The organism is Bradyrhizobium sp. Leo114 (genome assembly GCF_055229415.2).
Window position 1 is genome coordinate 132,501 of sequence record NZ_JBUYEN020000017.1, and the last position, 46,567, is coordinate 179,067.

44 protein-coding genes, 2 tRNA genes and 2 rRNA genes (1 of these 48 running past the window's edge) are annotated in these 46,567 nt (G+C 63.4%); 21 read left to right on the plus strand and 27 right to left on the minus strand.

Translation table 11 applies throughout. From position 1 onward, the window contains the following. From ACZIRK_RS21900 to ACZIRK_RS21915, 4 genes are all read right to left on the minus strand, one after another. Positions 1-182 (minus strand): 23S ribosomal RNA (locus ACZIRK_RS21900); it reaches 2,658 nt to the left of the window's first position. Between the two features lie 473 nt (positions 183-655). After that, positions 656-731, minus strand: a tRNA-Ala gene (locus tag ACZIRK_RS21905). Between the two features lie 33 nt (positions 732-764). Then, positions 765-841 (minus strand) — tRNA-Ile (locus tag ACZIRK_RS21910). A gap of 228 nt (positions 842-1,069) precedes the next feature. After that, positions 1,070-2,558, minus strand: a 16S ribosomal RNA gene (locus ACZIRK_RS21915). Together the 16S and 23S rRNA genes with 2 tRNA genes alongside form the textbook arrangement of a ribosomal RNA operon. A gap of 899 nt (positions 2,559-3,457) precedes the next feature. Between ACZIRK_RS21915 and ACZIRK_RS21920 the strand changes: the two genes are divergently transcribed. The 3 genes from ACZIRK_RS21920 (at position 3,458) to ACZIRK_RS21930 (ending at position 6,262) form a co-directional block, all read left to right on the plus strand. Continuing rightward, the gene (locus tag ACZIRK_RS21920; RefSeq protein ID WP_165435340.1) at positions 3,458-5,470 is read left to right on the plus strand and encodes a M23 family metallopeptidase; all 2,013 of its coding nucleotides are present in this window, start codon (positions 3,458-3,460) and stop codon (positions 5,468-5,470) included. A 100-nt stretch (positions 5,471-5,570) separates the two neighbouring features. Further along, the gene (locus tag ACZIRK_RS21925) at positions 5,571-5,930 is read left to right on the plus strand and encodes an SPW repeat protein (RefSeq protein ID WP_028169119.1); all 360 of its coding nucleotides are present in this window, start codon (positions 5,571-5,573) and stop codon (positions 5,928-5,930) included. A gap of 77 nt (positions 5,931-6,007) precedes the next feature. Continuing rightward, the gene (locus tag ACZIRK_RS21930) at positions 6,008-6,262 is read left to right on the plus strand and encodes a hypothetical protein (RefSeq protein WP_028169118.1); all 255 of its coding nucleotides are present in this window, start codon (positions 6,008-6,010) and stop codon (positions 6,260-6,262) included. A 62-nt stretch (positions 6,263-6,324) separates the two neighbouring features. Here ACZIRK_RS21930 and clpB read toward each other — a convergent pair whose 3' ends face one another. Further along, complete coding sequence (clpB, locus tag ACZIRK_RS21935) at positions 6,325-8,964, minus strand: ATP-dependent chaperone ClpB (protein WP_130227579.1); 2,640 nt, start codon at positions 8,962-8,964, stop codon at positions 6,325-6,327. 227 nt (positions 8,965-9,191) lie between these two features. Here clpB and ACZIRK_RS21940 point away from each other — a divergent pair, with 227 nt between their 5' ends. After that, positions 9,192-9,977, plus strand: coding sequence for an MOSC domain-containing protein (locus ACZIRK_RS21940; RefSeq protein ID WP_130227580.1), 786 nt, complete (start codon positions 9,192-9,194; stop codon positions 9,975-9,977). An 871-nt stretch (positions 9,978-10,848) separates the two neighbouring features. Here the strand turns inward: ACZIRK_RS21940 and ACZIRK_RS21945 are convergent. Next, complete coding sequence (locus tag ACZIRK_RS21945; RefSeq protein WP_130228558.1) at positions 10,849-11,244, minus strand: hypothetical protein; 396 nt, start codon at positions 11,242-11,244, stop codon at positions 10,849-10,851. A 197-nt stretch (positions 11,245-11,441) separates the two neighbouring features. On the opposite strand from ACZIRK_RS21945, the gene ACZIRK_RS21950 reads away from it, so the two are divergent. After that, complete coding sequence (locus ACZIRK_RS21950) at positions 11,442-11,765, plus strand: hypothetical protein (protein ID WP_474418521.1); 324 nt, start codon at positions 11,442-11,444, stop codon at positions 11,763-11,765. 81 nt (positions 11,766-11,846) lie between these two features. On the opposite strand, the gene ACZIRK_RS21955 is transcribed toward ACZIRK_RS21950, so the two are convergent. Then, complete coding sequence (locus tag ACZIRK_RS21955) at positions 11,847-12,011, minus strand: Flp family type IVb pilin (protein WP_130228560.1); 165 nt, start codon at positions 12,009-12,011, stop codon at positions 11,847-11,849. Positions 12,012-12,275: 264 nt separating this feature from the next. After that, positions 12,276-13,082, minus strand: a complete 807-nt coding sequence (locus ACZIRK_RS21960) for a response regulator (protein ID WP_130228561.1) — start codon at positions 13,080-13,082, stop codon at positions 12,276-12,278. Positions 13,083-13,357: 275 nt separating this feature from the next. On the opposite strand from ACZIRK_RS21960, the gene ACZIRK_RS21965 reads away from it, so the two are divergent. Next, positions 13,358-13,570 (plus strand): NepR family anti-sigma factor, encoded by a 213-nt coding sequence (locus ACZIRK_RS21965; protein WP_028165127.1) that lies wholly within the window; start codon positions 13,358-13,360, stop codon positions 13,568-13,570. Then, positions 13,570-14,118, plus strand: a complete 549-nt coding sequence (locus ACZIRK_RS21970; RefSeq protein WP_027579243.1) for a sigma-70 family RNA polymerase sigma factor — start codon at positions 13,570-13,572, stop codon at positions 14,116-14,118. The genes ACZIRK_RS21965 and ACZIRK_RS21970 overlap by 1 nt, the downstream gene beginning before the upstream one ends. A 316-nt stretch (positions 14,119-14,434) precedes the next feature. Here ACZIRK_RS21970 and ACZIRK_RS21975 read toward each other — a convergent pair whose 3' ends face one another. The 15 genes from ACZIRK_RS21975 to urtA form a co-directional block, all read right to left on the minus strand. Beyond that, a complete protein-coding gene (locus tag ACZIRK_RS21975; protein WP_130228562.1) occupies positions 14,435-16,093 on the minus strand; it encodes a CHASE domain-containing protein in 1,659 nt (552 codons plus the stop codon). A 409-nt stretch (positions 16,094-16,502) separates the two neighbouring features. Continuing rightward, positions 16,503-17,153 carry an urease accessory protein UreG gene (ureG, locus tag ACZIRK_RS21980; protein ID WP_130228563.1) on the minus strand — a complete coding sequence of 217 codons (651 nt, stop codon included), beginning with the start codon at positions 17,151-17,153 and terminating at the stop codon, positions 16,503-16,505. A gap of 222 nt (positions 17,154-17,375) precedes the next feature. Beyond that, entirely contained in the window at positions 17,376-18,107 is a 732-nt protein-coding gene (locus ACZIRK_RS21985; RefSeq protein WP_463328091.1) for an urease accessory protein UreF, read from the minus strand. Next, positions 18,094-18,720, minus strand: a complete 627-nt coding sequence (locus ACZIRK_RS21990; RefSeq protein WP_130228564.1) for an urease accessory protein UreE — start codon at positions 18,718-18,720, stop codon at positions 18,094-18,096. The genes ACZIRK_RS21985 and ACZIRK_RS21990 overlap by 14 nt, the downstream gene beginning before the upstream one ends. Positions 18,721-18,732: 12 nt before the next feature. Beyond that, positions 18,733-19,032 (minus strand): putative quinol monooxygenase, encoded by a 300-nt coding sequence (locus tag ACZIRK_RS21995; RefSeq protein ID WP_028165122.1) that lies wholly within the window; start codon positions 19,030-19,032, stop codon positions 18,733-18,735. A 48-nt stretch (positions 19,033-19,080) separates the two neighbouring features. Beyond that, entirely contained in the window at positions 19,081-20,793 is a 1,713-nt protein-coding gene (ureC, locus tag ACZIRK_RS22000) for an urease subunit alpha (protein WP_130228565.1), read from the minus strand. A gap of 25 nt (positions 20,794-20,818) precedes the next feature. Next, positions 20,819-21,358, minus strand: a complete 540-nt coding sequence (locus ACZIRK_RS22005; protein WP_130228566.1) for an HD domain-containing protein — start codon at positions 21,356-21,358, stop codon at positions 20,819-20,821. Between the two features lie 100 nt (positions 21,359-21,458). Next, a complete protein-coding gene (locus ACZIRK_RS22010; RefSeq protein ID WP_028165119.1) occupies positions 21,459-21,764 on the minus strand; it encodes an urease subunit beta in 306 nt (101 codons plus the stop codon). Positions 21,765-21,896: 132 nt separating this feature from the next. Further along, positions 21,897-22,199, minus strand: coding sequence for an urease subunit gamma (locus ACZIRK_RS22015; protein ID WP_028165118.1), 303 nt, complete (start codon positions 22,197-22,199; stop codon positions 21,897-21,899). Positions 22,200-22,226: 27 nt separating this feature from the next. Continuing rightward, positions 22,227-23,063, minus strand: coding sequence for an urease accessory protein UreD (locus ACZIRK_RS22020; RefSeq protein ID WP_130228567.1), 837 nt, complete (start codon positions 23,061-23,063; stop codon positions 22,227-22,229). A gap of 31 nt (positions 23,064-23,094) precedes the next feature. Then, positions 23,095-23,790 carry an urea ABC transporter ATP-binding subunit UrtE gene (urtE, locus tag ACZIRK_RS22025; protein WP_028165116.1) on the minus strand — a complete coding sequence of 232 codons (696 nt, stop codon included), beginning with the start codon at positions 23,788-23,790 and terminating at the stop codon, positions 23,095-23,097. A gap of 3 nt (positions 23,791-23,793) precedes the next feature. After that, positions 23,794-24,555 (minus strand): urea ABC transporter ATP-binding protein UrtD, encoded by a 762-nt coding sequence (gene urtD / locus ACZIRK_RS22030; protein ID WP_028165115.1) that lies wholly within the window; start codon positions 24,553-24,555, stop codon positions 23,794-23,796. After that, positions 24,552-25,727: an urea ABC transporter permease subunit UrtC gene (gene urtC / locus ACZIRK_RS22035; protein ID WP_130228568.1), complete on the minus strand. Its 1,176-nt coding sequence runs from the start codon at positions 25,725-25,727 to the stop codon at positions 24,552-24,554. The genes urtD and urtC overlap by 4 nt, the downstream gene beginning before the upstream one ends. After that, positions 25,724-27,337 (minus strand): urea ABC transporter permease subunit UrtB, encoded by a 1,614-nt coding sequence (gene urtB, locus ACZIRK_RS22040; RefSeq protein WP_130228569.1) that lies wholly within the window; start codon positions 27,335-27,337, stop codon positions 25,724-25,726. The genes urtC and urtB overlap by 4 nt, the downstream gene beginning before the upstream one ends. A gap of 91 nt (positions 27,338-27,428) precedes the next feature. Next, positions 27,429-28,754 (minus strand): urea ABC transporter substrate-binding protein, encoded by a 1,326-nt coding sequence (gene urtA / locus ACZIRK_RS22045; RefSeq protein ID WP_130228570.1) that lies wholly within the window; start codon positions 28,752-28,754, stop codon positions 27,429-27,431. Between the two features lie 569 nt (positions 28,755-29,323). Here urtA and ACZIRK_RS22050 point away from each other — a divergent pair. The 3 genes from ACZIRK_RS22050 (at position 29,324) to ACZIRK_RS22060 (ending at position 31,543) form a co-directional block, all read left to right on the plus strand. Then, complete coding sequence (locus ACZIRK_RS22050; protein WP_130228571.1) at positions 29,324-30,751, plus strand: DEAD/DEAH box helicase; 1,428 nt, start codon at positions 29,324-29,326, stop codon at positions 30,749-30,751. Positions 30,752-30,776: 25 nt separating this feature from the next. Then, a complete protein-coding gene (infA, locus tag ACZIRK_RS22055) occupies positions 30,777-31,067 on the plus strand; it encodes a translation initiation factor IF-1 (RefSeq protein WP_027579226.1) in 291 nt (96 codons plus the stop codon). Positions 31,068-31,330: 263 nt separating this feature from the next. Continuing rightward, positions 31,331-31,543 (plus strand): cold-shock protein, encoded by a 213-nt coding sequence (locus ACZIRK_RS22060; RefSeq protein ID WP_028165110.1) that lies wholly within the window; start codon positions 31,331-31,333, stop codon positions 31,541-31,543. Between the two features lie 86 nt (positions 31,544-31,629). Here the strand turns inward: ACZIRK_RS22060 and ACZIRK_RS22065 are convergent, their stop codons facing one another. From ACZIRK_RS22065 to ACZIRK_RS22075, 3 genes are all read right to left on the minus strand, one after another. Then, positions 31,630-32,268 carry a TadE/TadG family type IV pilus assembly protein gene (locus tag ACZIRK_RS22065; protein WP_349645108.1) on the minus strand — a complete coding sequence of 213 codons (639 nt, stop codon included), beginning with the start codon at positions 32,266-32,268 and terminating at the stop codon, positions 31,630-31,632. An 8-nt stretch (positions 32,269-32,276) separates the two neighbouring features. Continuing rightward, positions 32,277-32,858 carry a TadE/TadG family type IV pilus assembly protein gene (locus tag ACZIRK_RS22070; RefSeq protein ID WP_130228573.1) on the minus strand — a complete coding sequence of 194 codons (582 nt, stop codon included), beginning with the start codon at positions 32,856-32,858 and terminating at the stop codon, positions 32,277-32,279. A gap of 157 nt (positions 32,859-33,015) precedes the next feature. Further along, the gene (locus ACZIRK_RS22075; protein WP_130228574.1) at positions 33,016-33,531 is read right to left on the minus strand and encodes a pilus assembly protein N-terminal domain-containing protein; all 516 of its coding nucleotides are present in this window, start codon (positions 33,529-33,531) and stop codon (positions 33,016-33,018) included. 485 nt (positions 33,532-34,016) lie between these two features. Here ACZIRK_RS22075 and ACZIRK_RS22080 point away from each other — a divergent pair, with 485 nt between their 5' ends. The 9 genes from ACZIRK_RS22080 (at position 34,017) to ACZIRK_RS22120 (ending at position 42,911) form a co-directional block, all read left to right on the plus strand. Next, complete coding sequence (locus ACZIRK_RS22080; RefSeq protein WP_130228575.1) at positions 34,017-34,181, plus strand: Flp family type IVb pilin; 165 nt, start codon at positions 34,017-34,019, stop codon at positions 34,179-34,181. Between the two features lie 309 nt (positions 34,182-34,490). After that, the gene (locus tag ACZIRK_RS22085; protein ID WP_130228576.1) at positions 34,491-35,015 is read left to right on the plus strand and encodes an A24 family peptidase; all 525 of its coding nucleotides are present in this window, start codon (positions 34,491-34,493) and stop codon (positions 35,013-35,015) included. 128 nt (positions 35,016-35,143) lie between these two features. Then, positions 35,144-35,941, plus strand: a complete 798-nt coding sequence (gene cpaB / locus ACZIRK_RS22090) for a Flp pilus assembly protein CpaB (protein ID WP_028165105.1) — start codon at positions 35,144-35,146, stop codon at positions 35,939-35,941. A gap of 41 nt (positions 35,942-35,982) precedes the next feature. After that, positions 35,983-37,434 (plus strand): type II and III secretion system protein family protein, encoded by a 1,452-nt coding sequence (locus tag ACZIRK_RS22095; protein WP_433994518.1) that lies wholly within the window; start codon positions 35,983-35,985, stop codon positions 37,432-37,434. Positions 37,435-37,443: 9 nt separating this feature from the next. Further along, a complete protein-coding gene (locus ACZIRK_RS22100) occupies positions 37,444-38,193 on the plus strand; it encodes a CpaD family pilus assembly protein (protein ID WP_130228518.1) in 750 nt (249 codons plus the stop codon). Continuing rightward, positions 38,190-39,455, plus strand: coding sequence for a CpaE/TadZ family protein (locus tag ACZIRK_RS22105; protein ID WP_130228517.1), 1,266 nt, complete (start codon positions 38,190-38,192; stop codon positions 39,453-39,455). The genes ACZIRK_RS22100 and ACZIRK_RS22105 overlap by 4 nt, the downstream gene beginning before the upstream one ends. 18 nt (positions 39,456-39,473) lie before the next feature. Continuing rightward, positions 39,474-40,937, plus strand: coding sequence for a TadA family conjugal transfer-associated ATPase (locus ACZIRK_RS22110; RefSeq protein WP_028165101.1), 1,464 nt, complete (start codon positions 39,474-39,476; stop codon positions 40,935-40,937). Between the two features lie 11 nt (positions 40,938-40,948). After that, the gene (locus tag ACZIRK_RS22115; protein ID WP_130228516.1) at positions 40,949-41,926 is read left to right on the plus strand and encodes a type II secretion system F family protein; all 978 of its coding nucleotides are present in this window, start codon (positions 40,949-40,951) and stop codon (positions 41,924-41,926) included. 10 nt (positions 41,927-41,936) lie between these two features. Beyond that, a complete protein-coding gene (locus ACZIRK_RS22120; RefSeq protein WP_130228515.1) occupies positions 41,937-42,911 on the plus strand; it encodes a type II secretion system F family protein in 975 nt (324 codons plus the stop codon). A gap of 156 nt (positions 42,912-43,067) precedes the next feature. On the opposite strand, the gene ACZIRK_RS22125 is transcribed toward ACZIRK_RS22120, so the two are convergent. Beyond that, complete coding sequence (locus ACZIRK_RS22125; protein WP_130228513.1) at positions 43,068-43,877, minus strand: tetratricopeptide repeat protein; 810 nt, start codon at positions 43,875-43,877, stop codon at positions 43,068-43,070. 114 nt (positions 43,878-43,991) lie between these two features. On the opposite strand from ACZIRK_RS22125, the gene ACZIRK_RS22130 reads away from it, so the two are divergent. Together ACZIRK_RS22130 and ACZIRK_RS22135 are read left to right on the plus strand one after the other, a co-directional pair. Then, on the plus strand, positions 43,992-45,374 hold the full coding sequence (locus ACZIRK_RS22130) for a leucyl aminopeptidase family protein (protein WP_130228512.1): 1,383 nt from the start codon (positions 43,992-43,994) through the stop codon (positions 45,372-45,374). Then, positions 45,367-46,209: a C40 family peptidase gene (locus tag ACZIRK_RS22135; RefSeq protein ID WP_130228511.1), complete on the plus strand. Its 843-nt coding sequence runs from the start codon at positions 45,367-45,369 to the stop codon at positions 46,207-46,209. Before ACZIRK_RS22130 ends, ACZIRK_RS22135 begins: the two co-directional genes overlap by 8 nt. Positions 46,210-46,567 lie beyond the last annotated feature (358 nt).

A 46,567-nucleotide genomic window follows, 5' to 3' on the forward strand; every position in this document is an offset into this window, starting at 1 on the left:
TTTCTGGTCGAACCCCAAAACACAAGGTCTTGGAGTTCCGGCTATCGAAGGTGGGTTTCCCCATTCGGAAATCCGTGGATCAAAGCTTCTTCGCAGCTCCCCACGGCTTATCGCAGCGTAGCACGTCCTTCATCGCCTCTCAGCGCCAAGGCATCCACCGAACACCCTTAAGGCACTTGATTGCTCTCATTATCAATGTCCACACACTCGGCAGAATGTATGCCGCCCAATCGCAGTGAGACCGAAATCTCAAAGCGCGCACCCTCGATGAATGCTGCTTGCGCGGCCGGACATTGATTAGAAAGACCAGCTTGCTTCGTAAGATCGAACCAATAGCGAGGCGGTCAAGCTTCGCTAACAGGATCATTTTACAACCCGCTCATCTTGCGATGAACGAGCGCCGAAAATGATCTGGAGATAGTGAATGAGCACCCGCGAATTGCTCCGCAGATCCCAAACTTGGATCGATCTCCTCTTTACGATGTCAGATAACACGCACACCGCGTCCATCCGGACTGCGTGTGCGAATTGATGTTTCGCGGACGATGATGCTTCAGTCGAGGCGCCAGCCCGTCTTCGCTCTTCGAGCTTCGACGCGGCAGCCTTCGCTTTGGTTGGCTTGCCGAGCCGTAGCTGGCGATCCGCCAGCGAAGGCTGGTGGAGCCAGACGGGATCGAACCGACGACCTCATGCTTGCAAAGCACGCGCTCTCCCAGCTGAGCTATGGCCCCGTAACCAGAAGACGAATGCCCGCTCGATGAAGGTGGTGGGCCTGGGAAGACTTGAACTTCCGACCTCACGCTTATCAAGCGCGCGCTCTAACCAACTGAGCTACAAGCCCCTAACGCTCATCCTACAAAGGATTAGGAACCCGCTCGCGCGCAACCGGCTTTCGCCGATGCATCGCACAGCGCTCTAGCCCCTGGCGCGTGTTCGTCCGCGAAGAAAGAGAAACGAAGACGGCGAAATCCCGCCTATGGAGCTCAAGCGATCTGGCGATCGATTGGCCCCGAGATGTTTCTAAAACGATCCGATAGTGAGCGTGAGCTCTCTGAAGGACCATCCTTAGAAAGGAGGTGATCCAGCCGCAGGTTCCCCTACGGCTACCTTGTTACGACTTCACCCCAGTCGCTGACCCTACCGTGGCCGGCTGCCCCCTTTCGGTTAGCGCACCGTCTTCAGGTAAAACCAACTCCCATGGTGTGACGGGCGGTGTGTACAAGGCCCGGGAACGTATTCACCGTGGCGTGCTGATCCACGATTACTAGCGATTCCAACTTCATGGGCTCGAGTTGCAGAGCCCAATCCGAACTGAGACGGCTTTTTGAGATTTGCTAGGACTTGCGTCTTCGCTTCCCATTGTCACCGCCATTGTAGCACGTGTGTAGCCCAGCCCGTAAGGGCCATGAGGACTTGACGTCATCCCCACCTTCCTCGCGGCTTATCACCGGCAGTCTCCTTAGAGTGCTCAACTAAATGGTAGCAACTAAGGACGGGGGTTGCGCTCGTTGCGGGACTTAACCCAACATCTCACGACACGAGCTGACGACAGCCATGCAGCACCTGTCTCCGGTCCAGCCGAACTGAAGAACTCCGTCTCTGGAGTCCGCGACCGGGATGTCAAGGGCTGGTAAGGTTCTGCGCGTTGCGTCGAATTAAACCACATGCTCCACCGCTTGTGCGGGCCCCCGTCAATTCCTTTGAGTTTTAATCTTGCGACCGTACTCCCCAGGCGGAATGCTTAAAGCGTTAGCTGCGCCACTAGTGAGTAAACCCACTAACGGCTGGCATTCATCGTTTACGGCGTGGACTACCAGGGTATCTAATCCTGTTTGCTCCCCACGCTTTCGTGCCTCAGCGTCAGTATCGGGCCAGTGAGCCGCCTTCGCCACTGGTGTTCTTGCGAATATCTACGAATTTCACCTCTACACTCGCAGTTCCACTCACCTCTCCCGAACTCAAGATCTTCAGTATCAAAGGCAGTTCTGGAGTTGAGCTCCAGGATTTCACCCCTGACTTAAAGACCCGCCTACGCACCCTTTACGCCCAGTGATTCCGAGCAACGCTAGCCCCCTTCGTATTACCGCGGCTGCTGGCACGAAGTTAGCCGGGGCTTATTCTTGCGGTACCGTCATTATCTTCCCGCACAAAAGAGCTTTACAACCCTAGGGCCTTCATCACTCACGCGGCATGGCTGGATCAGGCTTGCGCCCATTGTCCAATATTCCCCACTGCTGCCTCCCGTAGGAGTTTGGGCCGTGTCTCAGTCCCAATGTGGCTGATCATCCTCTCAGACCAGCTACTGATCGTCGCCTTGGTGAGCCATTACCTCACCAACTAGCTAATCAGACGCGGGCCGATCTTTCGGCGATAAATCTTTCCCCGTAAGGGCTTATCCGGTATTAGCACAAGTTTCCCTGTGTTGTTCCGAACCAAAAGGTACGTTCCCACGCGTTACTCACCCGTCTGCCGCTGACGTATTGCTACGCCCGCTCGACTTGCATGTGTTAAGCCTGCCGCCAGCGTTCGCTCTGAGCCAGGATCAAACTCTCAAGTTGGACTTGAAACTTTGAACCGGCTGATCACAACGTTTGACGAGGTCCACACCGAAATCGCACAGCGATTCACATCGCTGGCGACCTGACCTCAATGAAGAGGCCATGGTGTAACCTTATTCAAAACGTGTACCGCCGAAGTCTTTCGTCCGGTCCCGATCGGGAAAACCGAGGTTTTCAAAATCGAGACCCGCAAGGACTCCGCCGTCCACGTTTCTCTTTCTTCATCTTCACTTGTCAAACAGCCCGAGATCCGAAGACCTCACACCCTTAGGAGGGTTCCGACCCTCTTCACCCGACGGCGAATCCCCAACCGATTTACGTCGGCTGTTGAGTCACTCATCCAAGTGAGGAGCATCAAGGGCGCGAAAGCTTGCCTTGGCCACCGGGCCAATGCAGCGCCGCGCTCAGTGGCCGCCTTATAGGCCGGCCCAATCCGGCTTGTCAACGGCCATTGTCAACAAATCGTCGCATCAGGTGCAGATTCTTCTGATGCGCAGAATTGCTCGATTTTTCGGGACTTTACGCCGTACTTGAGCCACAATCCTGCGACGTTCTGACGATTAGTTATGCAAAATGAATCGCCGGATGCCAGTGGGGGCTGCCGGTGGTTTCTCTACCAAGGGACTGACGATTTCGATGAATCCGTCGCCAGTTCCACGCGGCCGAGCAACATCGAGAGATTTACACATCGTTGGCATTCGAGATTGTGGTGGGCCATCGGCCTTCGATAATTCACGAATGTTGCTGTATGTGACGCGCCGTACTGCCGGATTGCCCCGCTAGGGCGAATGCGGGCGCAAGGGAGTGCGGAGGTCTCGTCGTATGCTGATGGAACTTGGGGGAACACGGGTTTGAGCCAACGGGCGTCACGCGGGAGCGGCTTTGGACGCGAGACCGGGATGATCGATCTCGGTCACGAGCCGCCGCTGTCGGTTGACGGCTCGGAGGCTGCGGTGATCGACCGCCGCCGTGTTTCCGTACAGTGGTTCAGCGGCACGATCCTCACCGGCCTGTGCGGCGCGGCCTTGATCGGCGGCGCCGTTTTTGCGTCCCTCGACGGCGAGATGACCTTTGCCAAGCTCCCCGAGCGGGTCGAGGGCGCGCTGCGCGGTGCCATCAGCGCCAATGACCGTGCCGCCACCCTGCACAAGAGCGACCGCCTGCCGCCGCCGTCGGAATCAAGCGCCTCGCGCAACGTGGTGCGGGTATCGACGGTGACCCGCGTCGGCAACCGCGACGTGATGCGGGTGCGGCCGTATGTTCGCATCTCCGGCAACCTGTCGATGACGACAAGCGATCTTTCGGCCAAGATCCCGCCGTTCAACGCCCAGCGCATGCTGACCGATGTCGGCACCAATCAGACCGCGGCGGCGGACGATCCGAACAACCCCGAGGCTGTGGAGCCCGACGCCGAGGTCTCATTCGTCACCAAGGATCTGGGGCAGGTGCTACCGAAGGCGAAGATCGCCGCGGGGGTGGCGCTCGACGAGATCCTGATGCGGGTGCGTGACGCGGCCAACTGGCGCGGCAATAACGGCGGCGTCCGCTATACGCTGGCCAATGCCACCGCCGATGTCGGCGGCGCGCAGCCCGACCTCAAGCTCGCCTATGCCACAGAGGGCAACGTTTCCGATCCCTATGCCGGCTTTGAAACCCGCGTGGTGCCGGAAAACGTCACGCTGCTGCCGAAGACCAAGGAGCAGGTCACCGGCGGCAACCCGACCGGGGAGCGGGTGCATATCGTCAAGAAGGGCGACACCGTCACCTCGGTGCTGCGCGACATGGGCGCGACAGCCGACGAGGCCAAGGCGATCGCGGCCATGCTCGGCGCCCGCGGCCGCGATGGCGGCCTGAAGGAAGGCCAGAAGCTGCGCATCCTGATGGCGCCGGCAAATCCGGCGCCGGGAGCGCGGCTGCAGCCCTATCGCGTGATCGTCGCCAACGACACCCAGGTCGAAGCGGTCGCAGCACTCTCGGACATCGGCAAATATGTCGCCGTCGACGTGCAGAGCTTGAACACCGTGTCCGACACCGCCGACAACAGCGACGATGACGAGGATGATGGCAGCGGCGTACGGCTCTATCAGAGCATCTACGAGACCGCGCTGCGCAACAAGGTGCCGCAGAACGTCATCGAGGACATGGTCCGCATCTATTCCTATGACGTCGACTTCCAGCGCAAGGTGCAGCCCGGCGATAGCTTCGACGTCTTCTACGCCGGCGAGGACGAAGGCGTAACGAGCAGCGAAAAGACCGAGGTGCTGTACGCCGCGCTCACGGTCGGCGGCGAGACCAAGAAATACTACCGGTTCCAGACGCCGGACGATTCGGTGGTCGACTACTACGATGAGACCGGCAAGAGCGCGAAGAAGTTCCTGGTGCGCAAGCCCGTCAACAACGCGATCATGCGCTCCGGCTTCGGCGGCCGTCGCCATCCGATCCTCGGCTACGTCAAGATGCACACCGGCGTCGACTGGGCGGCCCCCTACGGCACCCCGATCTTCGCGTCGGGCAACGGCGTGGTCGAAAAGGTCGGCTGGGAGGGCGGCTACGGCAAGTATGTCCGCGTCAAGCACAACAATGGCTATGAGACCGCCTACGGCCACATGTCCGCCTTCGCCAAGGGCATGGAAGCCGGCAAGCGCGTCCGCCAGGGCCAGGTCATCGGCTTTATCGGGTCGACCGGCATGTCGACCGGCGCCCACGTCCATTACGAGATCCTGGTCAACGGCCGTTTCGTCGACCCGATGCGCGTGAAGCTGCCGCGCGGGCGCTCGCTCGAGGGCTCGATGCTGGCAGGTTTCGAGAAGGAGCGCGACCGGATCGATGCCCAGATGAGCAGCCGCGGCAGCTCCCGCATCGTCTCCGACGCCACCGGCTCGACCGGTTCGCGCCCTGTCAGCAACCGCTGATCTCCCCCGTCAAATCAAGCAAATTTGCCGCGGCGACCGTGGAACCGGGAGGGCATCAGCTCGGTTTCAGGGATGCACGAAACCTCCAACGGAGGGTGTCATGGAGAATTGGACGAACGCGAAATTGTGCGACGTCGCAAACCTGATCCTCGGCGCGATCCTGTTGCTGTCGCCCTGGCTGTTCGGCTTCACCGCCGGAACCGTCTCCACCAACGCCTACATCACCGGCATCGTCATCGCGGTCCTTGCAATCGCGGCGCTGGCGGCGTTCGCGGTGTGGGAGGAGTGGCTGAACCTGATCGTCGGATTGTGGGCCCTGGTGTCGCCCTGGGTATTGGGCTTCCACGGCACCACCGCGATGACGGTCCATGTGGTGATCGGCGCGGCGGTGGCGATCCTGGCTGCAATCGAGCTCTGGATGATGTCGCAGCACCCGCCACGGCTGACCACAGGCCGCTGATCGAGGGCTGTCTTACTCTGGTCCCTGCCCGCCACGACGGCGCGTGGAGGCCTTGTTTCGCGTAGAGGGTACCGGACATGAGGCACATCACACGCGATGACGTCGTCAAGGCGGTCGGCCAGATCGACGATGTCACCATCGCCAAGATCATCGCGACGGGCGCCACCGTCGACGAGTTGGCGGAGGCGCAGGCTTGGCTCGCCAATGACGAGCCGCTGATGAACGCCGGCAAACCGCTTGCGACCGGCCGCGCCCGCGAGCTCGTGGACATCCTTTCCGAACTCGAGCCGAGCGACGAGGACGATGTCGGCCCGGCAGTGACGCAGGAATAGCCTCCCCCAAACTCGAAGCCCTCTCCGCCGGGCCGCGGAGAGGGCTTCGATCGTTTCATGATTTAGTTCAGCTTGCGCTTCGCTACCGGCGCGTCGAACTGAGCGACCTCTGCGGTCTGCTGCGCCTTGCCGTTGAAGGTCAGCACGTTGCCCTCCGCCGAGATCTTGACTTGGTCGCCGTCCTTGACATCGCCAGCCAGGATCATCTCGGCCAGCGGATCCTGCAGATTGCGCTGGATCACCCGCTTCAGCGGGCGGGCGCCGTAAGCCGGATCCCAGCCCTTGGCGGCCAGCCAGTCGCGCGCCGCCGCGTCCAGCGTCAGCGTGATCTTGCGATCCTCCAGGAGCTTCTGCAGCCGCGCGAACTGGATCTCGACGATCCGACCCATCTCGCTCTTCTGCAGCCGATGGAACAGGATGATCTCGTCGACACGGTTGAGGAATTCGGGGCGGAAATGCGCCCGCACCGTCGCCATCACCTGCTCGCGCACCGCGCCCGTATCCTCGCCTTCCGGCTGGTTCACCAGGAACTCCGAACCGAGGTTCGAGGTCATGATGATCAGCGTGTTGCGGAAATCGACCGTGCGGCCCTGACCATCGGTCAGACGCCCGTCGTCGAGCACCTGCAGCAGCACGTTGAAGACATCAGGATGCGCTTTCTCGATTTCGTCGAACAGCACCACCTGGTAGGGCCGCCGTCGCACCGCCTCGGTCAGCGCGCCGCCCTCGTCATAGCCGACATAGCCCGGAGGCGCACCGATCAGGCGCGAGACCGAGTGCTTCTCCATGTATTCGGACATGTCGAGGCGGACCATCGCGGTCTCGTCGTTGAATAGGTACTCAGCCAGCGCCTTGGTCAGCTCGGTCTTGCCGACGCCGGTGGGCCCTAGGAACATGAACGAGCCCATCGGCCGGTTCGGGTCCTGCAGGCCGGCGCGCGAGCGGCGCACGGCGGTCGCGACCGCACGCACCGCCTCGGCCTGGCCGACGACGCGCTTGCCGAGCGCATCCTCCATCTTCAGGAGCTTCTCTTTCTCGCCTTCCAGCATCCGGTCGACGGGAACACCGGTCCAGCGGGAGACCACCTGCGCGATGTGGTTGGCGGTGACCGCCTCCTCCATCGTCGCGCCCTGGTTCTCGCTGGCCTCGATATCGGCGAGCTGCTTCTCCAGTGCCGGGATCTTGCCATAGGCAAGCTCGCCTGCACGCTGGAATTCACCGCGGCGCTGGGCGTTGGCCAATTCCACGCGCAGCGCGTCGAGTTCGGCCTTCAGCTTCTGGGCGTTGGAAAGCTTGTTCTTCTCCGCGCTCCAGCGCGCCGTCAGCGCTGCCGATTTCTCCTCGAGATCGACGAGTTCCTTCTCCAGCGCCTGCAGCCGGCTCTTCGAGCCCAGATCGCTTTCCTTCTTCAGCGCCTCCTGCTCGATCTTGAGGCGGATGATCTCGCGGTCCAGCGTATCAAGCTCTTCCGGCTTGGAATCGACCTGCATCTTCAGCCGCGCCGCCGCCTCGTCCATCAGGTCGATCGCCTTATCGGGCAGGAAGCGGTCGGTGATGTAGCGGTTGGACAGGGTCGCGGCTGCCACCAGCGCGGAATCGGCGATCCGCACGCCGTGGTGCTGCTCGTACTTGTCCTTCAACCCGCGCAGGATCGAGATGGTGTCCTCGACCGTCGGCTCGCTGACAAAGATCGGCTGGAAACGCCGAGCCAGCGCGGCATCCTTCTCGACATGCTTCTGGTACTCATCGAGCGTGGTCGCGCCGATGCAGTGCAGCTCGCCGCGGGCCAGCGCCGGCTTCAACAAGTTGGACGCGTCCATCGCGCCATCGGCCTTGCCGGCGCCGATCAGCGTGTGCATCTCATCGATGAACAGGATGAAGGTTCCCTCGGCCGAGGTGACCTCCTGCAGCACGGCCTTCAGCCGCTCCTCGAACTCGCCGCGGTACTTTGCACCCGCGATCAGCGCACCGAGGTCGAGCGACAAGAGCCGCTTGTCCTTCAGGCTCTCCGGTACGTCGCCGTTGACGATGCGCAGCGCCAGGCCCTCGACGATGGCGGTCTTGCCGACGCCGGGCTCGCCGATCAGGACGGGGTTGTTCTTGGTGCGGCGGGACAGCACCTGGATGGTGCGACGGATCTCCTCGTCGCGGCCGATCACCGGATCGAGCTTGCCGTCGCGCGCGGCCTGGGTCAGGTCGCGGGCATATTTCTTCAGCGCGTCATAAGCGTTCTCGGCGGTGGCGCTATCGGCCGTACGGCCCTTGCGCAGCGACTCGATCGCCGCATTCAGGTTCTGCGGTGTGACGCCGCCCTTGCTCAGGATCGAGCCGGCCTCGCTGTTCTTCTCGAGCGCGAGCCCGAGCAGCAGACGCTCGACGGTGACGAAGCTGTCGCCGGCCTTCTCCGCCGCCTTTTCGGCCGCATCGAATGCCCGCGCCAATTCGGGTGAAAGGTAGACCTGCCCCGCGCCGCTGCCCGACACTTTCGGCAGCTTGTTAAGCGCATCCTCGGATGCCTTGAGGATGGCGCGGGAATTGCCGCCGGCGCGATCGATCAGACCGCCGGCAAGGCCTTCGCTGTCGTCCAGCAGCACTTTCAACAGATGCAGCGGCGAGAACTGCTGGTGCCCCTCGCGCACCGCAAGCGACTGCGCCGACTGGATGAAGCCGCGCGCGCGCTCGGTGTATTTCTCAATATTCATAACTTTGCTTTCCCTCGGCCTGCCTCCCCAGCCCCGCAGGCACTGTGAAGGCATCTTCATTGGGTTTCCGCCCGGCGGTGTTGACGTCGGTCAACCCGCCGGTGGTCGTCGCCCTCATTTCAGGCTTGACGCGAATGTGGGCATTTGGCTTCCGAAACGGAAGGGCTTTCTGCAATGATTTCGTAAGGTTGTATGGCCCGATCGATGAAAATCTCCTAAAAGGCCTGATGTCCTCCGCTTCATCCCCAGAGATCGCCGGCATCTACCGCTATCCCGTCAAAGGCCTGACGCCCGAGGCGCTGCCGCGGGCCGAGCTCAAGGCTGGCCAGACGCTGCTGTCCGATCGCCGCTACGCCATCGAGAACGGACCGAGCGGCTTCGATCCCGAGCAGCCCAAATGGCTGCCGAAGCCGCATTTCCTGATGCTGCAGCGGGACGATTGGCTGGTGCCGCTCCGTGCCGAATTCGACGACGGCAGCCACGTCCTGACCCTGCGCCGGAACGGCGAGATGGTGGCTCAGGGCGACCTCGAAACGGCCGCCGGGCGCGCCGCGATCGAGCAGTATTTCGCACTCCACCATGCCGGCCAGATCAAGGGACCGCCAAAGGTCCTGACCAGCCCCGGTCACAGCTTCTCCGACGTCGCCCGCAAGGTGGTCTCGATCATCAACCTCAATAGCCTGCGCGCGATCGAGGAGATGGTCGGGCAATCCGTGCATCCGCTGCGCTTCCGCGCCAACCTCTATGTCGAGGGCTGGCCGGCCTGGCACGAATTCGAGCTGCTCGACCAGACGATCGCGATCGGCAGCGCACGGGCCAAGGTGGTCAAGCGCATCACCCGCTGCGCCGCGGTCAATGTCGATCCCGACACCGGCGTGCGCGACCTCACCATCCCGCACACCCTGATGGAGCGCCTCGGCCACAACGAATGCGGCGTCTATGCCGAGGTGGTCGCGGATGGCGCGGTGGCTATCGGGGATGCGATCGCGGCGGAGCAGCCGGAGCTGTTGTAGCAAAAGCGAACCGCCTCGCGACGGAGCAAGCCGCGCGAATGATGGGTTTCGCTCCGCTCTACCCATCCTACAATTCCGATTCAGTTTCAAACAGCCTCTCCGCTGTCATCGTCCGGCTTGACCCGACGATCCAGTATTCCAGAGACGGCGGTGCTTGAGCCGAGAGGCCGCCGGATACTGGATGCCCGCCTTTGCGGGCATGACCGTGGAGCGTGAGGAGACGATGTGCGCTCGCGTTCTCGCGGCGCGTTGCGTCCGAGCTTGGCGTCTCGTTCCACCCTCCCCGAGATCAGAGGGCGCAGGGAAAGCCGGGTGCCGGTTGCACCCGTGGGTCCCGTGCAACAAAAAGCACGGGGGTAGGACCACAGGTCAACCGAAGCATTCCGGCTTTCCCTGCGCGATGGTGTTACGGTTTCCTTCGTGCTCTCCTCGGTGACCGGGCTTTCTTGCCACCGTCACCCGCGGCAGTTTTTGCTGCTCGCGAGCTTAGCGCCAGCGTCGGGGCGCCAGGACCACACGACTTCGCCGTCCGTGATGCGCGTGCTCGTCAGTCACACGCTTCACGTCCACCGCATCTCACCGCGACGTTCGTGACGATCGCGAGCCGCCCCTCATCTGGGTGAGACGCGCGGAGTTAAATCACTGATTTGCCCGACGACGAAAGCGGAATGTTTTTCGCGCGAGGGGTGGACGGCGCAAATCAGGTTGGAATTGCTCACGAATTTTTCCTCCGCTGTCATTCCGGGGCGCGCCTCTTGGCGCGAGCCCGGAATCCATTGCGCCACATGCGCGAGCGGACAGATGGATTCCGGGCTCGATGCTTCGCATCGCCCCGGAATGACGGATGGAGAGAGAACGAAGAACGATCAGCTTAGGTGACGCAGCGGCCGGGCTGCAGGCGCTTTGCTACTTCGGTCAGCACGCTCACCACGGGCTCGCAGGCGACCGTCATCCTGCGCTCGCCAGATTTGATCAGCGCGGGCGGCTTGGGGTGGCTGCGCGCCTCGTCCCTGACGACGGGAACGCGGATCACGACCGAGGTCTCGGCCAGGCTGTCGAGCTTCAGCGAAATGGTTTCGGTTTTGCCGGTGGCTGCCGGAACTGTCGCCCGGTCGGCCTTCGCCGTACGGTTGACGTCATGTTCCGCCTTGGTGGAGGTGATGAGGCTCTGACCCCCGATGAGATCATGCCCGGAGGCAAATTGCACGGCGCCGAAGGTCAAAGAAACGGCGAGCGCACCTAAAATTCCCTTCAATATCTGTGACATGGCGATTCATCCCTCGCCCCATGGCGATCACGAACACAACTCGAACGAAACGCCCCCGTTCGTATGTCTGCGGATCACTTAACCGTGTTCAAAATTATTTTCGGAATCTCGGAACGTTTTTTCGCGGTCCGCGTCGTTCTGGCAGCCGGTTATTCCCCCTGCCCCATTGACCGGCGATGTAGGGCGCGACCGTGGTGATGCCGGTCGCGCTCTACTTTTTTGTCGGAGTTTTCGTCGGAGTTTTCGAGGGGCAGGCCGGCTTCCCTACCTTCGGCGGTCAGTGCCCCATGGCCCGCTTCTGGAAGCTCCGGGGCCTATTCGATTGCCAACGCGAAGTGGTGACCGTCTCACCCAAGCTGTTGCGGCCGGTGGTGATGGTGTACGTGCCATGCTTCGAAGTCGAAGTGGTCGTGGTGTATCCCAAGCTGTCCCTGCGAGTGCGGGTAACGATTTCTGTATCAGCGTGGGCGGCTCCGGCGCTAAAGACGACAAGCGCCAGCAAGACCATAATACGCATTTGATGACTCCCTAATAGAAAGCCGACCAAAGCTGCCTTTGGCCGGACCTTCCACGTGCACACCCTCTGAGAAAGAGCCGGCGACTTACTTCAGGCCGTCGTCCACCGCTACCAACTTGGTATTGAGATCGGTGCCGATGACTCGAAGGGTGCCGATGATCACGACGGCAATAAGAGCGGCAATCAGACCGTACTCGATGGCGGTCGCGCCAGACTCGTCCTTAATGAAACGGGAAACAAGGTTACGCACGGCTGGTCTCCTGGGATGGTTGTGTGGCTGAACGCATGCAACCATATGCGCGCCGGCCTAAAGGTCGGTGAATCGAAAGCCGCGAACTCTCTTAAGCAGGGTTAACCTGAAGAGATTGCATTCGAAACAAATACTCGTCACGCGCAACCGGCAAGGCGAACAGCCTCGCCCAGCACAAAGGTCACATGAAAGGCGGATGTCTCGGTGCAAAAAATCCGGCGCGCCGTGCGGCACGCCGGATCAGCCGACCTAACCAGGGTCAGTTCACGCCGAGGCGGCGCGCGGCGCACGGTTGCGCGAATTGCGCTGGAAGAACAGCGCCTGGCTCGCAACGGCCGAGACCATTGCGGGCTGGAACGGCTTTGAGATCAGGAACGCCGGCTCCGGGCGTTCGCCGGTCAGGAAGCGTTCGGGATAGGCGGTGATGAACACCACCGGCACCTCGAACACGCGCAATAGCTCATTCACCGCGTCCAGGCCCGACGAACCGTCGGCGAGCTGGATGTCGGCGAGGATCAGGCCGGGCTTCTTGTTCTTGGCGAGCGCCACCGCATCCGAATGGGTGCGGGCGACGCCGATGACATTGTGGCCGAGATTTCGCACGAGGCTTTCCAGATCCATCGCGATGAAGGTCTCGTCCTCGATGATCAGGACGTCGGTCGCGATCTCGGCGGCCATCTCACGGCCGGCGGCATCCGTGAGCTTGCGCGTCTCGCCGATATCGATGTTGAGGATGTAGGCCACCTCCTCTTCCGAGAAGCCCTCCAGCGACAGCAGGAGGAAGGCCTGCCGCGGCAGCGGCGTGATGTTGGAAAGCCGGCGCTCCGGCGGCAGCGCCAACGTCGCTACGTCGGCGTTGTCGTTGATCGAGACCGAATTCCAGATCTGGGTGAACAGCCGGAACAGGCCGGCACGCGGACCGTGCGTTTCATCCAGAAGCGCGGGGTCCTGAAGCAGGGCCTCCAGCATGGCCGCGACATAGGCGTCGCCCGACGCCTGGTTTCCGGTCAGCGCGCGGGCGTAGCGCCGCAACAATGGCAAGTGTTCGGCAACGAGCTGCGATCGGGACATTCCCACTCCATCCTTGTGTTCGAGGCAATTGCCTGAAACGCCTTTATATCCCTCGGGCCGGCACATCCGGTGGGGCGACCCGCCTTCCCCTTGAGCGTTACGCCCGGACTACGCTTGAGCGCCGATAAAGTTCCACAAAAAGTTCCGGACATTCGGAACTTTCGGGCGAACTTCGAATTAGCGTACGACCGGCAGCAAACGCGGCCAAGTCCGAATTTCGAGGAAACTGCTTGGAACACAGGGACTTAACCTCTCGGGGAAACGTGGATCAGATCATGAAGGAAACCAAGAAGCAGGGCGGTCTCAACGCTGAGATCCAATCGAGAATCGGCCACCAGCTTCGCGCCATGTACGATGATGTGGTGCGACAGGGCGTGCCGGACCGCTTTGCGGAGCTTATCCGCAAGCTCGATGATCCCGCGGAGGCCGCCAAGCATTTGGCAGAGACTGACGAGCAGCAAGCAGCAAAAAATGACGGGAGGGACTGATGCCTCTCACCGACCAACTTCGCGACGATATTTTGGCGTCGGTGCCAAGCCTACGCGCGTTCGCGATTTCGCTCTCCGGCAATGGTGACCGCGCCGACGATCTGGTGCAGGAGACCTTGTTGCGCGCAATCGCCAACATCGACTCGTTCCAACCCGGCTCGAACCTGCCGGCCTGGCTGTTCACCATCCTGCGCAACCTGTTCCGCTCCGACTATCGCAAGCGGCGGCGCGAGGTGGAGGACGCCGAGGGCAACTATGCCAAGACTCTGAAGACCCAGCCTGCGCAGAATGCGCATCTGGAGTTCGAGGAGTTTCGCGCCGCACTCGACAAGCTGCCGCAAGACCAGCGTGAAGCTTTGATCCTGGTCGGCGCGTCCGGCTTCTCATACGAGGACGCGGCTGCGATCTGCGGCTGCGCCGTCGGCACCATCAAGAGCCGCGTCAACCGCGCGCGATCGAAATTGAGCGCATTGCTCTATGTCGAAGGCGCGGAAGATTTCGGCCCTGATGACACCGTGCGCGCCGTGATCGGCGGCAACGGCGGCTGATGCTCGCCAACTCTTGATCGTCATGCGCGGGCTTGACCCGCGCATCCATCTCGGAAAAGAGATTTTTCTGAGGGATGATGGATTGCCGGGTCAAGCCCGGCAATGACGGCGAGAGCAATGCGTAGGGTGGGCGAAGCCAACGGGTCGCGCGAACGCGCGCCCGATCACCGGCTCCGCGCGCCCACCTTCTCTTGCACCACCCGTGAATGGTGGGCACGCTGCGCTCCTACACGACTTACCTACGGATCTATTCCGACGGCGCGCTCCTACTTATCCCCTCACCATGAGGGGAAGCAGGGTCGCCACCGGCCTGCAATCAGCGCGCCGGCCTCAACGGTGCGGAAAACTTCTCCGTGCGGTCGCGCTCGTTCATGTCGATGACGGTTTCCATCGGCGCGGTGAGCTCGTAGACGTAGCTGATGTCGGTGAAGTAGCGTTTCGCCGTCCCGCCGAGCGCTTCGGGGGCAACGCGGTCGAGCAGGATCAGGCCGAAATCGGAATCGGGGCGGCGGGTGGCTTCGCTGGTGTTGAACTCCTCCCAGCGGAAATGAAAGATCGCCTCCGCATCCTTGCCGTTGACTTCCCAGTTAGCGACGATGTGCGGGTGCTTGCCGACCAGGGACAGGCCCTCGTCGGAATGCGAAGCGAGCTCGAAGAACAACAGCGACAGCGACTGCGCAGCGCGCGCGCTGACCGCGATATCGGGACCGGAGATCGCGATGCGCTCGGCATGCGGGATCGCGCGGGCCTCGAACAATCCCTTCAGCTTCACGCCCTGCCACTGGCTCTCGCTGAGCAGCGTGACCACGTTCGACATGGCGTGGATGCGGCCGATCAGGAGATCGCGCGCGGCATCGATGTCCGAGCCATGGCGCAATGTGCGCGTGACGATCGACTGGATCACGGCCAGGATGTTCTTGACCCGGTGGTTGAGCTCGTCGATCACAGCGGTCAGCCGCCGCTCGAACCCGATCCTCACCTCGATCTCGCGGCTGAGCCGAAGATTGTTGTAGGCGACGTAGCCGAACAGGCCGCAGACGATGCCGGTCAGCGCGAGGCCGATGGCCGCCACGATCGCCGCGGTCTGGTTCGCCCGCGCGGCGGCGGAGGTCTTGGCGTAATAAGCGAGTGACCAATCCCGGCCGCCGAACGTCACCGTCCGGACCATCGACGGCGCCGGCCCATCCGGCCGCACCGCGCGCGAGGTGATGACGCCCTGGTCGTTGGCGACCAGCTCGTCGTTGGAATCGCGCGGGTCCTTCAGCACCACCGAGAACAGCGACATATCGTCATTCGCCAGCATCAACGGCCCGAGCTCATACGAAAATGTGACGAATCCCGCGGGCTCCGAAGCGCCCTGCTGAAACACTGGCGCGGCGAGCGCGACCCCGATCGGCCCATTCTGGCGCAACAGCGGAATCGGATCCGACGCCACCGGCTTGCCGTCCGCCATCGCCTGCGCCAGCATCGGCCCGATCACGGAATGGTGGTCAAAGCTGCGGCCCGACAGGATGATGGTCTCCGGCGTCCGCGGCTCCAGGTCCATCATCACGTTGACGGGCTTATCGAGCGCCTTGATGTCGAGGGGCTGGTCGTCGAAGTCGCGGATGGTCGGATTGGGGAAGCCGGCCTTCTTCAGCTCCTGCTCCGCCGCCGCGAGCTCGTCGGGCCTGAGCCGCGCAATCCAGGCGGCAATCACGAAATCGGTCTTGAAGGCATAGATCGAGGAGCGCAGCGGCTGCAGCATGTCTGCCTTCACCACCGACGGCGCGCGAAACAGGCCCGAGGAGACGCGGGCGAGCAATTCGCGCTCGGTGAGCCGGTCCTGCACCAGGCTGGCGTGGACGTCGATCGCCCGCGCCAGCGCGATGCCGTCGAGCGTCAGCTCCTGCTCGTGCACGCGATAGGCCGCGAGACCGGAGAGCAGCACCCCGATCAGCGCAATGAAGGCGATAATGAAGCCCAGCCGGACCACGCTGTTACTCGGAGACTGTGGGTTGGCGGAGATCAACAGCGGACATCTGGCGTCTGCGGGGGCGACAACGATCGGATACGGGGTGAACGCCAACCGCGGCGGAATATGGAGTGGCGAGCATCGGTACGCAACGGAAGGCGGCAATTAACGTGAGCGACGGCCGGCGCCGGCTCCGGCTGGCGAAAGCAACGTCAGAGTTGGCTAATGGGAGTGGCTGGATTTTGTTCCCATTGCGGCAAGGAATATTTCGTCGCACCCGCCGTTTGCAGCTTGCGTGAAAATAGTGAGCGTAAACCGGACCGCTCGTGGACGTCGACGCAGATGTCCCGGGTTGCGCGTCGCTTCACCCGTAGCTAGGAGCTCGCCGCGTTAAAATATTAACAAATCGGATATCATATTAACACACGATTCAACCCGCCTTTGCCTTGCCTTTGGCAGAGGCTTTCGGGCGTAGGCCGCCCTTGGCCTCAATGAAGGCGATGATGCGCTCAAGCCCGTCGCTCTTCTTCAGGTTGGTCATGACGAAGGGACGCTCACCGCGCATCCGCTTCGCATCGGTCTCCATCTTCTCAAGCGACGCGCCGACATAAGGAGCGAGGTCGATCTTGTTGATCACCAGCAGGTCGGAACGGGTGATGCCGGGGCCGCCCTTGGATGGGATCTTGTCACCGGCGGCGACATCGATGACATAGATCGTGAGGTCGGCAAGCTCCGGCGAAAAGGTTGCGGCCAGGTTGTCGCCACCGGACTCGATCAGCACCAGATCGAGGCCAGGAAATTTCGCGCGCATGTCGGCGACCGCCGCCAGATTCATCGAGGCGTCCTCGCGGATCGCGGTGTGCGGACAGCCGCCGGTCTCGACACCGGCGATGCGGTCCGGCGTGAGCGAGCCCGAGCGCACCAGGAACTCGGCGTCCCATTTGGTGTAGATGTCGTTGGTGATCGCGGCGATGTCATAACGCTCGCGCATCGATTTGCAGAGCAGGTCCATCAGCGCGGTCTTGCCGGATCCGACCGGACCACCGACGCCGACGCGAAGCGGGCCGTGAGAAGATGTCATGAGAGCCAATCCTCCTAAGCGTCGTCCCGGCGAAGGCCGGGACCCATACCGCGTGATCTCTCGATAAGGCGAGCTGACCGCCGCCCTTCACAAGAAGGAACGAGGCGCTGCCCTCTCCTCGTCATTGCGAGCGTAGCGAAGCAATCCATGCCTCAGCAAGCGGTGCGATGGATTGCTTCGCTCCGCTCGCAATGACGGCGGAACGCGGGAACGACAAATACATCATGACCGGAACAGCCTCGTATATTGCGTCTCGTGGCGCAGGCTGGCGAGATCGGCGCGGAAGGTGGCACTGCCGAGATCGTCGAGCGAAGCCCCGCCCGCACGTGTTGCGGTCGCACTGACCACCGGTTCGAGAGCGGCAAGCACGCGCTGACTGTCGGTCTGGCCGAGCGGGATCAGGCGGGCGCCGGCGGAGATCCAGTTCGAGACCACCGCATGGAAGAACGCGTGCAGCACTGGCGCAAGCGGAATGTCATGGGTGGCGCTGACCAGGCCGACCGCGACGGGATAGACGATCGCGCCGTCGCAGGCGGCGATGAACTCGTCGAAGCCGGGCGAGAACCAGGCGGCGCGCGCCGTGTCGATAAAGGCGCGGCCCTGCGTCGTGGTCTCGAGCTGGCGCTCGCGCGAGGGCACGAAGGCGGCGGCCAGCTCGGCGATCTCGCGGAGCCTTCCAAGGTCGTGCGCCATGGTCGCCCGATGGGTCTGGGCGAGGAACACACCATCGCAGAAGCCGGAGCCGTCGCTCAGCATCGCGGCGAGCCAGCCGCGCAGTGAGGCGGCATCCTTGATGTCGCCGGCCTCGACCGCCCATTCGAGGCCGCTGGAATAGGAGAAGGCCCCGACCGGGAATGACGGCGACAGCCAGGTCATCAAACGGTAGAGCGAGGCGGCCTCGCTCTCCGTCATCCCACCCCACGCCTCGCTGCGCGGCAGCTCATTTGTGGTCATGAGCATGGGAGTGGTCGTGATGGTGGTGATGGTCGTGGTCGCAATGCTCGTCGTGGTGATCGTGATCACCGTGGTGATGGTGATCGTGAGCACCGTGATGGTGGTGATGATCATCGTGGCCATGATCATGCGCATGGTCATGGCCGGTGTGGTGATGCGCGGCCGCGTCGCCTTCATGCGCATGGCCGGCATAGGCGCCGCCTTCGGGATCGAACGGCGCCTCGATCTCGATCACGCGTGCACCCAGCCCCTTCACCATCGCCTCGATGACGTGATCGCGCCGGATGCGCAGGCCCTTCTTCATGATCTGCGTCGGCAGATGGCGGTTGCCGAGATGCCAGGCGACGCGGATCAGATGGTGCGGGTCGGCGCCGCGGATCTCCAGAAGCGGCTCGGGCGCGGCGACCACCTCGACCAGCCGGCCGTCCTCCAGGACCAGCGCGTCGCCGCCGCGCAGCGCGATCGCGTTCTCGAGATCGAGCAGGAACTCCAATCCGCGCGTGCCCGTCATCGCCATCCGACGGCGGTGGCGGTCGTCGAAATCGAGCACCACGGTATCGGCCGCCGGCTCATTCCAGCGGTGTTGCGGCTTGACGGACGTCGCGCGGATCATGTGGCTTTCTCTTTACCGAACTTCGACCTTCTCGGGCGTAATCACCTCGATCTTCGGCGGCGCCGAGAAGCACTTCACCGCGACGCGGCCAAAGGTCTTCATGTGATCGGCGGTGCGGTGCGGCACCAGCGCCTCGGCATTCTCCCACTGCTCGACGAACACCATCTTGGTCGGATCGGTGACGCTCTCGTGCAGATCATAGGCGATATTGCCGGGCTCCTTCCGCGTCTCCTTGATGCAGGCGGTGGCGGCCGCAATGAATTCGGCGCGCGTTTCAGGCTTGATGGTCAGTGTGGCGACGACGTAGATCACGGAATTTCCTCCCGGCTTTGGTTTCTGGGCGTATTTGCCGGAGAGGTTTTAGAACATGAAATAGCGCTGCGCCAGCGGCAGCACCTCGGCGGGCGCGCAGGTCAGAAGCTCGCCGTCGGCGCGCACCTCATAGGTCTCCGGATCGACCTCGATCCTGGGCGTGGCGTCATTGTGGATCATGCTCTTCTTGGAGATCTTGCCGCGCGTGTTCTGGACCGCATAGAGCTTCTTGCCGATACCAAGCTTGCGCGCCAGCCCGCCGGCGACCGCCGCCTTGGACGTGAAGACCACCGAGGATGCGGTGAGCGATTTTCCGTACGCCGCAAACATCGGCTGGTAATGCACCGGCTGCGGGGTCGGGATCGAGGCGTTGGGGTCGCCCATCGGCGCCGCCACGATCGAGCCGCCCTTGATGATCAGGTCCGGCTTGGCGCCGAAGAACGCCGGCGACCACAGCACGAGGTCGGCGAGCTTGCCCTTCTCGACCGAGCCGATCAGCTTGGAGACGCCATGCGCGATCGCGGGGTTGATGGTGTATTTGGCGATGTAGCGCTTGACGCGGAAATTGTCGTTGTTGCCCTTCTCCTCGGGCAGCGATCCGCGCTGCTTCTTCATCTTGTCCGCGGTCTGCCAGGTGCGGATGATGACCTCGCCGAGCCGGCCCATGGCCTGCGAATCCGAGGACATCATCGAGAGCGCGCCGAGATCGTGCAGGATATCTTCCGCTGCGATCGTCTCCTTGCGGATGCGGCTTTCGGCAAAGGCGAGATCTTCGGCGATCGAGGGATCGAGGTGGTGGCACACCATCAGCATGTCCAGATGCTCGTCGATGGTGTTGCGCGTAAACGGGCGCGTCGGGTTGGTCGAGGACGGCAGCACGTTCTTCAGCCCGGCGATCTTGATGATGTCAGGCGCGTGGCCGCCGCCGGCGCCCTCGGTGTGGAAGGCATGGATAGTGCGGCCCTTGAACGCCTTCACCGTGTCCTCGACGAAGCCGGATTCGTTGAGCGTGTCGGTGTGGATCATCACCTGGATATCGTGATCGTCGGCGACCGCAAGACAGTTGTCGATCGCCGCCGGCGTCGTGCCCCAGTCCTCATGCAGCTTCAGCGCGCAGGCGCCGCCCTTGATCATCTCGACCAGCGCCGCCGGCCGCGATGCGTTGCCCTTGCCGGAGATGCCGAGATTGACCGGGAAGGCGTCGAAGGACTGGATCATCCGGCCCATGTGCCATGGCCCCGGCGTGCAGGTCGTCGCAAAGGTGCCGTGCGAGGGGCCGGTGCCGCCGCCCAGCATCGAGGTGACGCCACTCATCAATGCGTGCTCGATCTGCTGTGGGCAGATGAAATGGATGTGGCTGTCGAATCCCCCTGCGGTGAGGATCTTGCCCTCGCCCGCGATCACGTCGGTGCCGGGACCGATGATGATGTCGACATTGGGCTGGATGTCGGGATTGCCGGCCTTGCCGATCGCCGAAATCATGCCTTCCTTGATCGCGACGTCGGCCTTGACGATGCCCCAATGGTCGACGATCAGCGCATTGGTGATGACGGTATCCGCCGCCCCTTGCGCGCTCGTGACCTGCGACTGCCCCATGCCGTCGCGGATCACCTTGCCGCCGCCGAACTTCACCTCCTCGCCATAGGTGGTGAAATCCTTCTCCACCTCGATGATGAGATCGGTGTCTGCGAGTCGCACACGATCGCCGGTGGTGGGCCCGAACATGTCGGCATAGACGGAACGTTTGATCTTCACGGACACTGTAAGCCCCCTACTTCACTTGCCTTCAAAACGCGCTTTTCGCGGTTTTGGCGACTTCATCAAATTTGGCATCGAGCATCGGGTTGACGCCCCGACATCCGGCGACGACTTTTTCGGCCCATATGACATAGGCGGCGAGATCTTCGCGCTCGTCTTCGCTCAGGTTCGGCCCGATTCGGGCGCGCGTGTTGCTGATCTTGTCCGCGATCTTGATCATCTTGGCGCCGGGCGATTTGTGCGGGGCATCCTCAATCTGCTTTTGCCGGCGCTGGGTCTTCGACAACGTCATGTCGTCGGTCACCTCGACCACGAGCGCGGCGACGCGCTCGCTAAATTTTGCCGCCAGTTCCTCGCGCGTGGCGTCGGTGTCCTCGACCGTGTCGTGCAGCCAGCCGGCCGCCACCAGTTCGGCGTCGGCGCCATCGGTCGCTGTTGCGAGCAGGTTCGCGACCTCGGCGAGGTGATTGATATAGGGTTCATTGCCACGACCCTTGCGGGCCATGCCCGTGTGGCGATGCGCGGCGAACTCGGCGGCTTCGGAGATGAGGCGGATTGGCTGCAGCATGGCGAAAAACTCCTTTTTGCCTCAACCGCGCCACCGCGCACTCCGTTCCTGCCTTGCGAAAGAGGGGACGGCCGGGCGACAGCGAACTTGGCGCCAAGGATCACAGCTTGCCCTTCACCTCGCCGCGGAAGCCGTGGATGACGCGTTTGCCTGCGAGGGCGACGAGCTGGACGTCGCGGGTCTGGCCCGGTTCAAAGCGGACCGCGGTGCCGGCGGCGATGTCGAGGCGCATGCCGCGGGCTTTCTTGCGGTCGAATTTGAGGGCCGGGTTGGTCTCGAAGAAATGGTAGTGCGAGCCGACCTGGATCGGGCGGTCACCGGTGTTGGCGACGGTGAGCGTCACGGTCTTGCGGCCGGCATTGAGCTCGATCTCGCCGTCCTGGATGAAGAGTTCGCCGGGGATCATGTGTGCTACCTCGTATCGCTCTGCTGCGTCATGGCCGGGCTTGACCGGCAATCCACGTCTCACCGCTCAGCCCGAAGGGCGTGGATGCCCGGGTCGAGCCCGGGCATGACAACATTGATGGACTTCCGCTCCTCACCGGATCGGCTCGTGCACGGTGACGAGCTTCGTCCCGTCCGGGAACGTCGCCTCCACCTGGATGTCGTGGATCATCTCGGCAATTCCCTCCATCACCTGCGCCCGGGTCAGGACCTGTGCGCCGGCCTGCATCAGGTCGGCGACGGTGCGGCCGTCGCGCGCGCCTTCGACGATGAAGTCGGTGATCAGGGCGATAGCCTCGGGATGGTTCAGCTTGACGCCGCGCTCGAGCCTGCGGCGCGCCACCATGGCGGCCATCGAGACCAGGAGCTTGTCCTTTTCGCGGGGAGACAAATTCATGCGGGCACTCTGATGGTTTTCGAATGATTAGTTGAGCCACAGCCTCGGCAGCGGGACGGCGGAGGCGCGGCCGAGCACCGTCATCATGTCGGCGCGCAGCCTCATCGCATCTTGGGCACAGAAGCGCGCCATTGCAAACCCATTCCAGCAGGAGACGCCGACTTCACCACGGAAGGAATCCTGCGCCTCGCGTATACGCTCCACGACCGCCTCATCTCCGGGCACGATCAGCGCAGTGCCGATCGCGACGCCGCCATTGGCGACAGCTGATAGGGCGAGCTTTTCACCGATATTGCCGTCGAGCCGGATGGTCTCGGCAAACACCAATCTACCACCGCGGCGCATCCGCCAGCGGTCGACGAATTCGCCGTGGCGCATGGTCTCGCCCATGGCCGAGCGGCCGAACACCACGATTTCACACAGCAGCAGCGACGCGCCCTCCGAGAGGTCGATATCGATCCGCCGCGAAATCCGGGCGCGGTCGAACAGGATGGTCTCCTGCGGCAGCCAGGACAGATGCGAACCGGTTGCGGCTTTCAGCGCGATATTGAGCTGGGCGGCGGGTCCGGCCGCACGATAGACTTTCTCGGCGGCGGCTGTCGTCAGCGTCAGCCGCGCGCCCTCACCAGTAGCGATATCGATGTCAAAGCGATCACCGCCGGCAACCCCGCCAGCGGTATTGACGAACACCGCCGACAGCCCCTCGCCCTCCGGCGACGGAAAACGCACCCGCAGCGAGCCGGATTCGTGCAAGTCGCCGCGGCGGGTAACACCATCCTGCAGGTGCACACCGAACCGCACCGCGCCGCGAGCACGGTTGGCCGCAAAGGTCGCTGCATCAGCGCGTGCATTCTCGGTGTGCATCCGTCCCCCCCCCGTTGGCCGGTTGCGTCCCTTATAGCGCCATTTGGCGGGAGATTTCAGCGGGATCGAGATTGGAGCGGTCGCAGGCATATTTCACCGCGCCACGGTCCATCACCGCAAAGGAGTCGCCGAGCTCGCAGGCGAAATCGAGATATTGCTCGACCAGCACGATCGCGATGTTGCCGAGATTGCGCAAATAGGAGATGGCGCGGCCGATGTCCTTGATGATCGAGGGTTGGATGCCCTCGGTCGGCTCGTCCAAAAGCAACAGTTTCGGCCGCATCACCAGCGCGCGGCCGATCGCGAGTTGCTGTTGCTGGCCGCCGGAGAGGTCGCCGCCGCGGCGGCCGAGCATCGATTGCAGCACCGGAAACAGCGAGAACACGTCGTCCGGGATGAAGCGGTTCTCGCGCTTGAGCGGACCGAAGCCGGTCTTGAGATTTTCCTCCACCGTCAGCAGCGGAAAGATCTCGCGGCCCTGCGGCACGAAACCGATGCCGCGCCGCGCGCGCTCATACGGCCTCAAACCGGTGATGTCGCTGCCGTCGAACTCGATAGAGCCCGACGCGATCGGATATTGGCCGACCATCGCGCGAAGCAGCGAGGTCTTGCCGACGCCGTTGCGCCCGAGCACGCAGGTGACCTTGCCGGGTTCGGCCGACAGCGAGACGCCGCGCAGCGCCTGCGCTGCGCCATAGAAAAGGTTGATGTTCTCGACCTTCAACATCGCTTACCTACCCAGATACACTTCGACAACCCGCTCGTTCGACGACACCTGGTCGATGCTCCCCTCCGCCAGCACCGTGCCTTCATGCAGGCAGGTCACCTTCACGCCGAGCTCGCGCACGAAGGTCATGTCGTGCTCGACCACCATGATGGTATGGTCCTTGTTGATCTCCTTGAGCAGCTCCGCGGTCTGGTGGGTCTCGACATCGGTCATTCCGGCCACGGGCTCGTCGACCAATAGCAGCTTCGGATCCTGCGCCAGCAGCATGCCGATCTCCAGCCACTGTTTCTGGCCGTGCGACAGGCTGCCGGCGAGACGGTTGCGCGCGTCGGTCAAACGGATGGTCTCCAGCACTTTCTGGATGCGCTCGGTCTCGGCCCTGCTCTCGCGCCAGAACAGCGTGCCGCGCACGCTGTGGTCGACATTGAGCGCGAGCAGGAGATTGTCCTGCACGGTCTGGCTTTCGAACACCGTCGGCTTCTGGAATTTGCGACCGATACCGAGCTCGGCGATGCGGGTCTCGTCCAGCCGGGTCAGGTCGGTGACCCCGTCGAACAGCACGGTGCCTTCATCCGGCTTGGTCTTGCCGGTGATGATGTCCATCATCGTGGTCTTGCCGGCGCCGTTCGGGCCGATGATGGCGCGCATCTCGCCGGGCTCGAGCGCGAGCGAGAGGTTGTTAATGGCGTGGAAGCCATCGAAGGAGACGTGCACGCCGTCGAGATACAGCATCGCGGACGTGGCACGGGTATCCATCACGTTCATTGCGCCTGCTCCGCCGAATTGGGTTCGCTGATGCCGTCCTCGCGCGCGGCGCTTTCCACGGCCGCGACGCGCTGCGCCCTCCATGGCTCCCACCAGGAATTGAAGGTGCCGACGATGCCCTTGGGCAGCAGCAGCGTCACCAGGATGAACAGCGCGCCCAGCATGAACAGCCAGTACGGCGCGAGTGGCCCTGAGGTGAAGAACGTCTTGGCATAGTTGACGACGACGGCGCCAAGCGCAGCGCCGACCAGCGTGCCGCGGCCGCCGACCGCGACCCAGATCACCGCCTCAATTGAATTGCCCGGCGCGAATTCGCTCGGATTGATGATGCCGACCTGCGGCACATAAAGCGCGCCCGCAACGCCGGCCATGCAGGCCGACAGCGTGAACACGAACAGCTTGTAGGATTCGACGCGGTAGCCGAGGAAGCGGGTGCGGCTTTCGGCGTCACGCACTGCGATCAAGACCTTGCCGAGCTTCGAGGTCACGATCGCCCGGCAGATCAGGAAACCGATGATCAGCGCCAGGCAGCTCAGCGCGAACAAAGCGGCGCGGGTGCCGTCGGCCTGGACGTTGAAGCCCAGGATGTCCTTGAAGTCGGTCAGGCCGTTGTTGCCGCCGAAGCCGAAATCGTTGCGGAAGAAGGCAAGCAGCAGCGCATAGGTCATCGCCTGGGTGATGATCGAGAGATAGACCCCGGTGACGCGGGAGCGGAAGGCGAGCCAGCCGAAGCAGAAGGCGAGCAGGCCCGGCACCAGCAGCACCATCAGCGCCGCGAAGGGGAACATGTCGAAGCCGTACCAGTACCAGGGCAGCTTGTCCCAGTTCAGGAACACCATGAAATCAGGCAGGATCGGGTTGCCATAAACACCGCGGCTGCCGATCTGGCGCATCAGATACATGCCCATGGCGTAGCCGCCGAGCGCGAAGAAGGCGCCGTGGCCGAGCGAGAGGATGCCGCAATAGCCCCAGATCAAATCGATGGAGAGCGCGAGGATGGCGTAGCAGACATATTTGCCCCACAGCGCGACCAGATAGGTCGGCACCTGCAGGAACGAGCCCTGCGGCAGCAACAGGTTCGACAACGGGACCAGGATGCCGACGGCCGCGACGATCAGGATGAAGGCGGTCGCGGCGCGGTCAAGCGAGCGGGTGAGGATATGCGCGCTCATGCTTCCACCGCCCGCCCTTTCAGCGCGAACAGGCCGCGCGGCCGCTTCTGGATAAACAGGATGATCAGGACCAGGATGGCGATCTTGCCGAGCACGGCGCCGGCGACCGGCTCCAGGAACTTGTTGGCGATCCCCAGCGTGAAGGCGCCGACCAGCGTGCCCCAGAGATTGCCGACGCCGCCGAACACGACGACCATGAAACTGTCGATGATGTAGCTCTGGCCGAGATTGGGGCTGACATTGTCGATCTGCGACAGCGCGACGCCGGCGATGCCGGCAATCCCCGAGCCGAGGCCGAAGGTCAGCGCGTCGACGCGGGAGGTGGCAATGCCCATCGAGGCCGCCATGCGGCGGTTCTGGGTCACCGCGCGCATCTCGAGCCCGAGCGCCGTGTAGCGCAGCATCGCGAGCAGGATCACGAACACCGCGAGCGTGAAGCAGAGAATCCAGAGCCGGTTGTAGGTGATGGTGATCTGGCCAAGCTCGAACGCGCCGCTCATCCAGGAGGGGTTGCCGACCTCGCGGTTGGTCGGACCGAATACGGTGCGCACCGCCTGCTGCAGCACCAGCGACAGGCCCCATGTCGCCAGCAGCGTTTCCAGCGGACGGCCGTAGAGGAAGCGGATGATGCTGCGCTCGATCGCAACGCCGATCCCGCCCGCGACCAGGAAAGCCAGCGGCACGGCGATCAGGAGCGAATAGTCGAACAGGCCGGGATAGCGGGTGCGAATCACCTCCTGCACCACGAAGGTGGTGTAGGCGCCTATCATCACCATCTCGCCATGCGCCATGTTGATGACGCCCATCACACCGAAGGTGATGGCAAGCCCGATCGCCGCCAGCAGCAGCACCGAGCCGAGCGAGAGACCATACCAGGCGTTCTGCACCGCCGACCACATCGCCAGATTGCTCTGGATCGAGGTGATCGCGCCGGTGATGGCCTGCGCCACCAGCGGCGGCTGGTCGGAGCCGGCGCTGGTGAGTAGCGCCAGCGCTTCCTGGTCGCCGCGGGCCTTGATGACCGAGACAGCGTCGAGCTTGTCGTTCTCGGAGGCGTCAGACTTGAACAGGATGATCGCTGCACGGGCCTCGGTGAACGCCTGCTTGGCCGCCTTGTCGGTCTCCTTCGCAAGCGCGCCCTCCACCACGGGAAGCGCGTTCTCGTCATGGCTCTTGAAAACGGATTGCGCGGCAGCGACGCGCTTCGCCGGGTCGGGCGAGAGCAGCGTCAGGCTGCCAAGCGCGGCCTCGACCGTGCGGCGCAGGCGGTTGTTGAGACGGACGGACGCCGCATTGTCCGGCAGCTTGTCGACCACAGCGCCGGTGGCGGCATCGATGATCTTGCCGTCTGCTTGCGTGATGAAGACTTTCTTGCTCTCAGGATCGGCCGACAGCCGCTCTTCCTGGAGCGCCGAAATGATCGGGAAGGCGAGCGGATTGCCCGAGCTTGCGACCGCCTCGATCGCTTCCGCGGTATCGGAAAATTCGTCATTGGCGAACTTGGCGACCGCATCCTCGAACGGGCCCGCGAAGGCGGGCAGCGCGAAGCAAGCGATCAGCAGGACTGAAAGAACGAGCGCGCGAAAACGCTCAAGAAAATAGCCAAACACGTGACGACCCCGGCAGGAGTGGTGAGGAGAAGGCGACGAACACCGCCGCCTTCTCCAGTCTCTTGGAAGGTTGTTGAATGAACGGATCAGATCAGGAGCCCTGACCGCCGCACTTGTTGGTCTTGGTGTTCCAGTTGCCGCACTTCTTGCCGACCCAATCGCCGATCAGGTCCCTGGAGCCTTCGAGCTCCTTCGACCAGGCATCGCCCGCGACGAGGCCGGGAGTCTTCCACACCACGTCGAACTGGCCATTGCCCTTGATCTCGCCGATGAACACCGGCTTGGTGATGTGGTGGTTCGGCAGCATCTTGGAGACGCCGCCGGTCAGGTTCGGCGCTTCGATGCCGGGCAGCGCGTCGATCACCTTGTCCGGATCGGTCGACTTCACCTTCTCGACCGCCTTCACCCACATGTTGAAGCCGATGTAGTGCGCTTCCATCGGGTCGTTGGTCACGCGCTTCGGATTCTTGGTGTAGGCCTGCCAGTCCTTGATGAACTTCTCGTTGGCGGGGGTCTTGATCGACTCGAAGTAGTTCCAGGCGGCGAGATGGCCGACCAGCGGCTTGGTGTCGATGCCGGCCAGTTCTTCCTCACCGACCGAGAACGCGACCACCGGGATGTCGGTCGCCTTGATGCCCTGGTTGCCGAGCTCCTTGTAGAAGGGAACGTTGGCGTCGCCGTTGATGGTGGAGACCACCGCCGTCTTCTTGCCGGCCGAGCCGAACTTCTTGATGTCGGCCACGATCGTCTGCCAGTCGCTATGACCGAACGGCGTGTAATTGATCATGATATCTTCCTGCTTGACGCCCTTCGACTTCAAGTAGGCTTCCAGGATCTTGTTGGTGGTGCGCGGATAGACGTAGTCGGTGCCCGCCAGCACCCAGCGCTTCACCTTCTCGTCCTTCATCAGGTAGTCGACCGCGGGGATCGCCTGCTGGTTCGGAGCGGCGCCGGTGTAGAACACGTTGCGCTCGGACTCTTCGCCCTCATACTGCACGGGGTAGAACAGGATGTTGTTCAGCTCCTTGAACACCGGGAGCACGGATTTGCGCGACACCGAGGTCCAGCAGCCGAACACGACCGCGACCTTGTCCTTGGTGATGAGCTCGCGCGCCTTTTCCGCGAACAGCGGCCAGTTCGATGCGGGATCGACGACGACAGCCTCGAGCTTCTTGCCGAGCACGCCGCCTTTCTTGTTCTGCTCGTCGATCAGGAAGAGAATCGTATCCTTCAGCGTGGTCTCGCTGATGGCCATGGTGCCTGAGAGTGAATGCAGGATGCCGATCTTGATGGTGTCGTCGGCCGCTTTGGCCGGAGAAAATGGCGACGACGCCAAGCCCAAAACCAGGCCCGCGGCGGCAGCGAGCCAGCCGCGGCGGCTCAGCCTTGCTATATCGTGAGTAAGCTGTGTGATCATGAAATGTCATCTCCCTGACGCAGGCGTGAACGCATGCGAACGGCCCCACGGCCGCCTGCGACAAAAGGAATCGCAAGAACCATGCCACGGTCGAGGCACCGCTTAAGCCACTGCTGGCGCACCGCAATTTGGCGTTTCAGGAAGAATGCAGAGAACGGCAGCCCAATTATTGGGCGACAAAAATGTATGCCAAAGCGGCAATCAGTTCATTTTTTGAGCAATTAAACCGAGCTGGCTAAATTTCCGGCAGCCAATTGTGACGCTGTCACGACATCGGACTCGCCCCTGCAATAGCAACTTCGCTCCCGAGGCCGACCCAATCCGAGGAGAGTTTACCTTGAAAGTGCCGCGTTCATGTTCCATATGACTGTCATGACCCGCGCGAATCGCCGGGTCGGCGCAAGCTTGCGTGTTCTAGGCCGCCTTGGTTCCAACCAGCCTCGGCGGCTTTTGGCTTGCCTTTGATCAGCCAACAGCACCGATGCCCCAAACACGCGGGTATCACTGATGCCCTCACGCGCCCGGCCCACATGGCCGGCGCCTGACGTTTTGATGGAAAGACCTCCCTTTTGACCTCCTTTCAGGATTTCGGCCTTGCCGATCCCATCGCCCGCGCGCTTCGGGAAGAGAACTACGTCACCCCCACTCCGATCCAGGCCCAGACCATTCCGCTCGCGCTCGAAGGCCGCGATGTGATCGGCATAGCGCAAACCGGCACCGGCAAGACCGCTTCCTTCGCGCTGCCGATCCTCAACCGCCTGCTGCAGAACCGCACCAAGGTGCAACCGAAGTCGTGCCGCGTGCTGGTGCTCTCGCCGACCCGCGAATTGTCGGGGCAGATCCTCGACAGCTTCAATGCCTATGGCCGCCACATCCGCCTCTCTTCCGCGCTCGCGATCGGCGGCGTGCCGATGGGGCGGCAGGTCCGCTCGGTGATGCAGGGCGTCGAGGTCATGGTCGCGACCCCCGGCCGCCTGCTCGACCTCGTGCAGAGCAACGGCTTGAAGCTCAATCAGGTCGAGTTCCTGGTGCTCGATGAAGCCGACCGCATGCTCGACATGGGCTTCATCAATGACATCAGGAAGATCGTCGCCAAGCTGCCGCAGAAGCGACAGACGCTGTTCTTCTCTGCGACGATGCCGAAGGATATCGCCGAGCTCGCCGAAGCGATGCTGCGTGATCCGGCCCGCGTGGCGGTAACACCGGTGTCCTCGACCGCCGAGCGCGTCACGCAGCGCATCATCCAGGTCGATTTCACCGCCAAGCCCGCCATACTGGCGCAACTGCTGAAGCAGGAACCGGTCAACCGCGCGCTGGTGTTCACCCGCACCAAGCACGGTGCCGACAAGGTGGTGAAGGGGCTGGAGAAGGCCGGCATCGCGGCTAACGCTATACACGGCAACAAGTCGCAGAATCACCGCGAGCGCACGCTGGCGGCATTTCGTTCCGGCGAAATCCGCACCTTGGTCGCGACCGACATCGCCGCGCGCGGCATCGACGTCGACGGCATCAGCCATGTCGTCAATTACGACCTTCCCAACGTGCCGGAGACCTATGTGCACCGCATCGGCCGCACCGCACGCGCCGGCGCCGACGGCGTTGCAATCTCGCTGATCGCGGGCGCAGAGGAGATGGGATACTTGCGCGACATCGAACGGCTGATCCGGGTGGCGCTGCCGCGCGAAGATCGCCGTACACCGGGCAATCGCGAGCAGGCGCCTGCTCCCGCCGCCCCACATCGGGCGGCTGGACGATCGGCGCAGCGCCCCCATCAGACCAGAGGAAATGAATCACCTCAGGCAGCAAAAGGCCCTCGCCGCCGCCGCCGTCGAGGTGGTAAGAATGGCGCGCCACAGGCGAACCGGGGCGAGTCGCCACGTTCGCCGCAGATCGGCAAGAGCGAGGGTAAGCAGGGCGGCATTCAAGGCGTCGCCTTCTTGCACCGCGAAAGCCGGGCGAAACCGCAGCCCAACCGCAACAACCAAACGCAGCACTAGCCGTCTATCGATTCTGGAGACCCACATGGCTAAGGAAGAGCTGATCCAGTTCGAGGGGCTGGTGACCGAAATCCTCCCCGACGCACGCTATCGCGTGCAACTCGATACCGGACACGAGATTGTCGCCTACACGGCCGGCAAGATGAAGAAAAATCGCATCAAGACGCTGGCCGGCGACCGGGTTACGATTGAAATGTCGCCCTACGACCTCGAGAAGGGGCGGCTGATTTTCCGTCACAAGGATGAACGCCCGAGTTCGCCCGGCGGCCCGCCACGCGGCCAGCCGCCACGGGGCGGCCAGTTCCGCCGCCGCTGACGTGCCCCGAAGCCGTCCGGAATCGCGCACGACGCCCTGACGTCTTGCGCGATCCCTGCGGTTTCCACGTTCGAACGAAATCCGCGCACGTCAGGATTGTTTTAGGCCCGTTTTTCGCATAATATCGGGTTAATCGATTTTCGGCCGGACGACATTAGCCATCCACCGGTATCCCGGTTCGGCGCTGACGACCCTTCCAAAATTCGATCCACCAGCCTGCCACAAGCGGGCTTTGACTTGTCTATCTGAGAAGGGACTATCCCGTGAGCATGGGAACCGTGAAGTGGTTTAACGCAACCAAGGGCTACGGCTTCATTCAGCCCGATGACGGCGGCAACGACGTGTTCGTGCACATCAGCGCTGTCGAGCGCGCTGGCTTGGGCACGCTGCGCGAAGGCCAGAAGATCTCCTACGAGATCGTGTCCGATCGTCGGTCCGGCAAATCCGCCGCCGACAATCTGCGTTCGGCGGGCTGACCGACGACGGGCCTGCGTCCGCAGCGCCCATACGCATCAAGAACACTGAACAAAGAGAAGCCGCGCCGACCGCGCGGCTTTTCGCTTTAAGAAACCGGCGTGCAGCTACTGCTTGGCTTGGTGGGCGGCGGATAGTCGACGCAGGGCGACTGTCTCGGCCGGGTGTAGGCTTGGTCTTGCCATGGAATCTCGGTCTTGAGCACGTAACCAGTTAGCGACTTGTATTTGTAACTGACCTCGCTCCAGATCAGCCAGGTATTCGGTATCAATAACCCCGGTGGAACCGGTACCGTATCATTCGGCTTGTGCGGCGAATTCTGAAGCGCGGCTGTCGGCGAGCCGCTCATTGTGACGGTGGCCGACTGGCTCCACTGGATCTTCGCGATACCGTTCTTGTCGATGAATACTTCCGAGACGGTCGCGGTCAGCGGTGTCAAGGAATAAGGCAACAGGATTGCTCCGCTCAGGGCGAAGACATTCTGCATGTCCGTGGTGGTGACGCTGTTCAGCGATTGCGACGTCAGGTCGGATGCCGCGCGCGCCACCAGCGCCAGCTTGCGCTGGATGGCGACGAAGGAGCTGACCTCGACCGTTCCGAAGACCAGCACCAGCATAATGGGCACGATCAGCGCGAACTCGGTCGCTGCCACGCCGCGGCAATCGTTGACGAGATTGCGGACCTGGCGGCGCACGTGCCAGATCGATGAGAGAAACCTCATTTTCATCGTTTCGCTCATGAGCATGTCGTCCCGCCAGTTAGGAAGGGCTCGTTCCTGAAGACCGCGATTGCCGACAACAGGCGTTTGCTGCCATTCAGATTGGAGGGGTCGTAGCCGAGCACGTCTCCAAAGTTGAGCATCTTGGTGACGATGACGGGCCACTGATAGAACAACCTAGCCACGACGAAATTGCCGTCTTGGCCAGGACAGTATTTCATATCATCGATGAAGGCGCCGCCCGAACCGATCTGGTTAGGGATTTTGATCACGTTGACCTGCGGGTAACTACGAACGTCGACATAGATGCCCTTGCAGTCGAACATGAAACTGAGCTTGTGGGCGCAGACCGCATTCTTGAAGTCCTGCGGACTGAGCGAGCCGCTTTGCGCCTGTCCGGTCAGGACCAAGCGCGCGGAATCCTGGGTGATCGTCTCGAGCACCTGGCCGGCGAAGAATATCAGCGCCGTCTCGATGATCGCAAACAACAACACGAAGAACACCGGAGCGACGAGGGCGAATTCGACGGCGGTTACGCCGCGACGATCGCGGCGAAACCGGCGCAACAATTTCCGGAAAGAGCCTGGAGGCTGTGGCATCGGAGGAGTCTCGTAGCGGGGTGGTGCCGCAACGATTATCTGAAACAGATTGTCGAAATGTTTCGTCGGATCGCGACAGCACGACCCGTTCCGTTAGGTCGGCGTTAAGCATGGGCGGACAGCGCAAGGCCGCCGCCGACGGCCTCTGCAGGTTTCGTTAGTTGGGGGACGACGGTTTGGGGGCGGTCCCGCCCTGCCCGCTTGCCTGGGTGCTGAGCGAGCCGGCCTGATCGATCGTGGACTTGAAGTAGTTCTCGCCGTCGCCGAGCGTCACGCGGCGTTGGCAGATCGGCATGCAGCTATAGGATTCCCGCTCGATGCCGCGATAGACGGTGACGAGCTGGTCGCTCGGGCCCTGGACCTGGATCTGGCGGTCGACCAGGATCTCGCCGTTGCGGTCCATCGCGATGAAATTGGTGGCGCCGTAACCCTTGCCCGTGACGACCACGACGCCGCCGGTCTGCAGCGTCACATCGGCGATCATGGGGTTGCCGACCACGATGGTGGCGATGCCGGTCGGGAGCTTGACGAGCTTGGCCTGGTCGACATTGACCTCGATCCGATCAGGATCGGCCGCGGCAAAGCTTGCGGAAGGCCATGCCGCGGCGGCGGCTGCGAGAAGGCTGAAGGCAAGACCCGCCAACGTGCGGACACGCTCTGACTTGAACGACATACTCTACCCCGGGGCATTGACAAGCCGGCAACCGCGATACGCAGCGGAAGCGACACCCGACAGAGCTAAACTGACAACAATTCATGAACGAAGTGCAAAAAGCGCTTCCGCAATTTCATCCGCATTCATTTCCAGGAGGGACAAACGAACTGCCCGATGATCTAGCTTGTCGAACCGAGGTCTCCCCCGTGAGGATCAACCATGGGGCGGCTCGGACGCGATCGCTGCATTCTTGGCGTGGCGCGCCATAGAGGAGCACGATCGAGTCTCTCATCGAACCCAAGATATGTGCATTTTATCGATTGTCTTAAGCCCGCGTTGACTCTGCGTCGGAACTGTCAAATTTGGCGCGATCTTTCTGCAATCGAATTAACTGCTGCGCAATTGTCGCACCCCTAGGTTCGCGTGCATGGTCACGGCGCTGAGAACGCTGGGGTGACCAAAACACTAAGTTCGACCAGCCACGTGCACACCAGGAGCAATCTATGAAGAACCTCGTTTCGCGTTTCATTAAGGACGAATCGGGCGCGACCGCCATCGAATACGGTCTGATCGCCGCCCTCATTGCCGTCGTGATCATTGGCACCCTTCGAGTCATCGGCACCGATCTCAACGCCAAGTTGGTGGCAGTGGACAACGGGCTGAAGTAATCCGCTCTTTTCGGCAAAGGCCCCGGCGATCCGGGGCCTTTGTCTTATGTCTTATTCGTCGAATTGAACGGCGACGGTATGCGTAGATCAACTGTTCCGCGCCTCGCGGTCACAAAGAGCTGCTTTCGTGCCGGCAATCTGAACGACGCACCCGCGCAGACCGTCTGCGTCGCCCTGGCACTGGCAGTTATCACGCTCGCCTGGCGCATTGCGGCAGTCTGGTGACGTGCCGGCCTTCGCCGATTATTCATCTCTCGCGGCTAGATTCGAGGCGCCACTCATCCTGACCGCTCGGGCTCGCGTAATCACATGATCCTCGACATTCTTCGCCTGCTGCTGTTTCCCGCACTGATGGCGTTCGCGGCTGCAAGCGACCTTGTCAGCATGACGATTTCAAACCGTGTGTCGCTGGCGCTCGTGGCGGGCTTCGTCGTGCTCGCGCTTGCGAGCGGCATGGGGTTCTATGAGGTGCTTTCGCATGCCGGTGCCGGCGCCGCCGTGCTCGCGGCTGGATTTGCCTGCTTTGCGTTCGGCTGGATTGGCGGCGGGGACGCCAAGGTTGCAGCCGGCGCTGCGCTCTGGTTCGGCTTCGATCATCTCCTGCCCTATCTGCTCTATGCGTCCGTGTTCGGCGGCGCGCTGACGCTGCTGCTGCTCCAGTTCCGACGATGGCCGCTGCCCTACCCGCTGCTGGGCCAGGCCTGGCTGCTGCGGCTGCATGCCAAGGAGACCGGCATTCCCTACGGCATCGCGCTCGCGCTTGGCGCGCTCGTGATCTATCCCGAGACCGGGTGGATGAAGGCGGTCGACTTCGCGCATTTCGTAATGCGTTGAAAGGGCGGAAGTAACTGCCCGTTAAGGCGATTTAGATACGCCTCATTAACCATGCTTTGACGAATAGCTGGTCAACTGCCGATCACGGCGGCGGAACCGTCGCGTCGTCCTGTGGAAAGTGAAGCGTAATGAACACCGCACGCATTGTGGTCTTGGCTATCGCCGGCGTTGCCGGCCTCGCGGCCCTGTATCTGGCGAGCGGAAGCAATAACCAGCCCGCTCCCAAATCCCAGCCCGCGGCGCAACTGCCGACCATCGACATCCTCGTCGCGAAGTCCGACATCGGTCTCGGCCAGTCGGTCAAGGCCGACGATTTGCAGTGGCAGACCTGGCCGGCCTCGAGCGCGAGCGGCTCGTACATGCGGCGCGACGGCAAGGCCGACGCCATGAAGGACGTCATTGGCTCGATTGCCCGCGCCCCCTTCATCGCCGGCGAGCCGATCCGCGAGCAGAAGCTGGTGAAGGCCGATGGCAGCGGCTTCATGGCCGCGATCCTGCCGTCCGGCATGCGCGCGATTTCGACCGAAATCTCGCCGGAGACCGCTGCCGGCGGCTTCATCCTGCCGAACGACCGGGTCGACGTCATTCTCTCCCGGCGCGAGAAGAACCCGGACGGCCAGGGCGCCGACATCGTCAATTCGGAGATCATCCTGAGCAATGTCCGCGTGCTCGCGATCGACCAGGCGCCGAAGGAGAAGGACGGTACCAGCGCGCTGATCGGCAAGACCGTGACGCTCGAGCTCAAGCCCGAACAGGCGGAAACGCTGGCGCGTGCGCGCCAGAGCGGCACGCTGACGCTGGCGCTGCGCAGCATCGCCGACGTCAATATCGTCGAGGCCAACGCCGACAATCAAACACGCCGGCGCGGCCAAAGCATCAACGTCATCCGGTACGGCATCGCCAGCCCGCAAACGGTACAGAAGTGAGCGAAAGGGCGCAGGGAATGAAGGGCTGGGGGAATCGATCGATGATGCGGGCTTTCGTCGTTCGCGCCCTGTCGTTTTCGGCCGCTGTCGCCTTCACACTGAACCCGGCCCTGACGCCGGTGGTGGCGAGCGATTACCGCGTCGCGGCGCCGCCCGCGGCCGACGGCCAAGCCAGTGCGCGCTTCCTGTCGCTCGGGGTCGGCAAATCGGTCGTGATCGACCTGCCGCGCGACATCAAGGACGTGCTGGTGGCCGATCCCAAGATCGCCAATGCCGTGATCCGCTCCTCGCAGCGCGCCTACATCATCGGCGCCGCGGTCGGCCAGACCAACATCGTGTTCTTCGATTCTGCCGGCGCGCAGATCGCCGCCTATGACATCGCCGTTAAACGCGACCTCAATGGGGTACGCGCGGCGCTCCGCCAGGCGCTGCCGCATGCCGACATCCAGATCGACGGCGTCGGCGACGGCGTGGTGCTGACCGGTACGGCCTCGAGCCCGATCGAGGCGCAGCAGGCCGGCGATCTCGCCGCGCGGCTTGCCGGCGGCGCTGAAAAGGTAGTCAATTCGATCGTGGTCCGCGGCCGCGACCAGGTGATGCTCAAGGTCACCGTCGCCGAGGTCGCGCGCAACATCATCAAGCAGCTCGGCATCGACCTCACCGCCAACCTGAACTACGGCACCGCGGTGGTGAGTTTCAGGAACGACAACCCCTTCACCGCCTTTGGTCGCCCGCTGCTGCCCAACAACACGGCGACAACCGCGTTCGGCGCCAGCCCCTCGGTATCGGCGACGCTGCGCGCGATGGAAAGCGCGGGCGTGGTGCGAACGCTGGCCGAGCCGAACCTGACGGCCATTTCCGGCGAGTCGGCCACCTTCATCGCCGGCGGCGAATTCCCGATCCCCGCAGGCTACTCCTGCGACCCCGTCACCCATGTCTGTATCACGCAGATCCAGTTCAAGAAATTCGGCATCTCCTTGAACTTCACGCCGGTCGTGCTGACCGAAGGCCGCATCAGCCTGCGGGTGATGACCGAAGTGTCCGAACTGTCGAACGACAATTCGATCACGCTCTCGCAATCCGTCACCGCCAATCAGGTGAACACGCTGACCATTCCCTCGATCAAGACCCGCCGCGCGGAAACGACCCTGGAAATCCCTTCCGGCGGCGCGATGGCGATGGCCGGCCTGATCCAGGAGCAAACCAAGCAGGCCATCAACGGCTTTCCGGGTCTTGCCCAACTGCCGATCCTCGGCACGCTGTTCCGCAGCCGCGACTTCGTCAACAACCAGACCGAGTTGATGGTGCTGGTGACCCCCTATGTCGTGCGCGCGGTGGCGCAGAAGGACCTGTCGCGGCCGGATGACGGCTTTGCCAACGCCTCGGACCCGCAGGCCGACTTCCTCGGCAGCATCAACCGCATCTATGGCGTGCCGGGCCGTACGGAGCCGGGGCGAAATTACCGCGGCACCTACGGCTTCATTACCGACTGAGGCGGGACGATGACACCCAAGCTGACATCCAAACGTTCCGCCGATCGCAGCCGCGCCCTCGCCCGTCTCGGGGCACTGATCGGCATTGCCGTGGCGCTCGGTGCCTGTCGGCACACAGATGATTCGCCGCTCGCGAGCTATCCCGACGATTATCGTCTGCGCCATCCGATCGCAGTCCAGGAAGCCGACCGCTCCATCGTGGTGTTCGCCGGCAGCGGCCGCGGCGGCCTCACCGCCGAACAGCGCGCCGACGTGATGGGGCTGGCGCAGACCTGGCTCCGCGAAGGCACGGGCGCGATCAGCATCGACACACCGGTCGGCGCGCCGAATGCGCGCGCCGCCGCCGATTCCCTGCGTGAGATCCAGGCGACCTTCGCCGCCGCCGGCGTGCCGCCGCGCGCGGTCGCCGTGCGCCAGTATCACCCCGAGGATCCGCGCCATTTCGCGGCCATCAGGATCAACTATGCGCGGATCTCGGCGGTGGCCGGCCCCTGCGGCACCTGGCCGGAGGACCTCGGACCGTCGATCAACAACAAGAGCTATTTCGACAACAAGCCCTATTACAATTTCGGCTGTGCCTACCAGCGCAACCTCGCCGCCATGGTCGACAATCCGAGTGACCTCGTGCAACCGCGCGCGGAGACGCCGCCATACACCGAGCGGCGTGACATCGCCTTCGCGAAATACCGGAAGGGCACCTCGACGACGACCACCTATCCCGAGGCCGACAAGGCCAAGCTGAGCGATGTGGGCAAATGATCAGCTACGCGCGCCAGAATTCCGACGCCCAGCCTGACGTCCCGCCGCCGACGGAGGAGCATATCGCGCCGGCGCCGCGGGTGTCGGTGCAGGCATTCTGCGACACGGTGGAGACCGCCGCGGCGGTGCAGTCGGCCGGCGAGGACCGCAGGCTCGCCAAGGCGCATCTGAAGATCCAGATGGGCGGCATGGCCGCCGCCATCGAGGCCTATCGCTCGGCGCCGACGCCAAACGTCATCATCCTGGAAACCGGGGCCAATGGCGACATCCTCGGCGGTCTCGACCAACTTGCCGCGGTCTGCGACGCCGGCACGCGCGTGATCGTGATCGGACGCCTCAACGATGTCGCGCTCTATCGCGAGTTGGTCCGCCGCGGCGTCAGCGACTACATGATCGCGCCTGTTGTCGCCATCGACGTGGTGCGCTCGGTCTGCAACCTGTTCTCGGCGCCGGAGGCCAAGGCGGTCGGGCGCATCCTTGCCGTGGTCGGCGCCAAAGGCGGCGTCGGCGCGTCCACGGTGGCGCATAACGTCGCCTGGGCGATCGCGCGCGACCTGGCGCTGGATTCCGTCGTCGCCGATCTCGATCTCGCCTTCGGCACCGCGGGCCTCGACTACAACCAGGATCCGCCGCAGGGAATCGCCGAGGCCGTGTTCTCGCCCGACCGCGTCGACACCGCCTTCATCGACCGGCTGCTGTCGAAATGCACCGATCACTTGAGCCTGCTGGCGGCGCCGGCCACGCTCGACCGCGTCTACGATTTCGGCGCCGAGGCCTTCGATGCAATCTTCGACACGCTTCGTACCACCATGCCCTGCACCGTGCTCGACGTCCCCCACCAATGGTCGGGCTGGACCAAGCGGGCACTGATCGCCGCCGACGACATCCTGGTGGTCGCAGTCCCCGACCTTGCCAACCTTCGCAACACCAAGAACCTGGTCGACCTCTTGAAGGCCTCGCGGCCGAACGACCGCGCGCCGCTCTACTGCCTCAACCAGGTCGGCGTGCCGAAGCGCCCCGAGATCAACGCCGCCGAATTCGCCAAGGCGATCGAGGCCGAGCCGATCGCAACGATTCCGTTCGATCCGCAGATCTTCGGCTCGGCCGCCAATAACGGCCAGATGATCGCGGAGATCTCCACCAATCATCGCACCATCGAGATGTTCCTTCAGATCGCGCAGCGGCTGACGGGCCGCGGCGAGACCAAGAAAACCAAAGGGTCGTTCCTGTCGCCCCTGCTGGGGAAGCTGCGGGCGAAATAGCCGCTCTGGAGTAGAGTCGTGTTTGGTAAGCGTAGCGCAAATGACAGTGAAGTGCGGGCACTGAGGCCCGCTGCTCACGCGCCGGAACCGTCGGCCGCAGCCACGCCGGCGCGCGAGATGGCGCCTCCGACCATGCCTTCGCCCCCGATCGCCCCGCCCAAGCCGCCGCCGGCGCCGACCGTCGACACGCGCCGGTCCGACACTTACTACCAGGTCAAGGCCACCATCTTCGGCGCGCTGATCGAGGCAATCGATCTCGCCCAGCTCGCCAAGCTCGACGGCGACTCCGCGCGCGAGGAAATCCGCGACATCGTCAACGAGATCATCGCGATCAAAAACATCGTGATGTCGATCGCCGAGCAGGAGGACCTGCTCGACGACATCTGCAACGACGTGCTCGGCTACGGCCCGCTCGAGCCGCTGTTGTCGCGCGACGACATCGCCGACATCATGGTCAACGGCGCCGGCACGGTTTACATCGAGGTCGGCGGCAAGATCCAGCGCACCGGCATCCGCTTCCGCGACAACCAGCAGCTTCTCAACATCTGCCAGCGCATCGTCAGCCAGGTCGGCCGCCGCGTCGACGAGTCTTCGCCGATCTGCGACGCGCGTCTCGCCGACGGCTCGCGCGTCAACGCCATCGTGCCGCCGCTCGCGATCGACGGGCCCGCGCTCACCATTCGTAAATTCAAGAAGGACAAGCTGACGCTGGAGCAGCTCGTCAAGTTCGGCGCAATCACGCCGGAAGGCGCAAGCATCCTGCAGATCATCGGCCGCGTCCGTTGCAACGTCTTGATTTCCGGCGGTACCGGTTCGGGCAAGACCACCCTGCTGAACTGCCTGACCAACTATATCGAGCACGACGAGCGCATCATCACCTGCGAGGACGCCGCCGAGCTGCAACTGCAGCAGCCGCATGTGGTCCGGCTGGAGACCCGGCCGCCCAATATCGAAGGCGAAGGCCAGGTCACGATGCGCGAACTGGTCCGCAACTGCCTGCGTATGCGCCCCGAGCGCATCATCGTCGGCGAGGTCCGCGGACCGGAGGCGTTCGACCTGTTGCAGGCGATGAACACCGGCCATGACGGCTCGATGGGCACGCTGCACGCCAACAACCCGCGCGAGGCGCTGTCGCGCTGCGAATCCATGATCACGATGGGTGGCTTCGCGCTGCCCTCGCGCACCATCCGCGAGATGATCTGCGCCTCGATCGACGTCATCATCCAGGCGGCGCGCCTGCGCGACGGCTCCCGCCGCATCACCCACATTACGGAGGTGATGGGTATGGAAGGCGACACCATCATCACGCAGGACGTCTTCCTGTATGACATCGTCGGCGAGGACGCCAACGGCAAGATCATCGGCCGGCATCGTTCGACCGGCATCGGCCGGCCGAAATTCTGGGAGCGCGCCCGCTACTACAACGAGGAGAATCGCCTGGCCGCTGCGCTCGACGCCGCCGAAGCGCCGCCGCCGGCATAAGGAAGCCGATGATGAACCTGCAATCGCTTGCCCTCGCCTTCCTCGCGGCAACCGCGGTCGGCGGCCTCGGCTGGGTCTTCCTCTATCCTTTGCTGTCGGGGGAGAAGCAGGCGGAAGCGCGCCGCGCCTCGATCGGCCGTTCCGAACCCGCAACCGTTCGGCAGGCCGAACGAACCCAGCGTTCGCGCCGCGAGCAGGTCGAAGGAACCTTGCGCGAGCTCGACGCGCGACGGCAGAAGGAGGCGAAGCTTCCGCTGAGCAAGCGCCTGACCCAGGCCGGCCTCGACTGGACGCCTCAGAAGTACTGGATCATTTCCGCCGTCCTTGCAGCGATCGGCTTTGCGCTCTCCTACGTGATCGGCGGCGGACTGCTCGGCGCAGTAGGCATTGCCTTCGCCGCGGGCTTCGGACTGCCGCGCTGGCTGCTCGGCTACCTGAAAAAGCGCCGTGAGGCAGCGTTCCTCAAGGCGCTCCCCGACGCCGTCGACGTGATCGTGCGCGGCATCAAAGCCGGACTGCCGTTGTTTGAATCGCTCAAGGTGGTCGCCAGCGACTCGCCTGAACCGCTCAAGAGCGAGTTCAAGGCAATCATCGAGACACAGACCATCGGCATGCCGCTCGGCGATGCCTGCGCCCGCCTTTACGAGAGCATGCCGCTGCCGGAAGCGAACTTCTTCGGCATCGTGGTCTCGATCCAGCAAAAATCCGGCGGCAATCTCTCGGAAGCGCTTGGCAACCTCTCCCGCGTGCTGCGCGACCGCAAGAAGATGAAAGAGAAGATCAAGGCGATGTCAATGGAAGCCAAGGCTTCCGCAAGCATCATCGGCGCACTGCCCCCGACCGTCATGATGCTCGTCTATATCACAGCACCCGATTACATCTCCCTGCTGTGGACCCATCCGACCGGCCAACTGATGCTGGTCGCCTGCGTGCTCTGGATGAGCATCGGCGTCTTCGTGATGAAGAAGATGATTAATTTCGATTTCTGATGGGTGAAGCATGATTGATCTTCTGGCCAGCAAGCTCCACGACGTCAGGTTCATGACCATGCTGCTTGCGGCGATCGCCGTGAGCGCAACCTGCTACTCGCTGATCATGCCGTTGTTCGCCGGCGAGAATCTGCAGAAGCGGATGAAGGCGGTGGCGAGCGAACGCGAGCGCATCCGCCAGCGCGAACGCGAGCGGATGGCCAAATCGGAGAAAGCGTCGCTGCGGCAGGCGCCGAGGCAGTTCGTCTCCAAGGTCGTGGAAGACCTCAACCTGAGCAAATGGGTGGCGCAGGAGAGCGCTCGCGACAAGCTCATCATGGCCGGCTATCGCGGCAACGCACCCTACATCACCTTTCTGTTCTTCCGTGCCCTGACGCCGATCGCCATGCTGGTCGGCGCCGCACTATATGTTTTCGTGATTGCGAAACTGGAGGGCTCGATGCTGATGAATATCGGCATCTGCCTCGGCGCGGCGTATCTCGGATTGCAGGCGCCCATGCTGTTCCTGAAGAACGCCATCACCAAGCGTCAGCTTTCGATCAGGCGCGCTTTCCCCGATGCTCTCGACCTGCTCTTGATCTGCGTCGAGTCCGGCATGTCGGTCGAGGTCGCTTTCAGGAGAGTCGCAACCGAGATCGTCGGGCAATCGGTCGCGCTGTCGGAAGAGTTCACGCTCACCACGGCGGAGCTCTCCTACCTGCAGGACCGCAAGACGGCCTATGAAAACCTCGCCGCCCGCACCGGGCTCGAGAGCGTGAAGTCGGTCTGCCTGGCGCTGCAGCAGTCCGAGCGATACGGCACGCCGCTCGGCCAGAGCCTGCGCGTGATGGCGCAGGAAAATCGCGACATGCGCATGTCGGAGGCCGAGAAGAAAGCTGCCGCGCTGCCGCCGAAACTGACGGTACCGATGATCCTGTTCTTCCTGCCCTGCCTCTTCATCGTCATTCTCGGACCGAGCTACATCAGGATCACCGAGCTGCACTGAAGCGGTTGCGCGCGTCCCTGCGAGAGCGTTTTCGAGCGAAGTGGATACCGGTTCGCGTGAAGAAAACGCGTCAAATCAAGAATCTAGAGCTTCGGTTCTGATTCAATCAGAACCGAAAATGCTCGAGCGATCTGGAGCTGGAACGCCGGAGACGGATCAGTCGTCGCGCGCTACGATCGGCACCGGTTTCGCCGCTGCGGTTCGCGGATTGTCCCGGCCCTTCAGCATGTCGCGGAGGTAGGCGACATTGGCGGCGGCTTCGTCCGCCGGCAGGTCGGCCTTGACGATATTCTCGGCTTCCGCGAATCGGCCCTGCAAGCCGACCACCAGGGCAAAGTTCTGCCGCACCCGGCTGTCGGCCCGGCTGCTGGCATAGGCACGGCGCAGCTTCTCTTCCGCCTTGGGCAGGTCGCGGCTCAGCATGTAGGACAGGCCGAGATTGGACAGTACGGACGGTTCGTCCGGCGCGAGGCGCAGCGCGCTCGCATAATAGCGGCGCGCCTCGTCATGCCGGCCAAGCCTGTCGAGCGTGGTTCCCTGCACCGACAGGATGCGCCAATCGGGATTGTCGGGTGAGTGCGCGCGGCTCAGCACGTCGAACGCCGCCTGCGCATTGCCGTTGTCGGCAAGCGCCCGGCCGTAGGCTGCGAGCAGTGGCCGGTTGCCGGGATTGGCGATGGTGGCCTGTTCCAGCATCGCGACCGCCTGCGCCCGCTGCCCGGTCGTGCGCAGCGCCTGACCGTAACCGATCGCGGCGTCGACATCCTTCGGATTGGCGCGATAGCGCTCGCCATAGAATTCGACGGCGCGGCGCGGGTCATCCGGCGCGGCTGCGGCAGTCCTCGTCCGCGTGGTCAGGGAGCCCGCGACGTCGGAGAGCGTCTGGCAGCCGCCAAGACTTGCCGCCAGCAGCGCCGAAAGGGCAGCCGACGCGAGCGCGCGGGCAAGACTGGACTGTCGACGCATGGCGCTTTAACTCACAATTTCGCGCGAAAAGAACGAGCCGAATGCACCAGCAATAGACTGTTAACCCTAACGTCTGGTTAATTAGGCAGCGCCCCTGCCATTGACGAGAGTCGCATGCCATCCATCTTCGAAACTGCGTCCGTGTCGAACGCCATTCCCATCACTTTCGTCACCAAATCGAACTGGGAGCAGATCCGCGAGACGCTTCCCGCGCATGCGCGGCAGTTCGCCCAGGCCAATGGCTTTGCGGCCAGGCCCGGCAAATATCTCGCGCTTCCGGCGCCCGACGGTTCGCTCGCACAGGTGCTGTTCGGACTTGAGGATGAGGCAAGCCGGTCGCGCGATCCATTCCGGCCGGGCAGCCTGCCCGGATTGCTGCCATCAGGCCTCTACCGCTTCGCCAATGCGCCGCACGATACGCGGCTCGCAGCACTCGCCTTTGCGCTCGGCAGCTACCGTTTCGGCCGCTATCGCAAGGCGGAAGCGCCCGACGTGCAGCTGGTGCCGCCGGATGGCGTCGACGCGGCAGACCTGGCGCGCATGGTGGAGGCCGCATGCCTGGCGCGCGACCTCATCAACACGCCCTCGAACGACATGGGGCCGCAAGAGCTGGCGCAGGCGGCGGAGCAGGTCGCGGCGCGGTTCGGCGCCACTTTCAACTGCATCATCGGCGACGAGCTGGTGCGACAGAATTTTCCGCTGGTCCACGCCGTCGGCATGGCGTCGAACCGCGCGCCGCGCCTGATCGATTTCACCTGGGGCAACCCCGATCACCCCAAGGTGACGCTGGTCGGCAAGGGCGTCTGCTTCGACACCGGCGGGCTCGATCTGAAACCATCGAGCGGCATGCTCATCATGAAGAAGGACATGGGCGGCGCCGCCAATGTGCTGGCGCTGGCACAGATGGTGATGGATGCGAAGCTCAAGATACGGCTGCGCGTGCTGATCCCCGCGGTCGAGAATGCGGTCGCGGGCAACGCCTTCCGCCCGCTCGACATCTTCACCTCGCGCAAGGGGCTGACGGTCGAGATCGGCAACACCGACGCCGAGGGACGGCTGGTGCTTGCCGACGCGCTGGCGCTCGCCGATGAGGAGAAGCCGGATCTCCTGATCGATTTGGGTACGCTGACCGGCGCCGCGCGCGTGGCGTTGGGGCCGGACCTGCCGCCATTCTATACGCAGGACGATACGCTGGCAGCGGAGGTGGCGGCGCATGCGAGAGCGGAGCATGATCCATTATGGCGCATGCCGCTATGGCCTGCCTACGATGCCTGGCTGGATTCGAAGACCGCCGACATCACCAACGCGCCGTCGGGCACCTTCGCCGGTTCGATCACGTGCGCGCTGTTCCTGCAGCGCTTCGTCGAGCACGCCAAACGCTGGCTGCATGTCGATATCTACGGCTGGACTCCCAGCGCGAAACCGGCGCGGCCCGAGGGCGGCGAATGCCAGGCGGCGCGCGCGATCTACAAACTGTTGAGCCAGCGCTATGGATGATCCGCGCCTGACACCTTCCCGCGGCGACATCGCAGCCAAATATCTCGAAGGCAAGGTGCGCGCTGAGCGCTTCGTTGCGGGCGAGGAGTTCGAGATCGCGCACGCACTCGCACCGCTCCGCGACGGCCCCCGCTCCGACGCTACGCTGCTGACGCAGGCTCTGAAGGGCGAGCGCGTCACCATCTATGACCGCAACAGCGAGGGATTCGCCTGGGGCCAGCTTGGCAGCGACGGCTATGTCGGCTGGCTGCCCGACGCCGCACTGGCAAAACCTTCCGCCGCGCCGACCCAGAAGGTGACGGCGCTGCGGACTTTTGCGTTCCCCGGTCCCTCGATCAAGCTACCGCCGGTCGAGACGCTGTCGCTCGGCGCCAGGCTGAACGTCGCGCGCGAGGACGGCACGTTCGCGGTGACGCGCGAGGGCTGGTATCTGCCGCGCCGCCATGTCGGCAGCATCGACGGGATCGAGGATGATTTCGTCACCGTGGCCGAACGTTTCGTCGGCACGCCCTATCTCTGGGGCGGCAAGAGCAGCCTCGGTATCGATTGCTCCGGCCTGGTGCAGATCGCGCTGACCGCCGCCGGCACCGGCTGTCCGCGCGACAGCGACATGCAGCAGCAAGGCCTCGGGCGCGAGCTGAGCGCGGCGGAAGCAAAGAAACTGCAACGCGGCGACCTGATCTTCTGGAAGGGCCATGTCGCCATCGTGCGCGATGCGACCACGATCGTGCATGCCAATGCGCATCACATGGCAACCGTGATCGAGCACACCACGGAAGCCATCGCCCGCATCAAGGCGGCCGGCAGCGACGTGGTCGCGATCAAGCGGCTTTAACTCGTAGCCCGGGTGGAGCGCAGCGCAACCCGGGACAGCTGCGTCAAGGTCCCACCGGCGGACCCCGGGTTATGGACTAACGATGGCGCTCCTTCACCTCTCCCATTGGGAGAGGTCGGCGCGCAGCGCCGGGTGAGGGGCTCCGCTCTCTCGAGGGACCTGCCGGCGCGCCCCCCCGCGGGCGTCCGCACACACCTACCCACACCGCGGCGCGGCGGGTCGCGCCCCCCCCCGCCCGCACCCCCCCCCCCACAAGCACCCCGCCCGGGGTCCTGTCGCCGCGGCCCCAGCACGCCACCGCCCCGGGGGGGGGGGCGGCGGGGGCGGCGGGGGGGGGGGGGGGGGGGGGGGGGGGTGT

Excerpts from the sequence above, each read along its gene's own strand:
- ACZIRK_RS21965 (WP_028165127.1), top strand. The coding sequence starts at position 13,358 with ATGAAGGAAACCAAGAAGCAGGGCGGTCTCAACGCTGAGATCCAATCG.
- ACZIRK_RS22095 (WP_433994518.1), top strand. The coding sequence starts at position 35,983 with ATGATGCGGGCTTTCGTCGTTCGCGCCCTGTCGTTTTCGGCCGCTGTC.
- ACZIRK_RS22135 (WP_130228511.1), top strand. The coding sequence starts at position 45,367 with ATGGATGATCCGCGCCTGACACCTTCCCGCGGCGACATCGCAGCCAAA.
- ACZIRK_RS22070 (WP_130228573.1), bottom strand. The coding sequence starts at position 32,858 with ATGCCACAGCCTCCAGGCTCTTTCCGGAAATTGTTGCGCCGGTTTCGC.
- ACZIRK_RS22005 (WP_130228566.1), bottom strand. The coding sequence starts at position 21,358 with ATGCTGCAGCCAATCCGCCTCATCTCCGAAGCCGCCGAGTTCGCCGCG.
- urtD (WP_028165115.1), bottom strand. The coding sequence starts at position 24,555 with ATGAACGTGATGGATACCCGTGCCACGTCCGCGATGCTGTATCTCGAC.
- ACZIRK_RS22125 (WP_130228513.1), bottom strand. The coding sequence starts at position 43,877 with ATGCGTCGACAGTCCAGTCTTGCCCGCGCGCTCGCGTCGGCTGCCCTT.
- cpaB (WP_028165105.1), top strand. The coding sequence starts at position 35,144 with ATGAACACCGCACGCATTGTGGTCTTGGCTATCGCCGGCGTTGCCGGC.
- ureG (WP_130228563.1), bottom strand. The coding sequence starts at position 17,153 with ATGACATCTTCTCACGGCCCGCTTCGCGTCGGCGTCGGTGGTCCGGTC.
- clpB (WP_130227579.1), bottom strand. The coding sequence starts at position 8,964 with ATGAATATTGAGAAATACACCGAGCGCGCGCGCGGCTTCATCCAGTCG.
- ACZIRK_RS22115 (WP_130228516.1), top strand. The coding sequence starts at position 40,949 with ATGAACCTGCAATCGCTTGCCCTCGCCTTCCTCGCGGCAACCGCGGTC.
- ACZIRK_RS22020 (WP_130228567.1), bottom strand. The coding sequence starts at position 23,063 with ATGCACACCGAGAATGCACGCGCTGATGCAGCGACCTTTGCGGCCAAC.
- ACZIRK_RS21925 (WP_028169119.1), top strand. The coding sequence starts at position 5,571 with ATGGAGAATTGGACGAACGCGAAATTGTGCGACGTCGCAAACCTGATC.
- ACZIRK_RS21920 (WP_165435340.1), top strand. The coding sequence starts at position 3,458 with ATGATCGATCTCGGTCACGAGCCGCCGCTGTCGGTTGACGGCTCGGAG.
- ACZIRK_RS21945 (WP_130228558.1), bottom strand. The coding sequence starts at position 11,244 with ATGTCACAGATATTGAAGGGAATTTTAGGTGCGCTCGCCGTTTCTTTG.
- urtE (WP_028165116.1), bottom strand. The coding sequence starts at position 23,790 with ATGTTGAAGGTCGAGAACATCAACCTTTTCTATGGCGCAGCGCAGGCG.
- ACZIRK_RS21990 (WP_130228564.1), bottom strand. The coding sequence starts at position 18,720 with ATGATCCGCGCGACGTCCGTCAAGCCGCAACACCGCTGGAATGAGCCG.
- ACZIRK_RS22080 (WP_130228575.1), top strand. The coding sequence starts at position 34,017 with ATGAAGAACCTCGTTTCGCGTTTCATTAAGGACGAATCGGGCGCGACC.
- ACZIRK_RS21960 (WP_130228561.1), bottom strand. The coding sequence starts at position 13,082 with ATGTCCCGATCGCAGCTCGTTGCCGAACACTTGCCATTGTTGCGGCGC.
- ACZIRK_RS21985 (WP_463328091.1), bottom strand. The coding sequence starts at position 18,107 with ATGACCACAAATGAGCTGCCGCGCAGCGAGGCGTGGGGTGGGATGACG.
- ACZIRK_RS22105 (WP_130228517.1), top strand. The coding sequence starts at position 38,190 with ATGATCAGCTACGCGCGCCAGAATTCCGACGCCCAGCCTGACGTCCCG.
- ACZIRK_RS22120 (WP_130228515.1), top strand. The coding sequence starts at position 41,937 with ATGATTGATCTTCTGGCCAGCAAGCTCCACGACGTCAGGTTCATGACC.
- ACZIRK_RS21940 (WP_130227580.1), top strand. The coding sequence starts at position 9,192 with ATGTCCTCCGCTTCATCCCCAGAGATCGCCGGCATCTACCGCTATCCC.
- ACZIRK_RS22015 (WP_028165118.1), bottom strand. The coding sequence starts at position 22,199 with ATGAATTTGTCTCCCCGCGAAAAGGACAAGCTCCTGGTCTCGATGGCC.
- ACZIRK_RS22100 (WP_130228518.1), top strand. The coding sequence starts at position 37,444 with ATGACACCCAAGCTGACATCCAAACGTTCCGCCGATCGCAGCCGCGCC.
- urtA (WP_130228570.1), bottom strand. The coding sequence starts at position 28,754 with ATGATCACACAGCTTACTCACGATATAGCAAGGCTGAGCCGCCGCGGC.
- urtC (WP_130228568.1), bottom strand. The coding sequence starts at position 25,727 with ATGAGCGCGCATATCCTCACCCGCTCGCTTGACCGCGCCGCGACCGCC.
- ACZIRK_RS22065 (WP_349645108.1), bottom strand. The coding sequence starts at position 32,268 with ATGAAAATGAGGTTTCTCTCATCGATCTGGCACGTGCGCCGCCAGGTC.
- ACZIRK_RS22130 (WP_130228512.1), top strand. The coding sequence starts at position 43,992 with ATGCCATCCATCTTCGAAACTGCGTCCGTGTCGAACGCCATTCCCATC.
- ACZIRK_RS21930 (WP_028169118.1), top strand. The coding sequence starts at position 6,008 with ATGAGGCACATCACACGCGATGACGTCGTCAAGGCGGTCGGCCAGATC.
- ACZIRK_RS21950 (WP_474418521.1), top strand. The coding sequence starts at position 11,442 with ATGCCGGTCGCGCTCTACTTTTTTGTCGGAGTTTTCGTCGGAGTTTTC.
- ACZIRK_RS22010 (WP_028165119.1), bottom strand. The coding sequence starts at position 21,764 with ATGATCCCCGGCGAACTCTTCATCCAGGACGGCGAGATCGAGCTCAAT.
- infA (WP_027579226.1), top strand. The coding sequence starts at position 30,777 with ATGGCTAAGGAAGAGCTGATCCAGTTCGAGGGGCTGGTGACCGAAATC.
- ACZIRK_RS22075 (WP_130228574.1), bottom strand. The coding sequence starts at position 33,531 with ATGTCGTTCAAGTCAGAGCGTGTCCGCACGTTGGCGGGTCTTGCCTTC.
- ACZIRK_RS22085 (WP_130228576.1), top strand. The coding sequence starts at position 34,491 with ATGATCCTCGACATTCTTCGCCTGCTGCTGTTTCCCGCACTGATGGCG.
- ACZIRK_RS21970 (WP_027579243.1), top strand. The coding sequence starts at position 13,570 with ATGCCTCTCACCGACCAACTTCGCGACGATATTTTGGCGTCGGTGCCA.